The organism is Legionella lytica (genome assembly GCF_023921225.1).
GTDB lineage: Bacteria > Pseudomonadota > Gammaproteobacteria > Legionellales > Legionellaceae > Legionella > Legionella lytica.
Genome location: NZ_CP071527.1, coordinates 436,218 through 493,888 on the forward strand (window position 1 = coordinate 436,218; position 57,671 = coordinate 493,888).

A 57,671-nucleotide genomic window follows, 5' to 3' on the forward strand; every position below is an offset into this window, starting at 1 on the left:
AGTAAAGGTCAGTGGGTTTTGGGGCAGGATTATGAAAAAAAGGAGAATCGCGTCGTAATTCTTGAGCGTTTAGACGAACAATTGTTAAGTCAACTTTTGCAAAAATCAGTCTATCCGTTTATTATTCGCCTCGACAAGCAAGATACACATGGATTTGTACGAGAATGGGCAACGGTATCCATGCCTCCGCAGCGACATTTGGCTTATGCATTGCAGTGGTTTGCTATGGCTTCGGTTATCTTAATTATATTTGTAGCATTGAATCTGAAGAAAAGAAATGAAGACACAGTCCAATAAATATTATGTTGTATTACTACTAATTATTATGTTCGCAGCCCCTGGCATTGCGGCTTATGTTTTTTATCAGCATCCTAGTTGGTTAGGCTCTACCCGAGTGAATAAGGGAACTTTGCTGAATCCTCCAGTTGTTTTAAAGGCCCTAGAGGGTGAAAAAAAATGGCGTATTGTATTTTGGACGCCTGATGCGTGTGATTCTGCCTGTAAGAATCAATTAGAGACTTTAGCTAAAGTACGTTTGGCTTTGGGACGTAAGTTGTATCAGGTTGATCAAGTACTTGTACTTGGCGATAAAGCCCCCACCTTATCAGCTGAGGAACAATCTGCGTTAAAAGAAATGCAGTTTCAAGTGATACAATTGTCTGCTGCCGAGGCGAGTGAGCATGAAGATTTACTCTCTGAAACCAAGATATTTTTAGCTGATCCCAATAATTATTTAATTCTCAGTTATGCATCATTGGTTAAACCGGATGATGTGTATAAAGATTTGAAATTATTACTCAACACAACAGAAAAGAATGGTTAATTGAATGCAAAATAAATTATTACGCGTTGCAGTAACTACTGCAGTACTTTTATCGTTGCTCGTGGTGATGCTTGGTGCATATACGCGGTTAACTGATGCGGGTTTAGGCTGTCCAGATTGGCCTGGATGTTATGGACGAATGGTGCTGCCAAGTGCCCAGTCGAGTTTGCAAGAGGCGCAAACGACCTATCCACAGATTCCTATTGAATCAAGAAAAGCGTGGACGGAAATGTTTCACCGCTATGCCGCCGGGACTTTAGGTCTGTTAATTTTTTTCATTGGCTTTTCAATGCTGCGTAAGCGTTTACAAGGCTTTAATTTACCTTGGCATTTGCCCGCTGCTTTGTTGATTCTCGTTGTGTTTCAAGCTGCATTAGGGATGTGGACGGTAACCTTAAAATTATTGCCGGTTGTGGTAATGGGACACCTTTTAGGCGGGATGCTGATTGTTGCCTGCTTGAGCCGTTTGCGTTTTCAGGTGAGCTCCTTAAAAGGAGAGGATTTGCCGCAGTGGCGGCCTTGGCTGCGTTTGGCAGTTATTATTGTATTTTTCCAAATCGCACTCGGTGGTTGGGTTAGTTCAAACTATGCGGGCATTTCCTGTATTGGTTTCCCTCTATGTAATGGGGTTTGGCTACCTGAGCTGCATTTTGCCCAAGGATTTAATTTATTTTCTCCAGTTGGGGCGAATTATCAAGGTGGATTATTAGATCATGAGGTTCGCGTCACGATTCAATTTATTCACCGTATTGGTGCTGTCGTGACTGCCGTTTATGTATTAACGCTCGCGGCGTTAATTATGCTTAAAGCTCGTTTTAAGTATTTAAAAGGTGCTGCCTTAGCTATGTTTGTACTGGTTTTAGTTCAGTTTACCTTAGGAATTTTGAATGTGGTTTATTTGCTGCCAATTACTGTAGCAGTTGCCCATAATGGTGTTGCAGCGCTTTTATTGGCAACAGTATTTAGCTCACTTCATTTGACACGTAAAGGGCAGGAATAATGCAGACAGATCAAACAATACAAATACCAGTCGCTTGGCGCGATTACGTAGAACTATGTAAACCACGTGTAGTGATGTTGATGTTGCTCACTGTTCTTGTTGGTATGTATCTAGCGGCACCTGGCTGGGTTAGTTGCTCTTTATTGCTAAACGCCTTAGTGGGCATTGGCTTATGCGCAGGAAGTGCTGCTGCAATTAATCATTTGGTTGATCGACGCATTGATGCCATTATGGCACGAACTAAAAAACGTCCTGTTGCACATGGACGCGTTTCTGTTCGCCAAGCCGCTTGGTTTGCTTTAATCATGGGGGTGGGAGGTCTGACTGTTCTTGCCGTGTTTGTCAATAAATTAACCGCCTTACTAACTTTTATCACCTTGATTGGTTATGCCGGTGTTTATACTGGTTATTTAAAACGAGCTACCCCACAAAATATTGTTATTGGTGGGTTGGCTGGGGCAGCGCCTCCTTTATTAGGATGGACTGCGGTAACCAATCAGTTAGATCCTCAGGCTTTATTGTTGGTATTGATTATTTTTACCTGGACCCCACCGCATTTTTGGGCTTTGGCAATTTATCGACATGAAGAATATCAGAATGCAGAAATTCCCATGCTGCCAGTAACTCATGGGATTCAATTTACCAAGTTAAATGTTTACTTATATACCATCTTACTTTTAGTCGTAAGTATTTTACCCTTTGTAGTGGGTATGAGTGGCCTGTTTTATTTAGCAGGGGCTTTAGCGCTTGGAGCCCGGTTCTTATTTTGGGCGCATAAATTATATCGTACGGACAAGCCTGTAGTGGCGATGCAAACGTTCCGATTTTCGATTGTGTATTTAATGTTATTGTTCGTATTTTTATTAGTGGATCACTATTTGTAGGGGATGAGAATGAATTTAAAAGCTAAGGGCATTACCTTTACGGTGGTTATTTTATTGGCGTTGGCAGGATTGTTTTCCGGTATTTTTGTCGGACAGCATATGAACTTTAAGAAAAAAATCGATGTTGCCAATTTTCATGGGACTTATTTAGAAAACCCAAGAACGGTTAATCAATTTAGTTTGACTGGGACGGATCAAAAAGCCTTTGATAACGCAAGCTTGCAAGGAAAATGGACCGTGTTGTTTTTTGGTTTCACTAATTGCGGTTACATTTGCCCTACTACTTTAGCTGAGTTAGGTAAAATGTATCGTATCCTTGAAGACAAAGGAGTGAAAGATTTACCTCGCGTGGTCATGATTTCAATTGATCCAGAGCGTGATAATCAAGAAAAATTAGGTAGCTATGTTTCTTCGTTTCATCCTGATTTTTATGGAGCACGAGGAGATGAAGTATCGATTAAGGCAATGACCCGAGAAATGGGAATTGCTTATGCCAAAATTATGGAAAAAGATACTTCGGATCCTAAAAATTACGACATGCAACACAGTGGGGCTTTGATGTTATTTAACCCTCAAGGGGAATTAAACGCATTTTTTACCACACCACATCGTGCTGATTTATTAGCAAAAGATTACATGCAATTGGTTTCTTAAATAACCAATTAACTAAGCGCTTTATTATGGCAAGGAAGTAAATTCGGTTTAGAGTTTTCCCCGACGCTCGCGGCTGGGGAGGTTGCTATTCGCACGGCAAGGAGGGCAATTAAAAGCTGCTTGGATGATCTTTTCTACGCGTTTAGGCGGGAGGAGATTTTTCAAATTATAGGCTAGGCTTTAGATATACTCATAAAGCATAAAATAATAAAAATAATTGAGGAACAGCATATTCATGAAAATTGCAATTTTGGCCACGAACCCACAGTTGTATTCACATAAGCGCTTAAAAGCAGAAGGGGAAGCTGCTGGCCATGAGATTAAGATTATTAATCCTTTATATTGCTATATGAATGTGGCTGCATCTTGCCCTAAAGTCCATTATCGCGGTGGCGCTCCTTTGCCTCATTTTGATGCGGTCATTCCTAGAATTGGTGCATCGATGACTTACTATGGCACGGCTGTTCTACGCCATTTGGAAACTATGGGCATGTATACAGTTAATGAATCTATTGCCATCTCGCGTTCACGGGATAAATTTCGTTCATTACAGTTATTGGCGCGAAAAGGCATTCCTATGCCGCTAACCAGTTTTGCGCAATCTCCTGATGATACTGAAGATTTAATTCGCATGGTTGGCGGAGCTCCTTTGGTCATTAAGTTATTGGAGGGAACTCAGGGGAAAGGCGTGATTTTAGCCGATAGCCATCAATCGGCCGTGAGCATTATTAACGCATTTAAGGAAATGCATGCCAATATTTTAGTACAAGAGTTTATTGAGGAATCTCGAGGTACGGATATTCGCTGTTTTGTGGTTGGTGAAAAGGTAGTCGGTTCGATTAAACGCCAAGCCAAAGAGGGTGAGTTTCGTGCCAATGTACATCAAGGTGGAAGTGCGGTTAAGGTAAAACTTACCCCTCAAGAACGTGCTATTGCGGTAAGTGCGGCGAAAACAATGGGCTTGAAGGTTGCTGGTGTGGATTTAATTCGCTCTAATCATGGCCCATTAGTTTTAGAAATCAACTCGTCACCAGGCTTGGAGGGAGTTGAGAAGGCTACAGGAGTCAATATTGCCGGAAAAGTTATCGAGTATATTGAAAAACATGCCAAACCAATGAATTTGAGCCATCGTTTTCATGGTTAATTTGTTTTAACTTAAGGCATACAGCGTAAACGGGATTGGTTTGTGAATCAGGCTGAGTTCCCGTATTATGCTGTGCTAATACGGGCTATCTTTCCTCTCTAAGACTTGATTAGGTTATTTTGTCGCGATGATACGCGCACGATCCTCTTCTATATCACCGTGTTCATTGCCATCTAGCTCAGCCTTTATGCTTTGCAATCGACATCGTAGTGAACGACTATTATGGCAATTGGCTTGTTCTGTTTCTGTGGCAGGATTATGTGTTTGTAACTCTTGCCCAACTTTCTCAAGACTAGTTAACACCTTATCAAATGCTTTAATTGACCAACTGACTGATAGACGTGATGAGGATTTTGCGACTTTTAAATCATCCATTGCTTCTTGGGTTTTGTGCTTTAAGTGCGCGATTGCCTCATGGTTATCTAAGTTCCTGGGGTTGAAATTCGCTACTTCTGTCAAAAGTGCTTGACGGTTGATGAGCTGGGCAACTCGGTCTGGGTTTGGATTTTCTTTGTTCATTTCCTTTTCTAGTTTGGCCTCGGTTACTGCCAGGCGCTTAACAATTTGTTTTTGTGCAATGGCAAAATCGACTTGAGCTGAGGTAATGATAAGAGCTTTCACATGGGTCTTATAATAGTCCAGCATTGCGGGTTTCTTCGGGCCCTCGGGGATATCGAGCCATTTATCATACACTGACTTAGATATAAGCTGTGTTCCTTCATCGTTTTTGGCTGCAGGAAGCCAGGGACCTTTCTGATTGTTGGGATCTGGCTTTAACAGAATCAAATCATTGGTTATCACCATGCTTAACTTATCTTTACTATACTTATTAAACCAATTTTCGGCACTTTTTGAGCCGGATTTTCCTGCGGCAAATCCGTTCGCACCATATGCTTTCGATTCGCAGATATCGTCTTTTGATATATTTAGATCTATCGCTACTTGTTCATCAAAATTTTTAGTTTTCCAGGCTCTGCGAGAGCCCATAAATGCAACCGTTTCTTTAAATGTTTCCGCGTCTTCTCCTTCCACGCGAGCAAAAATTTGTTTGGTATTTACAAGCGCATCAATTCGTTTCATCAGGCTTCTTACAGGATTTAGTGGAATAAGCCATTTTGAAAATGTTTCAGGAATAACGACACCAATATCTGGAGTAGCGAAGCCTGCGGCTTGCACATAGTGTTTTGTTTTTTCTAAAGCTTTACTTTTACTATGTAAATCCTCAATACCTGTGTACCCTTGGTTAAGCGCTACTTGCACCAACAGTTTGCGCATTTGTGATACTTCGCGAACAATACCACCATCGGCGGCGATAACATTATTACCGCTCATATCCTGATCATCCGTAGGTAAAAAACGATTGGCAGTTTTTACCGCATTTTGGGCCGCATGCGATTTTCCACAACCAGAAGGCCCTGCAACAATTACAACCGGGCGTTCTTTTTTCCATTTAGGTCCGTCGTAATGTGTTGTTGACGCTTCTGCCACCGCATAGCGGAATTCTTTGCTGTTCATTTCTTCTTCTAAGGCCAATTTATACAGTTTAACCCCTTCTTCTCCCAACAATGCTGCCATTTTAATGGTGGCACTTTCCGGATCGGTTGCTCTATTATCTGGGATGCCAGGCGTGAACTTAGGAAGTGGATGTTTTTCAATGTACTCGATGAGTTGTTTTCTAAAAAAAAGTGGGTCATCTAGGCCATCCGCGCGCTCTACTATATTATGCTCTTTTTTATAAGCAGATACTTGGCTGCGATGAGCGTTTTTATACTTTTGAACCCCGTGACACAACTCTTCTTGGCCTTTTTTACTTAAGCACGACTCCGCAGGGTACGCGCTATACTTTCCTATCTGTTTGAAAAGATCGTCTTTACTCGCGCCATATATGCCCATATTGTAAGCACTCCGCAACAAATCTTACCTACAGTATAGCAAGAATTTGGGCTTTCAATGGGACGATTCATCCTTTCCAACAAGCCAATCGGCACTGACTTCGAACTCTTTGGCCAAGCTATCTAATATTGCAGCATCAGGATTTGTTGCGCCATTGAGTAGAGCCTCTGCTTTGAACTTGGGAATTTTGATTAATTTGGATAACACTTCAATTCGTTCATGAGTGGACACAGGAGCGCCAATATTATCGAGCTCTTTATTTAGTCGTTCAGAAAATCGTCTGTTAAGCATGTAGTTCTCCTGTTTTTTTTAAATTAGAGAAAAGTACACCAGTTCTATTATTTTGATATAGCATAAAACCCTAGTTTTGCAATGTAGCAATTGGAATTTGGTTGATCTGCGTTCTCTTTCAATTTAGTATTGATTTCACTTGAATTCGGCCTAATGTGGGATGACCTATGATTGAAGATGTAGTCGCGAAGTATCCTTGTGATTTAATAATATTTGGTGCCTTAGGCGATTTATCCTGTCGTAAATTATTCCCCGCATTATATCAACTGGAATGTGCACAACTGCTACATCCTGATACTCGGATTATTGGGTGCGCGCGTGAGGATTTTGCTTTAGCAGATTTCATTCAACTTATGCAGGGAAAGATTGAACTTTTCACTCATGAGCATTTGGATGATGAGGCCTGGACTCGCCTTACACGAAGACTAATTTATTGCCATCTAGATATGGCAAAACCAGAGGATTATTTCAAATTAACGGACTATGTCCGGCCTGCAGAACGAGTTGCCATCTCTTATTTTGCAATCCCTCCTTCATTATATGCACAAACGTGCCAGGGATTGTCTACCATTGGCTTGACGAATCAACCCTCACGAGTGGTTTTAGAAAAACCAATTGGCCATGATTTGCCTTCTTCAATTGTTATCAATGATCAGGTCGCTCATTTCTTTGCTGAAGATCAAATCTATCGTATTGATCATTACCTAGGCAAGGAAACAGTTTTAAATCTTTTAGTACTTCGCTTTGCTAACGTCATTTTTTCATCAAACTGGGATCAAAGCATGATTGAAAAAGTTGAAATATCTGTTGCTGAAGAAGTTGGCGTGGAAGGGCGTTGGTCTTATTATGACAAGTCGGGGCAAATGCGTGATATGCTCCAGAATCACTTATTGCAAATAGTGGCGTTGGTGGCGATGGAGCCACCAATGAGCCTGTCTGCGGACTGCATCCGCAGTGAAAAATTAAAGGTACTAAAAAGTTTGCGTTTTATTAATGAAGCGCACGTCCATGATCAAACAATACGTGCTCAATACATTAGCAATACCATTAAGGGGCAAAAGGTACCTGGCTATTTGGATGAGGACGGAGCCTATAAAAACTCCAAAACAGAAACTTTTGTTGCTATTAAGGCGTTTATTGATAACTGGCGTTGGTCTGGGGTTCCATTTTATTTACTTACTGGAAAACGATTGCCTAAAAAACAAAGTGAAGTCGTAATCTATTTTAAGCAGCAACCGTACAATATTTTTAAACAATTAAAACAAGAATTATCGCCAAACCGATTGATTATCCGTTTACAGCCTGATGAAGGGGTTGAAGTGCGGATGATGAACAAAGTTCCTGGGCTTAGTGACAGCATGCAACTACGTGACAGTAAGTTAGATTTAAATTTTAACACCCAACGTATTGCTGATGCCTATGAACGTTTGTTATTGGAGGTGATGTTAGGGAATCAATACCTATTTGTCAGCCGAGAAGAGGTGGAGCAAGCTTGGAAATGGATCGATAACATTAAACAGGCATGGGAAAGACAGTCTATTCCATTGTATACTTACCCCTCCGGAACTTGGGGACCTTTAGAGGTGATTCGCTTATACAATGGCAGAGCACATGTATGGGGGGAACAAAATGCAGTTACATAGTTTCGGCGATGCAGATTTATTAGTTAGCGATTTAGTGTTTCAATTAAAGCGCCTCTTGCTTGATGCAATCACACAAAGAGGGCATGCTTATTTAGTCGTTTCTGGCGGAAAGACCCCAGCTGATTTGTTTCAGGCATTAGCAAAAGTTGAATTACCTTGGGATAAAGTGACTATTACTTTGGCGGATGAGCGGTGTGTGCCACTTAATGATGATAATAGTAATGAGCGCATGCTTAGACAATTGCTGTTGCAGCATGAGGCAAAGGCTGCTCGCTTTGTAAGTTTATATTCTGAAACCGATCCTGATTTACACCATGTGGAGCAAGAGATTTCTGCTTTACCCTCTTTTGATGTAGTCATTTTGGGGATGGGGGATGATGGGCATACTGCATCCTTATTTCCAAGTGCTGACGAATTAAACTTAGGTCTTGATGAGAATGCTCCTGCGGTACTTTTTGTAAATCCAAAAACCACAGCTCACCAACGTGTTAGCCTATCAAAAAGAAGATTATTGGACAGTCGAGTTATATTTTTACATTTAAAAGGGCAAAATAAATTAGCCGTATTGCATCAAGCAATGGCCCAATCTGATCCCATGATCATGCCAATTAGCGCCTTTTTAAATAGCCCCCAAGCTGATGTACAGGTGATGTATGCACCATAAGGAATTAAAATGCACCCAGTAGTTGACCAAGTTACAGCCCGCATTCGTGAACGCAGTACACGTAGTCGTGCGTTCTACTTAGAGCAGATGGAAAAGGCTCGCATTCGTGGTCCACAACGAACAATGTTGCATTGTGGCAATTTAGCACATGGTTTTGCTGCCTGTGCGCTGAAAGACAAAGCCAATTTGACGGGAGTGAACAAAGCAAATATCGCCATTGTTTCTGCCTATAATGAGATGCTCTCCGCACATCAACCCTATGTGAGTTATCCTGATTTGATTAAAGAAGCAATTGCAGCTGCTGGCGGTGTTGTTCAATTTGCTGGTGGTGTTCCGGCAATGTGTGATGGGATTACCCAAGGTCAGCCAGGAATGGAGTTGAGTTTGTTAAGTCGAGATGTGATTGCCATGTCTACGGCAATAGCCTTATCGCATAATATGTTTGATGGCGGCCTAATGTTGGGAATTTGCGATAAAATTGTCCCAGGATTATTAATGGCTGCTTTAAGTTTCGGCCATTTACCGTTTATTTTTGTTCCTGCCGGACCAATGCCATCAGGCATTTCGAATCAAGAAAAAGCGCGAGTTCGTCAATTATATGCCGAAGGGAAAGTAGACAAAGCGGCTTTGTTGGAAGCTGAATCTGCTTCCTATCATTCTCCGGGAACCTGTACTTTTTATGGAACAGCGAACTCAAATCAATTAGTGATTGAGGTGATGGGAATACAACTTCCTGGCTCATCTTTCATTAATCCAGGAACCCCATTACGTGACGCCTTAACGCAAGCAGCAGCACAGCAAGTGTTGGCGTTTACTGATTTAGGGGAGCAGTATTTGCCAATTGGCCAGCTAATGGATGTCAAAAATATCGTGAATGGGATTGTTGCGCTATTAGCATCCGGGGGCTCGACGAATCATACCATGCATTTAATTGCTATTGCTGCGATGGCCGGTTATACCGTTAATTGGGATGATTTTGCCCAACTATCGGCAGTAACGCCATTAATTGCGAAAATTTATCCTAATGGTTCTGCAGATGTGAACCAGTTTCAACGCGCCGGTGGTTTGGCTTATTTTATTCGCACCTTATTGGATGCTCAATTGTTGCATGCAGATGTGCATACGGTAATGGGGCATGGATTAGAGCGCTATACTCGCCAACCCATTTTAGACAATGGGCAATTGCATTGGATTGATGGGCCCAATGTTTCAAAAGATGAAGCGGTGTTAACGGCAAGTACAACACCATTTAAAGCGCATGGCGGTTTACAAGTATTGGGTGGAAATCTTGGCCGCGCTGTGATTAAAACCTCTGGTCTTGCTCAGGGGAAAGATAAAATTAAAGCGCCGGCGGTGGTTTGTTCCAGCCAAGAGGAATTTGAATTACTGTTCAAACAGGGTGCTTTGAATAAAGACTGTGTTGTTGTCTTACGCTTTCAAGGGCCTAAAGCCTGTGGCATGCCCGAACTGCATCAGTTAACACCGAAATTGGGTGTATTGATGGATAAAGGATATCAAGTCGCTTTAGTTACTGATGGACGTATGTCGGGGGCTTCGGGTAAGGTTCCCGCCGCAATTCATGTGACCCCTGAGGCTTTAGATAATGGCGTGTTGGCCCGAGTTGAAACGGGGGATATGATTATTATTGATGGAGAACAAGGCCAGTTAGAATTGCTTGTTAGCGAGGATGAATTAAGTTTACGCCGGGCTGCTGTAATGAGTTCTGATGGTCTTTATTATGGCACAGGGCGAGAATTATTTGGCAGCTTACGTACCCAGTTTACTGGCGCAGAGCAGGGGGCTTGTAGTCTATTTCAGGGAAGAGAGTCAGCTTATGAGGCTTGATGAGTTTAGCTTATATGCGATCGTAGCGGATATTGGTGGAACCTTTGCCCGTTTTAGTCGTGTACGTTTAGATACCCTGGTTATCGATACAATTGAAATTTATTCCTGTGTTGAATACCGCAGTTTTGAATCTGTATTATTGGCGTATCAACGCAAACATGGATTAGAACATATTACCCAAGTAGCTATTGCAATTGCCTGTCCTGTATTAGGTGATGAGGTTTGTATGACGAATGCTCATTGGCAATTTTCAATTAAAGAGTTGCAACAAAAGTTGGGTTTATCTGAGCTTACAGTATTAAATGATTTTAATGCCATCGCCATGAGTCTTCCCGCATTGTCTGAATCCGAGTTAGTGCAATTTGGCAAGGGCGTTGCGGATAAAAATAAAACGCGTGTAGTTCTTGGGGCCGGAACTGGATTGGGCGTTGCTTATTTAACTCCCCAAAAATCGGGTTATATTGCTTATGGAGGTGAGGGTGGCCATGTCAGTTGGGGAGCAAAAACAGAGCAAGAATGGTTTATTGCCTGCTACCTCAATAAAATATATGGCCATGTTTCTTATGAGCGCTTATTATCAGGGCAAGGATTAGAGAATTTATATCGTGCACTGGCAGCGTTTCATCAACAGGATGAAACGCCCTTGTCGGCTGCACAAGTAGTTGCTTTAGCCTTAGCAGGGGAGTCGGTAGTTGCTGAGGCTACGGTGGCGCAATTTTTAGCCATTTTAGGTGCTTATGCTGGCGATTTGGCATTAATCTTCGCAGCTTTTGGTGGTGTTTATATCGCTGGCGGTATTGTTCCTCGTTTACTTCCATTATTGAATCATAGTGATTTTAGGATTCGGTTTGAAGAAAAAGGACGATTCAGTAGTTTTAATGCGCAAATTCCTACTTATGTAATTACTGCAAAACAGCCTGGGATATTAGGAGCTGCAGTACATTTGAAGCAGCGTTTGCTAGATCAGATTGAACGGGTACGAAAAGGAGACCTAGATGTCATTTTCTAATTGGCTTGTGCCAGCAGATACAGTGTTTTGTTCTTCACCGGTAATTCCGGTGATTCAAATTAAAGAGATCGAGCAGGCTATCCCTTTAGCCACTGCATTATTTGCTGGGGGAGTGAATGCCCTGGAAATCACCTTAAGAACACCAATAGCTCTTGAGGCTGTGCGTTTATTAGTGCAGACCTTTCCAGAGGCGCTAATTGGTGTAGGCACTATAGTTACACCGGAACACCTAGAACAGGCTGTGGAAATGGGGGCGAAATTTGCCTTTAGTCCTGGTTCTACTCAAGATTTATTAAGAGCAGGGCTTAACAGCAATATTCCGTTTATTCCCGGAGTGACAAGTGTTTCCGAACTTATGGAAGGACTGGCTTTAGGCTATACCCACTTTAAGTTTTTTCCTGCGGTTGCTGCTGGTGGGATCCCTATGTTGCGCTCATTTTATGGACCTTTTCCACAAGCACGGTTTTGTGCAACCGGTGGGATTAATGAGTCAAATTTTGCCGATTTCTTGGCATTACCTAATGTGACCTGTGTTGGTGGCTCGTGGATCGTCCCGGATGAGGCGATTAAGAAAAATGATTGGTCATTAATAACTGAATTATGTTTTTCTACACGACAAGGAATACGTGGTTGGGGCTAGACCTGGTCTATTACATTAAGAGTTAAGATTCAAGGAGGAATAATGACTTGGATGGTGGCAGTTATTGGTTCAGTCGCAGGTTTCTTATTTGGTTATGATGAGGGAATTATTGCGGGTTCTTTAGAACTAGTCAAAAATCATTTTGCATTAGCGGCAACTGATATTGGCGTGATGGCAGCTGCTTTGCCTTTTGGAGCATTGGTGGGTTCCATCCTGATTGGGATAGTTCTGGCTTCAAGGGGGGTTAAGCGTTTCGGACGGCGTACTTTATTGTCTTTTTCGGGCGGCTTATTTTTTTGTGGGGCACTTGGTGCCGGCTTTGCCGATTCAATTATGATGTTGGAGGTGTCGCGATTAATTCTGGGCTTGGCAATTGGGGTTGCCTCCGTAATGGCGCCTCTATACTTAGCAGAAACCGCACCTTTAAACAAACGAGGTGCTGTAGTTGCTATTTATCAATTGGCAATGACTGTAGGGATTGTTTGTTCCTATTCAGTGAATTACTTATTGATGGAAAATCAAGCCTGGCGGATTATGTTTGCTTCAAGCGCACTTCCGGCTTTAGTTTTGGGCATGGGTATTTTATTTATGCCTGAATCCCCTCGGTGGTTATGTAGTGTGGGGCGACGCGACGCGGCAAACCAAGCCTTAAAAAAATTGCGTAAAGATCAGTTTATTGAACAGGAACTACGTGATATTGAGACGACCTTGATGCATGAGCCTACACAAGGAAGTTGGCGCTTGTTGTTTAAGAAACCTCTTTTGCCGGTGCTCCTGTTAGGTACTTTATTATTTTGTTTGCAACAGTTAAGCGGGATCAATGTAGTTATTTATTTTGCACCAGAAATTTTTAAGAATCTGGGATTAAGTAGTACTTTAGGGCAAATATTGGCGACTATTGGCATCGGTCTGGTTAATTTATTGGTTACTCTATTAGCAATTATCTGGGTTGATAAAATTGGGCGTCGTAAGCTCTTACTTTTAGGTTTTCTCGGAACAGGAGCAAGTTTACTCGCGTTAAGTCTGTTTTCATTGAACCAAGTGGCATGGCTTCCTTATTTATCGATGATTTGCCTTACCGTATATATTTTCTCATTTGCAATCAGCGTCGGCCCTATCCCACATATTGCGATGGCAGAAATTTTCCCGTTACATGTTCGCGGAGCCGGGATGGGATTATCGGCAATGAGTAACTGGACGTTTAATACGGTGGTTATTTTTAGTTTCCCACTATTGCATAGCGCATTAGGCATTGAGTTCACTTTCGCTCTATATGGCGCTGTTTGCTTTTTAGGGTTTGTTTATAGTTATTTTTATATGCCTGAAACCAAAAATATTAGTTTGGAACAAATAGAAAACTATGTGATGGCGGGGAAGCCCTTGCGTTTGTTGGGGGCAGATGAAACCGATAGAGAGGCAAAAGCTGTTTCAGCGTTAGCCCCTGGCTGAGCTTTGTTTTAGCCCAGCCGGCGTATACCTCTACCCTAGAGGTCATTAACAGCCTATTTACTCATCATATTTCTAATTAAACCCACTATAGCTGTTACAATACCTCCACTAACCAGGCCGGTACCTGCGTCACCTAAAATAGTACCAAGAGTTGTATCCGCGATGCCTAGATTATTTAGGAGTTGCACTCCCTGTAATATATAACCACCTAATGCTCCACCGACTAGCCCGGCAATTGTATTACCAATTGTACCGAGGCTTAAATTTTTTAATCCTGCACCAGTTGCATTACCACCAATAGCGCCACCAATTAAACTACTTATTAGTCCTATAATGTCCATTACCAATACTCCTGTTCGCCTGCTTCCATATAGATAATTATTGTCTCGTAAAGCGTGGTCGTCAAATAAACACATTGGGCTTATTTTTTCTCCTGATTTAGTGGGGCCACTCAGGGCATGATAATTAGTGCAGCTGCGAATTAAAGAAAAATAAATTCAAGCAATTAGTGTCATGAAATTGGACTATTTTGGGCTAGCCCTAATAAGTTGGGGTTATTTTTAACCATATGGTTTATTAAATACACATGTCAAAAGCGAGGTTTCCAAATATCATTTATATTTGGACAAAAGAACAGCAGAAAAATGCACTTCCTGAACTGAAAACTAAAAAACAACTCCTTATTGATGAATATTGCGCTAATGCTGGGTTGTGTTACTGATTGCTGTTTAAGGAAAACCTGGTTGCGAGCAACCAGGTTATATTGACGAGATATATCTGTACTTCGATGATTTTATTGTAATTTAGCGGTTACCTTATTTCTTAACTCAAGAGCATGTAGAACGGATACATAGCTCCACGTTAGTGATTTGGCTCCTTGTTGAACGCCAGTATTTAAATTAACTTGCTCAGCTAAATCCATATCAGGCGCATATTTTTTGACAAGTTCTAAATAGGCATCACCTGTGTCAATGTATTTTTTCATCAACCCATTTTGGTTTGGTTTCGCGGGCAACATATCCGCTAAAGTGTAATAATACTCAGCCATGGTTGCGGTTAAAATAAACCAGGGATTTCCTTGGCTGTTGGTTTGATAGCCATCATAAGTATCCCCAGGATAACGACCGAACAAAATAGCTCCTGAATTATTCTCGTTGATAGGGAACATTTGGTTAAATTGTGTATGTAAGGCATTAATGGTTTTTTCCACATAAATGCTATTAGGGGCTAAAAGCCCTCGTTGAGGGTTAAATAATATGCCCAAGATTACTGCTGAATCTAACTCCATAGTTTTTTGTGGGCCTAAATGAGGCGGAAGGGTGGCTTGGATCAGCTGATTTTTTTGATCCAAATGCTGGTACAAACGATAATCCATCAGTCGCGCTTGTTGTTCATAATAAATAGCGGCACGTTCATCATCCATACGGCGAGCCAGTGTGGCGCCATCAAGCAAAGCTTTTTGCTGTACCATAGTGGTGAAAAAATGATTGCCATAAACCTCCTCCCAGAGGTCAAAGTTTTCATCCGTCCAGTGATGAGCTATGTATTCCAAATCTAACTTAATGACGCTCATATCATGTGGATTCATGCTTTTGTTATACAAATATGTTTGTACGTACTCTACTTCATTTTGATTTAATAATTGCTGGGCAAAACGAATTAATGCAGTTGCTCTTATTGCAGGTCCATCATTTTGTGGTCTGCCCCAAGCACCATCAAAGGGATAACCGTTAATATAGAATTTGGGTTCCCCGAGAATATCTCGTCCGGGAAGGGGGGAGTTTTGATGCTGGATCATCCGTGTCCATGCAACATAATGAAATAGGCGCTCCTTATTTGCTGAGGAGTGATTTTCTTCATACCAGGTTTCAATTAGGTTCATAGCAATGGCTGAATCACGGACCCAGTCATAATAATAGTTGGGATTTTGTTGTGAGGGGGAGGCGACAATTGCACCATTAGGATGAATGTTTGCTAAAAAATTTGTTTTTAATTTGCTTATTTCTTCTGGACTAAACACGGCACCAATTGCTTGTGTGACTATAAAAAACCATAAAATAAATATCCGTTTCACTCTAATCCTCCTGATAAAAATAAATTTAAAAGTGCAATTTTCGCCATAGTACATGAAAATTTAGATGTAGAGTAGTGGGTAATGTATCTGTTCAAGAGGTAGCTGATTTCAGACCGGAGGATTAACTAAGCATCGTGATTTTTAAAGAAAAATGGGTTTTAAGCAACCGTTTGCTGAGTTCGCATCTGCCGACACCCCGCAGTTTGTCTGGCATTGTTGCATAATCAGTGAGCGTAAGTCGGGCCTCTGGCCCGACATTTCCTCAAATGATATCTACAATGGCTTTTACCCATAGGGAGTGAGCATTTAAACAGGGCACTACAATTAATTGAGTACCACCTAAAGCAAGCCATTGTTGTTTCGCCTGAATACTGATCTCTTCTAATGTTTCAAGACAGTCAGCGACAAAAGAGGGGCATGCTATTACTAATTTTTTAATTCCTTGAGCCGCAAGTTGGTTGAGCATTTCATCAGTATAGGGTTTTATCCAGGGGGTTCTACCTAATCGAGATTGGAATGCTGTACTGTATTGCTGCTCTGATAATTGCAGTTCTTTGGCTAATAAGCGACTGCTTTGGTGACATTGGGCTTTATAACAGCCTTGGTTCATTTCTGAAATCACTGGGCAGGTATCAATACAGATTGATTTGCAGTTATTTTTAGTAATTTGGCGTTCAGGAAGGCCATGATAGCTAAAAAGAATATGTTCATATTCGTTAACTTGTTCTTTAATCAACTCAGTTTGTGCCTTGATATAAGCTGGGTGTTGAAAAAAATCACGGATCACCTTTATCGACGGAATTAAGTCCCAAGAACTAATAATCTTCAGTGCCTCTTCAATAGATGAGCCGCTAGCAGCTGAAGAGTATTGCGGATATAAAGGTAAAATAGTAATGGATTCACAATGCTTGAGCTGATTCAACTGCTCCGCAATTGAAGGGGTACCGTAACGCATCCCCAAGACAACCTCATACTTAGAACCTAATTCTTGTTGAACTCGAGTTAGTAAGTTTTGGCTATGCCACAGCAGAGGAGAACCCTGTTCGCTCCAAATTGCTTGATAGGCATGAGCGGATCGTTTTGCTCTAAAGGGTAAAATAAAAAGATACACCAGGATATAACGAAGCAGCGCAGGCAAATCAATAACACGTTTGTCTGTTAAAAATACACGTAAATAACTACGAACAGCAGGGACAGATGGGGTTTTAGGAGTCCCTAGATTAATAAGTAATAAACCACGTCTCATTCGGCAATATTGACCTTGATAAAATTAGGGTCATCATACCTGAAGTTGGCTTTGAATTCAGTAACTGGGGAAAATTTAGTCGGAGCGGCATTATTAATTAACATAAGTTTGGCATAAAAGACAGGTAAATGACTTTTATGGCGCGAACCGAAGTTAGGCAATTACAATGCCGCTTAACTGATTAGGCCATTTCCAGTTCGGCAGCTTCTGTGACTACAAACACATTTGCCGCATGAAGACCTTTATCGCCTTGTCCCACTTCATAGGTTACTACCTGTCCAGGGACTAATGTCTTATAGCCAGTGCCATGAATTGATGAAAAGTGAACAAAAATATCATCGCCACCTTGTTCTGGAATAATAAATCCCCATCCTTTGGCATTATTAAACCATTTAACTTCGCCCCTAGCCATATCAAATTCTCCTTTTGCTCTAGTTCTCAATTGCTGCAATGTTCTGAGCAATTGTATTCCTTTATCCTTAAATGAAGCCTAATTGTGTAATTAGGTAGTTTTAACATAACGTAAAATGCACCTACTACTCAATAGAATTTTCGGTGAACAGAAGAAATTTTTTAAAATGCATGCTGAACTAAGTTATTTGAAGACAATTTGTATATTTTAGTAATAATCAATCGATGCTTACGCGTAAAAAAAAATCGTTTAAAGATCTCTTGACAGAATTATGCTCTTGCTCTGAATATAGAATCAGAGCAAGAGCATAATCCTATGGGGGGCTTGCTGCTGTAACGAGCTTTGAGAAAATTGGTTCCTTAATAGTTTCTTAAGCTATTTGTGTTATCTTTAGAAGTTATATGTGTCGCAAGAGGAGTTTTAGATGAGCAGCCATGCTAGAATATTAGGAAGATTAGGCCTATCTACTGCTGTTGAGCCACGGCATGCCGGACCAGCAGACGTTGAATCTGCACCGCAAAGCGATGACATGCCCCAATTAACTCTTGCAGCCAGACCAGAGCCTGATATGAAAAATGTATTAATGAATGCTCTAGGTGGACCATCTAAAAAATTAACGCCAATGGATAAATGATAGGAAAAACAAATGACGGTTTGTTTTTATCGCATCGCATCCATAGAAAACAAGTCGCACAAAAACTAGCATTTTGAAGTATCTTAGGTATATACTTTTTCCATAGATAATTATTTTTTTGAGGCATAAGTATATGGCAGCTGGGGGCTTTGCTGAAACAGCGCACTGGAGAGATTCTGCGCGCAGTGCTCGTTTCTTTCTGGTGGATGCACGTGCCGCGTTTCCTTTATTTATATTTCTAATGCATATTCGAATTTGGACTGGGGTTGTTGTACTTATTTCCGCAATTTTTTTTGGTATCATTGAACATTATGGCTTTACTGTGCCGGTATTTTTACGTTGGATAAGAGGTTTCCTTGCCGGAAATATTAAGTCTGCACAACCATGGTGGCGGTGATAAATGGAACGAACTATTAGTCAATGTATGGGCATCATCTCTGCAAGTATGAATGCCAAGTTTTATTTGAATGACCGATTTGTAAGTTATGACGAAGTGTTTGCAGAGACTGGTTTATTACCTGCAATTGCCAAGCGAGCGGATCAGTTATGTTCTTTATGCTTAGGTTATGGCTTGGGTGCAACATTTGATGAGTCAGAAGGGGCTTTATTAGGGTTGCGTGTAGTTTTTGATGAAGTGACACCTAATGTTTTGCGTTTGTTGTGCATGACTGATGTAGTAAATGAATTAATTCAAGGCGGTCCAAGTAAAGATTATACCCCCTTGGATGAATTAATGTATGACTAAGCGCGTCATTTTTAAGTGAATTGTAAAGAATTCGAAAGTAAATTGAAATTTGAGTTCACTTTATAATTTGTTTTGTTAGACTCAGGTTATAGGTACAAGTTTTTTGAGGAGCAGTAATATGGCAGCTTTAGATAAATATAGAATCACTCTTTTCCAAACTAGCGGTGTGACGTCTGCTAATAATGGACTGGCTTCTGTTAGTGCGATGGTTCCCATGACACCTGAAGATGCTCATCGGATAGTAGTGAATCCACTTAATATTGCAAAAACACAGACAGAAAAGGCTGCGCATGTGCGAGCTGATTTTGAGCCTACTAAAAGGGCTGCTGAAGTCATAACTAACTGTTATAACAAAATAAATGCTGTTGTGAATAATAAAATTGAAGAGCAAATCACAGTGGAACAGGAATTCACCACTGAGGCAGATGAAGCAGTAGTGTCAACTCCTTCTTATAGAAGATAATGAAGTATTGTTCGTGGCTTAATTCGAGAGGTTATACCTCTCATTAGATATGAGTGTTGGTGTTATGAAAGAGGTGCTCTCAGATCAACAAAATGAAGCGATTCTCCAAGCCTTGGACGAAGCCATTAACAATGGCCCCTGGGAGGAGTCTAATTTCTTACGTGCCATTGGTAAAAATTTAAATCACATTCGTGAAAATTTTGTGAATCAGCTAGGTACGCGTACTAAAGCACAAATACAAGCTGAAACTCAATTAGCAAATCGTATGGCATTAAGAAGTGGACAGCAAGAAGTGTTTGTTTCGCTTTATTCGGCGGATGGTTCAAACATCCAGTCTTGGGAGCGTATTGTTGCTAATTTACCACGACAAATGATTTCGCGCCCTATCTATGCCTCTGAAGAGCATGTCAAAGCAATCATAAAAACTAAAGAAAACAAGATCAATGAAGCTTATTTAGGTATTTTTATTAATCAAAGTGGTGTCATTGCTCTTCCTCCTGATAAAGCCTTATCCGATAAGCTAGGTAATCTTTTATTGACTTTGAAGGATAGGACTCTAGATCTAGATAATATTAGTCGTTTTGTACACGTGTCTGGCGTATATCACTATGATCGTGGCCGTTTACTTAAGGAAGCATCGGCTTAAGTAATGAAACATACCCTGTCTCCTGACCCAACACTGGCTTTTGGTGTGGCTTGATACTTGTTGGGCTATGGGCCTTACCTGCAATAAATTCTTAACTTTATGGCTGTGAGAGCGGGGGACAAGGGAACTAAATCATTTTCCCTTTGATTTTCTCGCAAAAATGCCTCAGAGCAGTATATACTTGAATTAATGAAACTAAGATAAGTACGTATTAATGGCTCAACAATCGCAACAACAAAACACCGATAGCGGCATGGCTCCCGTATGGATTACGGTGCTGCTGTTTATTACGGTATTCCTGGTTTGGAAAACAGGGCATCAATATATCGTGATGTTTGTTTTTCAAATAAATATCTTACAAGCGAAATTAGTTAACCTGTTCATTCATAGTGAGCAATTAACCAGTTTAATCTATCTGATGCAAACAATAGATCCCAATGCCGTAGACTGGGATCAGCTTGTGGATACCACGCGTGCTGTTGGAGATTTTATGCGTTATCCCGTCGTTCTGGGCTTAGGGGTGATGGCTATCGTTCTTTATCAATCTAATCTTAAATTGAAATACCGCAAAGCCCATGATATGAAGTCCTTACGCGCCCAGGAACAATTTAATTGGCCAGCAATTATGCCAGTAGTTAAAGAAGATTTAGTGAGCCAGGATGTTAATGTGGGCCCTTGGGCAATGGCGTTAACCCCTATGGAGTTCGCTCGTAAATACCATTTATTAAAAAAAGATGATGCTCTGTTGGATAATCCTGTGCCCGGCATGGAAATGACTGCAGGGGTCCGACGAGGTGATGCAAAGCGTGTCTTTACCTTACAGTTAGGTCCTTATTGGGATGGATTTGAGCATTGTTCGCCACAGGCTTATGCTTTGGCTGGTGTATTTATGGCGCGTTTAAATCGTGACCGTGATGCAGCAAATAACATCTTATCTGTATTAGACCGTACTTTTGTTGAAGGAAAGCCTGATTTCTCGGTGGCTAGACCTGTAGTAGAAAAGTACAAAAATACGGAAGAGATCCAAGAATTAATTGGAAAACATGCCTATACTTTAACTGTACTGGCTTCATTGCTGGAGAAGGCTCGGCAAGACGGGGTTGTTCCCAGTTCCGAATTTTTATGGTTAAAACCCGTTGACAGACGATTGTGGTATATGTTGAATTGTGTAGGCAGACAAACACCCTATGCGGAAGTTGCAGGTGCTTTTGCTCATTGGCGTGCAGAGAAAGAAATGGGGCGACGTTCTTTAGTGCCAATGATTGATGAAGCAATTAGAGCTTTAGAGGTAGCAGTGAAAGAAGTTAAATTATCACCTCGTCAAATGCAGGAGTTAGAACCATGATGCGTGGTATTGAGTCTCGTCATGAAGTAGATCCTACCCTCCTCCTTAGGGACACGCGAACCCTAACGCAGAGGATGGCGGATTTTTTTGCTGATCCGACAAACGTTTCGATTATTCTCTTTTCCCTGGCTGCCGCATCATTCTATATTTCAGAAGTGGCAACTTTATTAATGATCATTGGAGGAGGAGCCTTTGCTTACAGTTATACACGCAAGCAAAAACTTCCTTTTAGACTGCCACTCATTTCTAGAGTAAAAGATTACAATGACATGAAGCCTGGCGTAAATAAGCCCAATACTGCGCGAGGCATCGCTTTTTTTGGTAATGACCGTAAAAGTGGAGAAGAGTTGTGGTTTGCCAACGATGATATGCGTACTCACGCGTTGATTTTCGGTTCAACCGGTAGTGGTAAAACAGAATGTTTAGTTTCTCTTGCTTATAATGCCTTGGTTCAAGGTAGTGGTTTTATTTATGTGGATGGAAAAGGGGATAACTCGCTTTATGCGAAGGTCTTTTCCATGGTTCGTAGTATGGGGCGCGAAGATGATTTATTGCTGATTAACTTCATGACTGGTGCGCGAGATATTGTTGGTCCTCAGGAAAAAAGATTATCGAATACACTTAATCCATTTTGTCAGGGCTCTTCCAGTATGTTAACGCAGCTGGTGGTGAGCTTGATGGGTTCTTCCCAACAAGGCGGCGATGGCGATATGTGGAAAGGCCGTGCGATCGCATTCGTTGAAGCCTTAATGCGTTTATTAGTTTACATGCGCGATGAAGGTGCAATTCTTCTTGATGCGAACAGTATTCGTAACTATTTTGACTTAACCCGATTGGAATCAATTGTGGTTGACAAAGTCTTTCCACGTGATGATATGGAAAGTGTCAACATTGAACAGGTTCCAAAATTGGTTACTGACCCATTACGTAACTACTTGAATACCTTGCCTGGTTACAATAAAGAGAAAAAAGGGAAACAAGTATCGCAAGTATTAGAGCAACATGGTTTCATCACCATGCAGCTCGTACGAAGCTTCTCTTCTTTGGCTGATACTTATGGACACATCATTCGTACTAACTTGGCAGAGGTAGATTTTAAAGATGTGATCTTGAATCGCAGAATTTTGGTTGTGTTATTACCTGCACTAGAAAAATCTCCTGATGAGTTGGCAAACCTCGGTAAGATTATTGTGTCTTCCTTAAAAGCTATGATGGCAGCAGGTTTGGGGGAAGATGTTGAAGGGGATTACCGCGATGTTATCTTAAGAAAGCCTACTAATGCACCTACACCTTATATGTGTATTCTTGATGAGTACGGATATTATGCAGTGCAAGGTTTTGCGGTGGTGCCTGCTCAGGCGCGTTCTCTTGGATTCTCTGCGATTTTTGCAGGGCAAGATTTGCCTGCATTCCAAAAAGCTTCTAAAGAAGAGGCAGCATCCATCGGTGCAAATACCAACATTAAAATTTGTATGAAACTGGAAGACCCTACCGAAACGTGGGACTTCTTTACCAAAACTGCGGGTGAGGCTTATGTGACTAAGGTGGACTCATTCCAGGCTAAAGAAAATACGATGTCCAACAGTTATGCGGATAGCAAGAGCTCTTCATTTGAAAAAAGAGCCCGGGTAGACCTTTTGGACCTTAAAGAGCAAACCGAGGGTGAGGCGCATATATTCTTCAAATCAAAAATTGTACGTGCTCGCATGTTTTATGCGAACCCCAAACCAGTTAAGCAATTAAAAATTAACCAGTTCTTAAAAGTTGAGCCGCCAGCAGGTGAATATTTAGTGAAGTTGCAAAAGCAATTAGCTTCATTCCAATCTATTATTGAAAGTGGTGATTTGACGATTAATAAGACGGCTGATAGCGAAGAAATTACCCTCATAAGTAAGCTATTACGTGAATCTACCGTAATAGAGCCTATTGAGCGCGGTGTAACAGCTTTAATTGCATTCCACAATTTTAATGAGCCAGAGCCGGTTGAGGAATTAATCGAGGAAGAGGTCGAAGGCGCCTTAACCATATTTAGCCCATTACGTGTCAACGTTGGAGATCCTCCGTTATTAGTCCGCGATAAAGAAAGTTTCTCTGAATCATTATTACCGATTAATGAAACCCGCAATCAAATGATGACGATTGAGCGATTATCGGGGGCTAAAGATAAATATGCTGGTACCGTTGCTAATGAGTTAATTAAAGACTTCCAGTTGGCAACTAGTTATCCGCCTGAAGAACGTGACTTTATCGATCCGCAAACATTAACAGATATTGTAAAAGATCTCGCTGTTAAATTTGCAAGTGAACGTGATAAAGTGAATAAAAAGAATGAGGAAGGATTAGAATAAACTTCGAGTCAATAGTCTAACCTGGTTGCTAGCAACCAGGTTAGACTTTAATGGTAACCCAATATGATTGGAGTTGGCGTGAACCTTTATGTTAGGCCTCAACAACCGCCTGATTAATAAATGTTTTAATTTTTCGAGAAATCAAAAATAAAAATACCGCCCCAGCTAAAGCCCATATCCCCAATTGCTCAAAAATAGGCAAGTAGCTCTCATTGGCAAGGTTTGGTGTATGAGCTTGATTCTTTACCATTTCATTCGCGAAATAATGCGACAAAGAGGCTGCTGCACCTGCAACCAGCATCCATGAACCCATCATTAGACCTTGTAAATGTAAGGGCGCAATACGGCCAATCATTGCATAGCCTACAGGTGCAATAAGCAATTCTGAAATTCCTTGAAAAATAAAATAAAAGATAACCCACGATAGACTTATCAACCCATCAGGCCTTGAGAAATAGATTCCGCAGGCAAGAGCAAAAAAGGATAGGCCCAATAGAATAAAACCACAGGCGAATTGCACGGAAACGGAAAAATTAAATCTAGTTTGCAGAGAGCTGATGGTGAGGGATAGTATCGGGGCACAGATAATAATGACCAATGGGTTAATATTTAAGAGCCATTGAGTGGCAACTTCATAGCCGAGAAGATGGCGATCCGTATTATTTTTAATAAAGAGAATCACACCCATTGGGCCTGTAAAATAAATCATCCAGAAGAGTACGGAAACGAGCGCTAGGAGTAAATAAGCCATAATACGCTCTTTATCTTTTGGATATTTTTGGCGAACTCCGAGATAGAGAATAGCTAAAAACATCAGCGAGCTGATGGTGATAACTAAGTTATTGCTTAACTCTGTTGCTTTAAAAAAAAGCATGAGGAGTGGGATGCAACACAGCGTAAGCACAGCTCCTATTAAATTGTTTCTTAATCGCCGCGATGCATTTACTTGTGCTAAGGGGGTGGTTATATCCGCTAAAACTGACCAATAACGTAAGATAAAGAATATCGTTAGTGCGTCCATTAGAATCGCAATATAAAAGAGGCCTTGATATTGATTGGTATAATCGAAGAATCCGCTTAATGTATATCCTGCACAAAAACCGATGCTCATCATCGCATAACTAAGAATAAAAGCCGTTTCTCTACGCTCATCCTCTGAGCTAAAACGCTGGGTAAGCATGTTGTTATAGCAGGTAAAACTAATACCACAACCTACTAAAAACATACTCAGACTGAGAAATAGCAGGGATGTAGAGCAAGTTGCTAAAGCAAATAAGCCAAGAATTTCAATCAGGGATGCAAGTAGAAATAAGGCTCGATTACTTAATAGACGTCCTCCCAATAGCCCACCAATCAATTGCAATACATAATTAAGTGCGAGAAAGAGGCCCACAATACTATTTGATAGTCGATGCTCTAGCTGTAATTGTTTGGTAAGAAACAAGGCAAGAGATGAATAAAGAGTAGCATAAGAAAATGTTGTAAACGCCTGCACAAAATAAAGCGCTATTATTCCCTGGGGCATATTGGTTACTATTTTTTTCATCATTGATTCATTAACTAGAGGAAGCAAAACTCTAACATTAAAAAGAGGTTTTGATAAATATTTTTACACATGTGATGCATAAATGGACTGAAATTAATAAAAAAAATGTTAAGACATAAATAAATATTTAAAAAAATAGCAATTTATTTGAATTCATTGTAACGTAATGATTTGTAAATTTATCTTAACCTTGGGTTAATAGACTTTTTGTCAATTACAGCCATCCGAAGTGGTTTTTATTTTGTAACATGAGGGATCAAAAGTGAGATCAATACTTACTAGGTATATAGTCTGGCTAATTAGGGCTGTAGGAGCGATTGCCTTATGTATTATGATAGCTTCGTGTGGTCGAGACTATTGGGCTTTGCCCCCGGATTTACCCAGAGGTCCATGTAAAGATACTGGTGCTTGTGATACCACAATTATCAAGTACATGAAAAAATTTAATAAACATGGGGTGAAAGTAGTGAGTATTGGCCAAGACTATATGGTTAGTATTCCTGCAACCTTTTTATTTCATCCGCAAACCCCCAACATTAAATGGCGTTCTTATAGGTTGCTTAATGATGTTGCAATATTTTTAAAACAATTTCGCAAAATTTCAGTGTTTATAACCGGATACAGTAGTAAATATGGATCTCCAGCAAGGGAACGTGCGCTTACTTTGGCGCGCACTCGTGTGGTTAGTGAATATTTATGGTCTCAAGGTATTGATAGCCGTTTTATCTTTACCCAAGGTTTAGGAAGTGATAAACCAATTATTGCATACCCGCTTGGTGGTGATTATTCTGCCAATGCGCGAATAGAAATTACCTTTAGGCGAGCAGCGGGTTAGGAGCAAAGATGAATCGTGAAGGTTGGGCCTTAATTAAAGGAAACAAAAGTTTTAATGTTAATGTTTTCCGACGGGGTTTAATTTCCGTAATTGTTTCTTTAGTATTGAGTTGTATTTTGGGTTTGTTAATGTTTTATGTCTATCTAACTGAACCCGAACGAGATTTTTACGCTACCAGTGGGGTGACTCCTCCAATAAAACTTGCCCCTATGTTAGCTGCGAATATGTCATCACAGGCGTTGTTACCTCCGGATCCGCCAACTGATGAGGAAGAAAAACTGATACCGCAATAAGCACAATAACAGTAGAGGATATTATGGCTGAAGATGCCTTAACAGTCGTTACATTAAGAAATAAATTTTATAAGGATAGCCAGAGAAAGGTAATGCTTGCTTTGCTCGTTGCATTATTGGTTAACCTGGTGTTGGCTTCCATGTTGGTTTACATGTTGACACATCCTCCTGCGCCTAGATATTTTGCTACCAGTATTAATGGTCGGATTACGCCTTTGTTCCCATTAAATGAGCCAAACCAATCTGACTCAGCAGTATTGCAATGGGCGAACCAGGCTGCTATTGCTGCATTTACATACAATTTTGTGAATTACCGAGATGAGTTGCAAGCGTCATCAGGGTTTTTCACCGCAGAAGGCTGGGATCAATTCCTTAATGCCTTACAACAATCGAATAACCTCGATGCGGTTAAGGCAAAAAAATTGATTGTCTCTGCGGTAGCAACTAGAGCACCGATTATTCTGCAGAAAGGGGTTTTAAATGGTAGTTACTCATGGCGCGTGCAAATGCCAATCCTAGTAACTTATCAGAGTGCCAGCGAATTTACGCAACAAAATAATGTGGTGACTATGTTAATCACCCGAGTCTCGACTTTGAATTCTCCTAGAGGAATTGGTATATCACAGTTTGTTGTTGGACCTGCCAGTGGTGGAGTTTCTCAATGAAAAAGGTAAATCAGTTCTTTAAGTATTGTGTTTTATGTAGTATTGCTCATTGGGGGGCTAGCGCCTCCTTTGCCGCTCCTCCTCAACAACAGGATAGTGCGCAACAAGCATTGCAGCAGTTGCGTATGTTACAACAGCGTTTGGGACAGGGTGGGAATCAAGGCCAACCTGCTCAGGCTCAGGGACAGAATCAAGGTGGCGGTAATAATATACCTATTCCCTTATCTGATTCTTTATATCAGGCTCCTCCGCAAAAGCCCGAACCAGCTCAGCCACAAACTCAAAATCCTAATGAGCAAGTAGTTAGCCAATCGGATGAAGAAGTAATCGATAATAAAGCCTTTAAAGATATGAGCCGTGGTTTGTATCCATTAACTCCGGAACAAATTGTCCATTTAAGACAAATGCAACAAACAGTAGAATATGCGAAAGCGTCTACTCCAGGAACACCGCCAAAGCCCACTGCGACATCGCAATTTGTCAACTTGTCACCAGGGTCTACTCCTCCGGTTATTCGTTTGGCCCAGGGATTTGTTTCTTCTCTCGTATTTTTGGACTCTACAGGTTCTCCGTGGCCAATTTCTGCTTATGATTTGGGTGATCCTTCTGCGTTTAATATTCAATGGGATAAAACAAGTAACACCCTAATGATTCAGGCATTGAAATTATACAATTACGGTAACTTAGCAGTTCGTTTGCAGGGATTAAATACTCCGGTAATGTTAACACTTATCCCTGGTCAGAAAGCAGTTGATTATCGGGTTGATTTGCGGGTTCAAGGCTATGGCCCAAATGCTAAAAACAGACCTATGGAAGCGGGACTACCTCCTTCAGCTAGTGAGCTGCTTTTACATGTTCTCGATGGGGTTCCCCCTCCCGGAAGTAAACGATTGGGAATTATCGGCGGTGATGCGCGAGCTTGGTTATCCAACGATAGAATGTTTATTCGTACAAATCTTACTATATTGTCACCGGGTTGGCTTGCAAGTATGACCAGCGCAGATGGTACGCATGCATATGAAATGCAAAAGTCTCCGGTATTATTAGTGTCCTGGCATGGAAAAGTCATGCAGCTCAAGGTAGAAGGGTTATAAATGGCTGGCAGAAAAGAAAATCTTAAATCGCTTTTTTCTAATACTCGTTCACGGGTCATTATTGTTTTTACTGCAGTGCTGTTAGTACTTGCTGTGGTAATTGGCTATGTCAAATTGAGAGCCATTAATACTGGGCCAGGTGCTGAGGCGGTTCTAAGCCAGGCTCCTGGGAGTATTCAATCGATACCTGGTGTTCTTGATCCCACAGCTCAATATGCACGCTTGCAAGAAGAACAAAACATGACTCAAGCACAACAAGCACAGCAGACTGGAGGCAGCGCCATTCCTACGATTATTCGTACACAAGCCTTGGGGCAGGGTGTTGGCGTTATTGGTTCTAAGAATGGTCAAAGCGGTGTTGGCTTTGCTACTTTGGCTCGTGAAAATGAAGAAGGGGCGCAACGTTCTTTATGGATTCAAAACTTACAAAATAGTGGCTGTTCAAAGTCCGTACTCGCGCAAGTATTAGGTCAGGGTGCACAATTATCCGATATTAAATCAGCATGTAGTTGTGCTCAATTAAAAGATAATGGCTTTAAGTTACAAGATCTCAATCAGGTTTGCGCCTGTAAAGATTTGAGAGCAGCAGGATTTAATGCAAGACAATTAAGAGATGTTGGATACACTGCGAGTCGTTTAAGAGATTGCGGTTTTAGTGCCTGCGAATTACGCAGCGCTGGTTTTACTGCTCAAGAAATGAAAGATGCAGGTTTTTCTGATGGTGAATTAAAAGGTGCTGGTTTTACCGATGATGAAATTAATCGGGCTAGTGGTTTGCCACAGGGTATTTCTGCTGCTGATGTGCTTAAGGCAGGATGTAATGTTGATAATTTAATAAAACTACGCAAACAAGGGGTAAGTGCCTCTGCAATACGACGTATCAGTGGCTGTAGTGCAGAAGCTTTAAAAGCGGCAGGATATACTGCTAAAGAATTAAGAGAAGCAGGCTTTAGTGCAGCTGATCTGCGAAAAGCTGGATTTACGCCGGAGCAATTAAGGGCTGCAGGTTATAGTGCCAGAGACTTATTAAATGCTGGCTTTTCTCCTGAAGATTTAGCTAAGGCTGGATATACTGCTGCGCAGATTAAAGAGGCTGAAGCAGAATTACCGCCAGGAATTAGTGCTGATGATGTCAGAAAAGCGGGCTGTGATCCGGATGCATTAAAAAAAGAGCGGGCGGCAGGTGTTAGCGCCACTCTCATAAAACAATATGCGGGCTGTAGCGCCGACGCTTTAAAAGCAGCGGGTTTTACGGATGCAGAATTAGCTAATGCCGGGTTTACGCCCCAAGAAATTAGTGCCGCAACGCCACTAACCGATGCGCAAATCAAAGCTGCGGGCTGTGATCCAACTGCATTGAAGAAATTATTCACTGCGGGTGTGAGCGCGAAGCGTATTAAAGATTTAAATGGTTGTAGTGCTGATGCGTTAAAAAATGCAGGTTATGATGCGAAGTCATTGCTTGATGCAGGTTACACTCCTGCTCAGCTTCAGGCGGCAGGCTATACAACCAGCGATTTAGAAAATGCGGGTTTATCTCCAGCGGAAATTTTAGCTGCTGGGCGCGTATCTGATTGCAGTGTTGATTCATTAAAGAGAGCTCGAGCTGCTGGTATTAGTGCGGCGACAATTAAGAAAACCTTAGGCTGCTCTGCGAAAGCATTGAAGGATGCGGGGTATACCGCGAAAGAGTTAAAAGATGCGGGCTTTACCGCAGCAGAATTAAAAAATGCAGGTTTTACTGCAGCCCAGCTTAAAGCCGCAGGATTTAGTGCTAAGGAGCTTAAAGATGCCGGCTTTAGTGCTAAGGAGTTGAAAGATGCGGGTTTTACGGCTGCACAGCTTAAGGCCGCAGGCTTTAGTGCCAAAGACCTAAAGGATGCAGGATTTAGTGCTAAAGATCTTAAAGATGCGGGTTTTAGTGCCAAAGAGCTGCGAGATGCAGGCTTTACTGCAGCACAACTGAAAGATGCCGGGTTTAGCGCGAAAGATCTTAAAGACGCAGGGTATAGTGCTGCTGAGCTTAAAGCAGCAGGCTTTACCGCAGCCCAACTTAAGGATGCAGGATTTGGGGCGTCTGACCTTAAAGCTGCCGGTTATAGTGCTAAAAATTTAAAAGATGCCGGATTTGCTGCAGCGGATTTAAATGCGGCAGGATTTACCCCAGCAGAGATGCAGTTGGTAGGCTTAGGTGCTCCCAATGTGCAACAGGGTGCATTTAGTGTTAGTGGGGTGCCCAGCATAGGACAAGGAGGCGTAGCAAACCAAGGGGCTGCTGCGTCAAACCAGCAATTGCAGGCTATTTTAAATCGCCAGACTCAGCAAATGGCAGAACAAAAGTACCAACAAAAAATCCAACAACGTAGCGCAGATATGCTTTCTGCTGCAAACCAACTACTCGTAGATTGGAAAAATGTTAGTGGACAAACTTATGTTGCTGGTAATGAAGATAAAGAGGCTATTGCTAGCGGTGCTAATACGGGAGCAGGAGGCAATGCTGGACCACAAGGCGCTATGGGTGGTTCACAAGAACAAGTAGCAATAATTAAAACTGGTGATGTCTTATTTGCAGTGATGGATACTTCCGTGAATAGCGATGAGCCAGGCCCTATTCTTGCCACGATTGTTGCTGGGAAATTAAAGGGAACCAAATTAATTGGTAGCTTCAATTTGCCTTCGAAAGCGAACAAAATGGTTATTACCTTTAACACAATGTCTGTTCCTGGTGCACCGAAAACCGTATCGATTTCCGCTTTTGCAATTGATCCTAATACTGCGAGAACGGCTCTATCAAGTAGAACAGACCATCATTACTTATTACGCTATGGTTCTCTGTTCGCTTCTTCGTTCCTTGAGGGATTTGGTAACGCGTTCCAGTCAGCTAATACCACTGTAACCATTGGTGGTACAGGAGGAGGCAACAACGTAACAGTTGCCAATGGTGTTGGGCGCTCAACGTTGCAAAATGCGGTCATTGGATTGGCAACAGTGGGTAAAACCTGGGGACAACAAGCACAGCAATTATTTAATACACCAACAACTGTTGAGGTATATGCAGGTAGTCCTTTAGGAGTGTTGTTTACACAAGACGTAAGATCACTTTAATTTGACGGTAGAAAACGATGGCAGAAAACGATCAAAATGATGAATATAAATTCGACGAGTATGAGTCTTATGACCACGAGTCACCGGGCAATGCTGAGTCGGGTTCAAGCCCTTCACCACAACCACCGGGGAAATCTCCAAAGGGCCCTAATAAAGACGTGCGACGTAATGCATTAATTGCTGTAGGCGTTATCATTGCGGCAATGGTGGGCTATAAGGTCGTTGGCGGACTTTTTTCTGGGAAAAGTACATCCGAGACTAAAGGAGGAAACCTCCCTCCTGCGCCAGTTACGGCGGTTGCTCCTCAGCAGCAAATACAGCCAATGCCACAATTGCAACCACAACCGGTTCAGCAGGCTTCTCCACAGCCTGTTCAGGCAACACTTCCGGTAACACATGTGGACAACAACGCGCTGAAACAACAAGTTGAATCGATTGCAACAAATCAACAAAATGTTCAATCACAGGTTTCTTCAATGAATGAGCAGGTTGGAAATGTAAATAATAATATTAACAACTTAAGCGCGCAAATTAACCAACTAAACCAGACAATTACTGATCTAACTAATCAGTTAAATAAGCAGTCAGAAGTTATTGCCGTATTAATGCAGCGTACCAAACCTAAGGTCGTACGCAGAATATTGCCCCCTCAGCGTTATGGACAAGCCAATATTTATTATATTAATGCAGTAATTCCTGGTCGGGCTTGGCTAATTGGTACAAATGGTTCTACACTTACAGTAAGAGAAGGAACAAAAATTGCGGGATATGGAGTCGTTAAGCTTATTGACTCTATGGAAGGTCGAGTCTTAACGAGTTCTGGACGGATAATTAGGTTTAGTCAAGACGATAGTTGAGGTAAATATATATGGCTGATTCAACATGTACAGGCGGGACGGTTGCGTGCTGGGTAGCGAGTCAGGCAAACATACTAACCAATATTGCAAATTCATTGGTGCCTGTACAACGCTTAATCACGGGCGGAGCATATTTAATAGGTTGCGCTTTTTTATTTAAAGCAATTTACAGCCTAAAAGTGTATGGTGAGGCGCGGACGATGATGTCCAGTCACACAAGTGTCAAAGAGCCTGTAGTCTATTTGATGGTAGGGGCAATATTTATTTATTTCCCGACAGCTTTTGCAACGCTAATGCAGAGTACTTTTGGTTATCAAAATGTTCTTCAATATGCCCCAATAAGCAGTAGCAATCAGACATTAGATTTCTTGTTTGGTAATGGGAGTGTGGTTGGAAGGCCACTGACGATTATCATCCAGGTTATTGGACTGGTAGCTTTTGTTCGAGGGTGGGTATTGATCGCGCGTTCAGCGTCACAAGGGCAGCCTCCAGGAGGAACAGGAAAGGGTTTAGTCCATGTTTTTGGGGGAATTTTAGCAATCAATATTGTAGGGACTATCAATATGATTAATAATACAATATACGGTACGTGATAGTATGTTGGTGTGTGTTTTTTACTTTTAAATTTAGGAGACAATAGTGAAAAGTAAAATCATTAGTAAAGCAGGCTTTAAGTCTTGGTTAAGCAGTATTGTTTGTCTAAGCTTATTAGCCTTGGTTTGTCAGGATGCAGTTGCTGGTGGGAATATGACTATCGGTGCTATGGCGTCGTCAATTACAGGGTCATTTACGAACTTGACTAAGTTAATTACAGCTGGTTCTTATTTGGCTGGTTTGGGTTTCTCTATCGGTGCGATTATGAAGTTTAAGCAGCACAAAGATAACCCAACTCAAATTCCAATTGGAACACCGATTGCGTTAGTTTTTATTGCTGCAGCGTTACTGTTCCTCCCTTCAATTTTAGGGGTAACCGGAGCTACTATGTTCGGTTCTTCAGGCGGTAAAACAGCAGGCCCTACTGGTACTGTATATACTGGTTCATAATAATTGGATTGAAACAAAACGGGTAAATTGTATTTACTCGTTTTGTTTATGTAAATTAGTTAGATGTCTAATTAGCCCTATGGCCATGATAGTAAAATATCAGTTAATAATAAGGTTGTGTTAGGCAACGTGAGCTTAAAATATGGCAGTGAATCAAGAAAAAAAACAGTTGAAGTTGTTGGCTACGCCAGGTTCATGGCGTTTATATTCAGCCAGAAAAGTCGACGAACGATTTAAGTCATATGAGCAAAAAGTTTTGCAACGGGATCGTTATACCTGTCAGTTTTGTGGTTTTCAAGCACGTCTTTTTCAGGACGTAGTTAATCTTGATAATAATTATACCAACAATAAGCTACCAAACTTGGTAACGGCTTGTTGCTTTTGTGCACAGTGCTTTTTTATTGAATCTGTTGGTGTTGGTGGCTATGGTGGAGGAACACTGATCTACCTTCCAGAACTAACTCAGGCAGAATTAAATAGTCTATGTCATGTGCTGTTTTGTGCTATAACAAATGATACTGGATATAAATCCAGTGCACAGAATATCTATCGTGGATTTAAATTTCGTTCACAGCTAGTCGAAGAAAAATTTGGTGAGGGTACCAGTGATCCTGCTATTTTTGGTCAACTAATGATTGACGCTGGGGTAAATGATGAAGAAAGAAGGTCACAACTGTTGAAAAACATACTTTTATTACCTTCTCGAGCAAAGTTTCGTAAACAGATTGAAAAATGGGCTGCGAGTGCCTTAGAAGAAATTACTGTATAAGGTTCGTTGACCTAGTGGTTGTTTCCATTTTTTCCACTAGCGTAGAAATGGAAATTGACCCTAAGCTACACTAAATGGGGATAATAAAAATGGCGCATTGGTCAGAATCTTTTTTTGAAGGGGTTGATACCTTCTTTGCCTGGCTAAGTACTTCACTTAAGCAAACAACAGAGTCATACATTGATTTAGAAACTGCGGATAGTCCAACCGTTCTCGTAAATCATGATGGTTCTTTATTATCAATCATTAAAGTCGAAGGGATTGCGGCACTTGCCGGACCAGACGAATTTGATCAGTTGGTTGCTGGTTTAACAAATGCCTTTCAGGCGGCTATGGGACGTCCTGGCCATGGCTTACAGGTTTACTTTAGCCACGATAAGCAGAATATCAGAAAGCTAATTCGTGATATTTATGATCCAGCAACAGCAACAGCAAAACGCCTTGGTTTAGACTTAGGGGACCTTTTTGAGGAACGTACTGACTACATGGCACAATATTGTGCGGAAGAGCGTTTATTTTTTGTATTAATTACCCGTCCCTTCAATTTAACCACGGAACAGTTAAAAGCGGCTAATAAAGCGAAAACGAAGATGCTAAAAGATACTAAAGCACCTCCGTTTAAAACCAGCCAAACGATTTATGCGGCAGTTCCTGAATTACGCGATACTCATGATGCCTATGTTCGCGCCATCATGAATGACTTGGATTCCTTGCATGTTGCAGGAAAATTATTAGAGGTTCATGACGCTGTGCATGCGATTCGCATGACAGCTGATCCTGATTATACGGCAGATGATTGGCGGGCTACGTTGCCTGGAGACATGATCCCCGTGCGGGAATTTAATGGTTTTGAGGGTGATGCTTCGGATCTATTATGGCCCTCATTAGCCAAACAAGTGCTTCCCCGTGATGCTTCGGTTTTAGATTTACGCACCGTCCAAGTCGGCGATAAGATTTACTCATCGACCTACATCGATTTATTTCCAAAGGATGTAAGACCCTTTGTATATTTGTTTGGCCGTATCTTACCTTCGCATATTCCTTGGAAAATTTCATTTTTAGTTGAAAGCGAAGGATTGGCTACGATCAAGTTAAAAGGTCTTTTGGCTGGGATTTTAAGTTTCAGTTCGGCACAAAACCGCTTAATCAGTGACTCGGTTAACTTGCTCAAATATTTACAACTTAATACGGATGAATCAATTGTTCGTTTGCGTGTGGTCGCCACAACTTGGGCGCCTGAAGGACGAGTGGCTTTATTACGTCAACGTAGTTCTGAATTAGTTAAAGCAATTCAGGGTTGGGGTTCTACGGATGTGTCCGAAATTTGCGGCGATCCCTTTGGTGGTTTTGTATCCAGCATGTTAGCCGGAACCCTGAATAGTACCGCAGTACCAACAGTAGCTCCTTTAAGTGCGGTAGTTTCTATGTTACCCATTACTCGCCCTGCATCCCCATGGAGCAAAGGGGCTTTGCTTTTTAGATCCCCTGATGGGAAGCCTTGGCCATTCCAACCTGGCTCTACTGAGCAAACTACATGGATTGATCTCGTTTACGCGCGTCCTGGTTCGGGTAAATCCGTTCTTTCTAACGCGATCAATTTGGCGCTATGCTTATCTGGTGGTTTATTACGTTTGCCGCGCATTGCTATTATCGATATTGGGCCGTCAAGTAGTGGTTTGATTTCGCTTTTACAAGAAGCATTACCTGCTTCAAAACGCCACTTAGTGGCTTATCACCGTTTACGAATGACACCAGATTATTCAATTAATCCTTTTGATACTCAATTAGGCTGTCGTTACCCAACAGCCTTAGAACGCGCATTTTTGGTGAACTTTATTACTTTATTGACAACACCTTTAGGTGCGGAGAAACCTTATGATGGTATGCCCGATCTTGCAGGTATGGTTGTTGATGAATTGTTTAAGAGTATGGCTGATGAATTTAACCCAACTCCCTATGCTCCAGGTGTGGAAGTATTCTTGGATAGTATTTTAGAAGAGATTGGTTTTGTTCGTGACTCAAAATCAACCTGGTGGGAAGTGACTGATTCACTATACTCTGCAGGATTTGAACATGAAGCTATGCTAGCTCAACGTTATGCTATGCCTCTCCTTGCGGATGCAGCCTCTATTTGCCGTACTCCTTCGATTGAGGATTTGTATGAAAAGATTACAGCGCCTACGGGGGAGTCGTTAATTAATGCGTTTTCGCGAATGATTTCTGCCGCGGTCCGTGAATACCCTATTTTATCACGGGTGACTAGTTTCGATATTGGGGATGCACGCGTAGTTTCTCTAGACCTTGACGAGGTCGCTAAGAGTGGGGGAGACGCTGCAGACCGGCAAACTGCGGTAATGTATATGTTGGCGCGCTATGTTTTGGCTCGACATTATTATTTGACTGAAGAAAGTTTGAATAATATTCCCGAACAATACAAGGAATACCATAAGGAACGCGTGCGCGAGATACGTGAGGATCATAAGCGTATTGTTTATGACGAATTTCACCGTACTTCTAAATCAGCTGCCGTGCGTGAGCAAGTAATTATCGACATGCGTGAAGGACGAAAATGGAAAGTACAAATTGCCTTGCTCTCTCAGTCTGTGGATGACTTTGATCCGGTGATGATCGATTTCGCGACTGCAATTTATATCATGGATGCTGGCCCCTCTCAAGCAATTGAAAAAACCACGTCCATATTCGGACTTTCTGAAACAGCAAAGGCCGCGTTACGCAACCGGGTACATGGTCCTCGACTTGGTGGAGCTACTTTCCTTGCTCAATTTGCTACTAAAAGTGGGGTAAATGTGCAATTGCTCACCCTAACTTTAGGGCCGGTTGAATTGTGGGCGTTTAGTACCACGGCGGAGGATGCTTCTGTAAGAAACCATTTATACCGACATCTTGGGCCTGCTGAGGCGCGACGTTTGCTTGCGGCTTTATTCCCTAATGGTTCTGTTGCTAAAGAGATTGAAACGCGTTTAGCGGGGATGAAGGAAAAGATTGGCTTAATCGAAGAAGATATGAAGGAAAGTATTGTAGAACAATTAATTAACGACATTCTTGATGCCTATTCAAAGAATCCTGATGTTAAGAGTTTACCTGCTAGACTAACTTAATATTATCTTAAGAATATTAAAATATAATGCGCCTCATCTATAACATTGGATGAGGTCATTATGAGAAAAATTCTCGCAGTTGTGTTGATATTGTTTAGTTCTTTTAGCGCTAATATAGCTTTTGCAGAACAAAGCGCTTCCAGTCGTATTCCAGATGAGTTTTTTGTGAGAGAGCACTGGCTTAGTATGACGACAAGCTATGACATTGAAACCAGAACTCAAAAATTAGGTACCCTATATAGAAGATTTTTTAGCTTACTGTTAACTTATGATTTTTATGATCCATTTGATAACAAAATTGCTTATGCACGTTCAAAGTTCTTTTCATTTACGGCGCATTTCGATGTTTACGATAATTTTGAAAATTATTTAGGTGCAGCAGACGAGCGTCTGTTTTCTTTCTTCCCTACTTTTGATATTTATGACCGTGATGGCTATACCAAGCTTGCTAAGGCATCAATGAATTTCTGGGGAACAACATTTACTCTTTATGATCCAGTAACCGGTAAAGAAATGGCCCATATGTCTCGACCATTCTTTAGATTAAAAAATGACTGGACTTTCCACGTAACCGACCGAGAGCTATTTGAACATAAAGCTATTGACCCACGAGTATTGATGACGGTTATTGCATTCCAAGGTGATAGAGAATATTGGGAGCAAGAACGACGACAGGATGACGATTATCTAAGAAAAGGTATCAAGAGCAGCAAAGAAACTGCGCCTGCTACGGATGTAAGCCAACAACAGCTGACTACACTTTTAGATAAAATTGCTGCTGTAAGCAAACAAGAGGGTTTGGAAAATACTCAAGAGCCTGATGAAAAAGCAGCAATGACAGTTGCAGCTGAGTTAGAAAATGGTTACAACACGCAAATGACTGATGATTCAGTACAATCAAGTCAAGAGCGATTGAATGCCTTTACTGATTACTGTTTACATTTGATTCAATCAAACTCGGTGTCTCAAGAGAAAAAGAAAACGATTCTGTTCTTACTAAAAGCACGTTTGCAAGCAAACGCATAATTTAGGACACCTATGTAGGCTGGGCTGCTGTAAGGCCCAGTCTATATCACATATCGCAAACATCCCTTTTTAATAATGAGTCCGTAACACTCCTTGATTACGTTGCATTCCATCAAGGCTACTATAAGAACAACCATAAACTTTCTTGGCATCATACATCGCCAAATCGGCTTTAACGACAAGATCCGTCGCTGTTTTCGCATCATCGGGATAGGTAGCTGAGCCTATACTAATGGAATAACAATAAGGTTCACTATTTTCAAGAATCACGATTGGTTGAAATTCTTTAATAATACGTTCTGCAATCACCTGTGGTGTTCGCTTATTCGGAGCATGAGGTACGATGGCCGTAAATTCATCCCCCCCAAGCCGTGCAATGAAGTCTTTTTCGCGAAAACAAAGCTGGAGTCGCCTTGAGGTTTCTAGAAGCAGTTGATCGCCTATACTGTGGCCATAGCGATCATTTACATGCTTAAAATTGTCCAGGTCAATAAAGAATACGGTAATGCAATGGTTGGGGTTTATCGTGTTAATTAATTCATGCAAATGTTGAATGAAATAGCGACGATTAGGCAAATTAGTCAGATGATCAAAACGAGCTAAATAGTGGTATTTATCTTTCTCTGTTTGTAATAGATAGTTCCTATCATTTAATTCCTGTTCATAACGCTCATTTTCGCGAAGCAAACTAGCAAGAGTTGTCACGATAATAAGATAGGTAAACAAATGATTAATAAGTTCAATAGCCAGGAATTGATAGGGTGGTAAACTATAATAAGGAGGAATGACAAATTGATTAAAGGTAATGAGTATCAACATCGATGCAATAGAATAAATCAATAAACCACTCATTCCGGTAAGTGATGCTGCAAGTAAGGGCATTACATAGAACCATTGGGTATGTAGTGGGCCTATACCCCAAACCAAATAGTTACCTATAACAATTGCGAAAAAAATAATGGCGGTTAAGAGTTGACTGCATAAGTAGACATTTTTAGCTTGTTTAAGCAGCCATAAATTCGCTAAAGTTAATCCGCCTGTAATACTAATGGTGGTGATTAAAACCCAAAGTTGAGACATGGAATAGAAAATTGCAACAATAGTACAGACGAAAAGAAATTCCCAACTGACATACTGAATCAGGCGATATTGGCGAGTATATTTTTCGATGCTATCCGACTGTTTTAAGTAGTTAAAAATCTTATATAGCATTTCGGTTTCAGTCCTTGGCCTTTATTGAAGAATATCCACATCTTTAGTTTAGTTGAATTTATTAATAGTAGGCAATTTTAATAAGGGACTAATTGTATTATTACAATGATTTAATTGGTAACGTTATTCGAACCTTTAAGCCTCCTTCTAATAAATTACTTAGAGAGATATCGCCTTGATGCATTTGGACAATTTCACGGGCAATAGTTAATCCTAAACCAGCTCCTCCTGTGCTACGCGAGCGAGAGCGTTCACTGCGATAGAACGGGAGGAATACTTGTTCTAGTTCCGCAGCTGGAAGTCCAGGACCTTTATCCATAATGGTGATTTCAACCTGTTGAGGCAAGTGCTGCAAATGGATTGTTGCTTGAACACCATAATGCACCGCATTATTAATTAGATTATTCAAGGCGCGTTTTAATAAATTCACTGAACCCACATAAATCAATTTAGGGCAGTCACTAGTAAAATGTACCTGATAATTTAATTCCAAGGCATCATCGCTTAATGAGGACAGCAATGCGACCAAATCAAAGCGTTGAGGTTTTTCTTCATGATTAATATCACGAAAATAATCTAGAGTTTCCTGAATCATCAGTTCCATATCATTAATATCCGCACTAATTTTGGCATAGTGGGGATTATCTGATAGATATTCAGTTCTTAGTTTCAAACGGGTCAAGGGGGTACGTAAATCATGAGAAATCGCGGTCACAACCCGAGTGCGATTGGCTAAAAGTTTATTCACTTTTTTTTGCAGGTCGTTAATTTTTTTAAAAATGGCTTTTTGATCCGAGTTGCCTGTGAGGGGAATGGGCAGCCAATTTTCCTGGTTTTCATTATAACTTAGGCTTTGGATTAATGTTTGAATAGGCTGGTTTAGTGTTCTTACGGCCCAATAATTAAGAAGTATTAATGCGCCTAATAAAATAAGTAGCAGGCTGACAATAAAACTTAGTTGATTCGACACGGGGGGAATCATGCTGACATTTAGCCATGCGTTTTCTTGGATAAATAGAGAAAATTCCAGCTTTTTATTTTGCTTCATGAGGTTGAACAAGACCGGGGCTTTTAAGGTTAACAAGGCATTTTGTTCATAGGCTGGAGTAGGCGATAAGCTAATTTCAGACCAGCGAGAATGGCGATTTTGCAGAATGGAGGGCCAGCTAGATTGGGGGCTTTTTTGCAATTGATTCACCAGACGTGTTAATGAACGTATGGTATTGGCAGAAATAAATGAATGAGTATGTGCGTAATATTGCCCTAATTGCAGCAGAGCAAAGCCTATAATGAGATTACCCAGGACTAATCCGAGCAGTGTTTTTTTCGCGGTAGTGGTTAACTGGCTCATAACATATCAACCTTCGTTTTGAATTGATAGCCGCCACCACGAATGGTTAATAGTAATTGGGGATTGCGGGGATCAAGTTCAATCTTTTTGCGCAAACGACCAATTAAGACATCAATGGTACGATCTTGCGAATCAAAGTACTTATCGTATAAGAGATCCATCAGTTGATCTCGAGTTAAGATACGTCCTGGATGTTCTAAAAAAATTAGTAATAATTCATATTCACGTTGGCTTAGGGGAATTGCAATGGCGTCTTGGTCGATCAATGCATGCGTATTGCGATCGAGAGTCCAATTCTCAAAATGGATTTGCTGTAAGGGAGCGAGTTTTTTCCGCTCTTCACTTAATTCGCCTTGAGTGCGTCTTAATTGTGCTTTGACTCGCGCTAAAAGCTCACGAGCGCTAAATGGTTTGGAGATATAATCATCAGCCCCTAGCTCCAGTCCTGCAACTTTATCGGCAATACTGTTGGCTGCGCTGAGCATAATAATAGGCATGCTGTGTGTTTGGCGAATTATTTGGCAGAGTTGGAGGCCATCCATCCCCGGTAGCATGATGTCGAGAATCACGAGATCAAAATTATGTTCTCGCAACAATTGCTTGAGCGTAAGCCCATTTAATGCACAGGTGGTACGAAAACCATTTTTAATCAGATAATCGTTGATCAAATCTATGATGTCTTGATCATCATCAATAATCAAAATATGATGTTTTTTGGTATTCATTCAGTGCCTACAGCTAAGGTAGGAAGTCTCTAATTTATTGTAACAACATTGTTACAATAAACAATCCATTTGTCATATTCCTATTACATTGTGTTATTACACTTAGCAATGAAGACCATAATAGGAGAAAAAAATGAACGTTAAACGTTTGCTACTTGTTAACAGTTGCGCTTTCGCATTAGTGGGGGCTTCTGTGGTATTTGCTCAAGCCACAATCGAGAATGTAGATAAAGGCGCACAGAAACAAGAGCAATGCGCTAAATATAAATCACTTTCTACAGAACAACGTGCTCAATTACAGGCTCTACGAAAAAGTATGCGTGCAGAAATGCAGCCTTTAATTAAAGAAAAACGCGCGCTCAGAGCACAAATTAAAGCGGCAATTACAGCGCCCAATGCACAATGGAATAACGTTGAGGCCTTAGTGGCCAAGAGTAATGAGGTGAATAATAAAATCACCATGGTTGTTGTAAAAAGCCGATTTGATGCTTTTCAAAAAGTAGGGGTGTTGATGCCTTTCAGACATCATCATAAATGTCATCACGACAATAAGGTAGTTCAATAGGAGTGTTTCGTAGCCTTAGACCCTTGAATTACCGCGGCTTGACCGCGGTAATTAGGCACTCTTAAGGCTACTTTAATTCAACCACAATGACTTTTATTGGATGTTCTCCCATATTTTCATCGGTATGCAATTCGCCAGGAACATCTTTGAGCAAATAATAAGCTTGGCCCTTTTCTAATTCGAGATAATGTACTTCGCCTTTATTGTTGGTCACTTTTAGCTTACCCGAATTCAATGCTACCAGAACCCGATTATGCTCGTGACGATGCATGGCTAAGCTTTGCTCTTTATTGGGATAAATCAACGTTTTCCACACCTGAACTTTGTTATTCGCGAGCAGGGGTATACGCTGGGTGCTATTCGCCTGGGCTAAAAATGAAATTAACATAAAAATCAAAGCAGTAAATTGACGCATCTTTTTCCACTCTTTTTGCAAAATAGAATAAAACTATAATACAAAGTCGTGTTGAAGGGTATCGGTAACGACCTGCTGAACAAGTTGTGCCAATTTATCATACATTTGTGTTTTATATGAAGTTGTCCGCCAAGCAACGCCAATTTCTCTATATGCTTGTTTATTTGTTAGCGGTAAGGCGATTAGCTCAGTTCCTTTAAGAATCCCACTGTTAATTGCTAATGTCGGTAAAAAGGTAATTCCGGGCTGATGATTGACCATTTGAATTAAGGTATGCAAGCTGGTGGCAAAGAAATGATTAATTTGTTTGCTGTTTTTTAGTTCACAGGCTTGCAGGGCATGGCCAGTCAGGCAATGTTCTTTTTCCAAAAGAAAGATACTGTTTTCAGGTAAGTTACTGATCTCGGGGTTAAGGTTTTGGTGGTGCCAGGTTTTAGGCAAAACTAATTGGAAATAATCTTTCCCCACAATGCGTGTATGCAGATCTGGGGTAGGATAAGGCAGAGCAAGAATTACCATATCGAGCTTACCCTCGCTTAAAAGTTTTAATGCATTTTCAGTTGTATCTTCCCTAACAAACAGAGTTAAGTCAGGATAGCGTTCCTGACATCGGTTTTGCAGGCCATTTAATATAAAAGGAGCAATAGTGGGAATAATCCCCAGATAAAAGTCACCTTGCATCATCTTTCCCTGAGTTAGCGCATAATCTACCAAAGCATCAGTTTGCTCAAGGAGTGCTCGACTACGTTTTACAATCTCTTCGCCAAGGGGGGTAAACAAAAAGGTTTTGTGATCGCGTTCTAAAAGCTGTACTGCAAGTGTTTCCTCAAGATTAGTAATTGCCGCACTCAATGTGGATTGACTAATAAAGCAAGCTGCTGCGGCACGACCAAAATGTTGGTGCTCATAGAGGCTTAGCAAATAATGTAACTGTTTTAGATTGGTTAATTTTCTCATCGTTTTTTCCGATTAAATAAATCTGTTTTATTCATTTTAAATAATTATACACCATCACTATACTAAAAATGTAACCAGTAATGAGGAGATGATTATGTTAACTGTTGGCCAAAAAATACCTGAATTTTCGGTGGTGGCGGTAAAACCTGGTTTCAATAACCATGAAGAAAATGGGGTTAGTGCTTTTGAAGTAATTAACGAGCAAAGCTTTGCTGGTAAATGGAAAATACTTTATTTCTATCCTAAAGATTTTACTTTTGTATGCCCAACAGAAATTGTGGAGTTTGCTCGATTAAATAGCGAGTTTAATGATCGTGATGCGGTTGTATTAGGAGGCAGTACCGATAATGAGTTTGTAAAATTGGCCTGGCGTAGAGAACACAAAGATTTACATGCTTTAGATCAGTATAGCTTTGCTGATGTGAATGGAAAATTAACAGATGGGTTGGGAATTCGAGATGCCGAAAGCGGCTGCGCTCTAAGAGCCACCTTTATTATTGACCCTAATAATATCATCCAACATGTCAGCGTTAATTCGTTAAACGTAGGTCGTAATCCACAAGAGATATTACGTATTTTGGATGCATTACAGACTGATGAGCTTTGTCCTTGTAATCGTCCTGTGGGCGGGGACACGCTGTAATCGATTTGTAGACGGGGCTGTAGCCTAGCAAAGAGAACTCGTGGCATAGCCGATGCTGGGCTTTACAGCCCAGCCTACATTTAAACGGCAGTCATTAAATTAATACCAAACGTGGAGAGGTTATTATGTCGATTGAACAATTAAAACAAAGTATTCCTGATTATGCTAAAGACATACGTCTTAACGTCAGTAATCTATTTGGGAATATAGCTCAAACTGGCTTAACAGAGAGTCAATTTTATGGGACTGTTTTGGCCATTGCATACAGCCTCAAAAATAAACAAATACTAGAGGCTATTTTAGCGGAGGGGGAAGAGTATATAACGCAAGAATTACAACAAGCAGCAAAAATAGCCGCAACGTTAATGGCCATGAATAATGTGTACTATCGTGCCATTCATTTGGCTGCGAATAAGGAGTTGTCATTATTACCTGCTAATTTACGCATGAATGCGATGGCAAATTCTGGCGTATCTAAAGTGGATTTTGAGCTGTTTGCCTTAGCGGTATCTGCTTTAAATGGTTGCGGTATGTGTATCCACTCTCATGTGGCGCAGCTTGACGAAGCGGGAATAAGTAAGGTGGCGATTCAATCAGCTTTACGCATTGCTGCAGTGCTTAATGCGGTGGCTGCAGCGCAGGCGATTGAAGAGTGAATGTAGCCGTATTACGACCTCGTCTAATACGGGCTACGTGTTGGCGTTGGAGCTCCACCAATTTTTTCCATCCACTAAGCGGGCCACCATCATGCTACCCACAGTATTGCAGGTCACATTAAGCATGGTTGCTAATGGATCAATGATGATGCTGATGGCTGCAATCGCAATTAAAACCGAAGGGGGAAAGCCATAGACACTTAATATGAGCAATTCCCCTAACATCCCACCACTAGGAATGGCTCCCATGACCGTACCTACTAATAAAGAAACTCCTATAGCCGTAAGCAATACGCTTGTACCAGAAAAATCCCAATGAAAAATTCCAAATAAGAAGGCAATTTTAAAAATACCACCAATAACGGAGCCTTCTTTATGGATAATTGTGCCTAAAGGGATCACTGTTTCATAAATCTCCGGTGAAATATGCATTTTTTTCGCAGCCATTAAGTTGGCTGGAATACTTGCTGCACTGCTGCAGGTGGCAACCGAAGTTACCGAAGGCAGGAAAATCGCACGCCAAAATAATTTAACCCCCTGCATTTTTCCTGCGATATAGGCATACACAGTAAAGCCAATGACAAAGTATAAGAATGTATAAAAATAATAAAGTTTGGCAATGCGCAGATAATTTTCCATTAACTGGGGACCTAGTTCATTAATTAGCACTGCAAAGTAGGCAAAAAACCCTATGGGGGCGTAATACATGATTAGAGTAAAAACCTTCATGAAAATTTCCTCTCCAGCATGTAAAAAGTCAATAAATACCTGTCCTTTTTCACTTTGGTGGGAGGTGGAAATGCCGACTAAAAGAGAAAATACGATTAAGGCTAAAATATGCTGATGTGACAGTAGGTGGCTAAAATCTTTTACTGTAAAGATGCCGGCAATTTGGTTACTAAAACTAGTGGTATTCGGTTGAACTTGAGTTGCCAGCGGCAATGTAATTCCTTGTGCTGGTGAGAACATTTTAACAATAAACAGTGCATAAATGGCAGCGATTAAACTGGTAAAAAGGAAGACTATCGCCATATTAAAAATGATTTTACCTAACTTGCCCATAGAGCCGAGTCGCGCAATGGCTGAGGTTACACTGAAAAAAATTAAAGGCACAATGGCGGTGAAAATCAGATTCAGAAAAATTTCACCAAAAGGTTTTAAGTAAGGGGTGATGGAACCAAAGTAATAGCCAGTTAATCCTCCCAGCAAAATAGAAGCCATTAAAATAAAAGGAAAAAAATAAGTTCCCAGAATTTTTTTTGCTGCAGCCATGTAGTTATTTCCTTCAATTTTCGGCAGAGATTTTTAAGGCTTGGTATTTTATACCCAAGGTAGTGCAAATGCTATTTATACTTTGGGTGAGGTCAAGTGTTGCTAAAGTAAATATTTTGTACAAATGTAAAGCATATTTTGTTGATTTAAATATTTACATGCTGTATAATTCGTGCTGCCTACATAATTAAACCGCGAGGGTACTTATGCCTGCTATTGACGTTGTTCGTTACACGCCATCTGAGTTACAATCCTGGGATATCGCATTAAAAAATAATCAAGCACTAATTCTTAATTATCGCAATCGTATTAACCAATATCAGCTCGTTTTAACCCCTTTACAAGAGGAATTACAACGAATAGACCAGACTATCAATGAAACTCTTGCAGCATTAAATTTGAATACTGGCGCATCTCTTGATGTATCTGCTTATCTCAATCCGAACTATCATCCCCCTCGACATGGTGACCATAATACTAATTATCGAATTACTGAGTTACAACGCCAACTAATTCGCTTGGAGCAACAAAGAAAAGATCGTGTTAATGACATGATACCTTATCAAAATAACACCAGTCGTTTAACTCAAGAACTGAATACATTAATCTCGCAGAATGAACTAATACAGAAACAGATTGAATCAGCAAATGTGTTCTTACATGTATTACGTTCTACTCCACGTATTTTAGTAATGGAGCTGCGTGCGAAATTACTTGCAGCGGTAAATGCTTATGAAGATAAGCATACGAGTAACCAATCATTGGCTGTTCGCAGCTGTTTGCATGCAATTCATAATGGTTTAGATTTGTTAATTGCGGATATATATGATGTCGCTACTCAGCAACAAAATTATTTACGCTTATGTGGCTTTTTAGCAGACCTCTATTCCCGTGTACAACAAGAAAATAGAGATGATATTTTTCTCCGCACTTTGGCGGAGGTTATTAATACCACGCATATACACCCACAAGAAGATCTTTTAGACGACCTAGGGGTTTCATTTAATGCCATCGCTTGGTTTCGGGCTGCAAAAAATGAACAACGCCGTATTTTTGCAATTACCGAGTCTGAATTAAACAGTGATGAAGTAGCACGTTGCCAGCAAATAATGGATCGTTTGTTGGATGACTCGTTATCACAAGCGACCTATTTACAACAGAGTATTAGACAAAGCGCTCAAGCGATCGACATCGAGATCTGTGAGAAACTTCGTAAAAATGAGTCTATTGACTATCATTTTTATACCTGTTTAGCCAATACCTTGATGCAATTACATCATGACAGTAATTCATATGTAACAGAGCGTTTGTTTTATATGGTAGAACAAGCACCAGGAGCCTCTTCATTAGGTAAGAAACTGTTTGGCGCTTTAATGGTTGTCTTAGGTGCGGCGATGGTCACTGCCAGCGTTTTAGCCTTTGCATCTTCTCTCGGTAGTACTTCTGCTCTTAGTGCTTGGGGAAGCGCTTTAGGACTTCATCTTATCCAAACTCAGGTTGCGGCTTTTACCTTGAGTTGTTCTATAACCACGGCAGTTGGTACTGGGCTCACTTTTTGGGGGGCTCGTACGATAAGCGCCAGTACTCGACAAGGTTTATCACAAAACTTGATGGATACTTATGATGCGGCACTGAATGACGTAGGCCCTACAGCACCTTTAGCTGATGAACAACCTACATACTACGCCCAGTCAATGTAGCAATTATTGATACATTTAAATAAGCCCTATAATCTATGGTATGGATGAGGAGATATAGGGCTTTATATCGTCACTTAAATTTTCATAGGAAATGAAAATGAAAGAGAAACAAAACTATTTTTTTAGAACTAGGACGTCAAAAAATACATCTAATCATCAGGAATATGGGATTCAAATCCCTTCTCCTGCTGATAGTCAACAAATGCATGAAATGCCTGCAGGCGCGCAAGAAGATCAATATCAGCGCTTAACGCATATGGCTGAAAAAATAGAGCAAATTCAGTCGCAGAATCCTTCGCTACCTATTATGACCACTGAGCAAGTCGTACTTCCTGAGCTGTGGAGCAAAGTATTTACCGCAATTAAAGAGGGGGATGAGGTCGCCGCCCTTGAATGGTTGGGCAAAATTCCCGTACGAGATGTGTTGTTACAAGCCATACTTACCACCCATTCTTTTGAATACTTGCAAAAGCTGGTGCATTATTGCATCCAGGCAAGGGCTAGTGATGTTCTGGATTTAGACAATGACGTCGTGATCACTCCAGGTGCGTTCGAAGTTCTGATCAAAGATCTTGCTACCACTTTATCTCATGGTGCAAAAGTACATTTCTCTTTTGGCTTACCCAGCCATCATGCATTCAAAAATGAAGGCAGTGGTTTTTGTATTTTAGATAAAACAGCAATTTTAATTAAATATGCCGCATTGGCCAATCCAGCCTTAAGATTTTTGGTGATAGGGACCGATGTTAATCGCGATAATGGTTTAGGTGATGATTTAATAACTACCGCTGCTCATTTACCGATTTGCCATGTGGATATTTTTGATTCACGGGTCTATCCACGACAAGATCATTCTTTTATCCAAAGAACACTGGGGTTAGCAGGCGAGCAAATAAAAGAAGGAATTAACAGTTGGCGGCGCGGCAGTGCGCAGTATTTGGCGGTGGATTTAAGTATAACCATCCGTCAAAATCAAGAGTTGCATCCTGCTCTTGTATTTGCCATACACCAAGTGGAAGAGCATCTTGCTAAGGCCATAAAAGACAAACAGAAAATTATGATTTTCTTACCAACGGGTTGGGACTCCCATGAGGATGAAACGGCTTATTGCGGTAAGTACATTAACAACCGCATGATGAGCAAACTCGAGGCAACAAAACAACGCTTCAGTGACGCGGATATGATTACATTTTATGAGAAAATATTTAGCTTGTATCAAGACAATAAAAAATCTATAGCTGGAATATATTGGGGCTTAGAAGGTGGATATCATCGTCCTATGTATGAAAAGCAAATAACGCTGCTTATGACTCAAGTGGTAAAATTAATAAATGAAGACACCAATAACCTTGATGCAGAGCAACATCATCAAGATTTTCCTCGCAAGTAACCACAGCATGGAGCTATTTATAGATATTTGAATGTAGGCTGGGCTGCATCAAGAGTTACATGAGTAATGTTGGCCGAGCCCTACCCCAGCCTATATATTAATGCTTACGTTTTTAACTGCTGGTAATAACTTAATGCTTGAGCCCTTGCCGCTTTATGATTAATAACAGGTTTGGGATAGTTGCTATTCGCATAAAATTGTTTAGCATGAACAGACTCCCAAGGAGCATGAATGGATTCACTGTCTAGTAGAGAAAGCTCAGGCACCCACTGACGAATATAACTGCCGTCCGGATCAAATTTTTGACTTTGTAATACCGGATTAAAGATACGAAAATAAGGTGCTGCATCAACACCACAACCAGCAACCCACTGCCAACTGGCACTATTATTTGCCAGGTCGGCATCGACCAGAGTATCTAAAAACCACTCCGCACCCAAACGCCAATCAATCATCAACCCCTTGGTCAGGAATGATGCCACAATCATACGTACGCGATTGTGCATATAGCCGGTTGCCCATAACTCTCGCATCCCCGCATCAATGATGGGATAGCCAGTCAAGCCTTTTTGCCAGCAGGTTAATAATTGTTTCTCGTTATGCCAAGGAAATGCATCAAACTCCACTTTAAAGTTCTTATTAGCCAGTTCGGGGAAATGATAGAGCAGATAAACAGAAAATTCTCGCCAGCCAAGCTCGCTGAGAAAATGTTCTGCTGAAGCGATATCACAATTGGGATCAAGTTTGGCTAGTTCAATAGCACGTACAATGATCGATGGGCTGATTTCCCCAAAATGTAAATGAGGTGATAAACGTGAAGTTGCATTTTTTATCGGATAATCGCGATTTTTTTTATAAGCATGCAAGTGATACTCTATAAACTCATGCAGCTTGTGTTGCGCACCATCTTCTCCTGGAGTCCAATAATCACTAAATCGAGAAGCCCAATTGAGCTTGGGCAATAAGCCCCATGCATTAAGTTCATCGCTTTGCAGCTCAAGACCACTAGGTTGTGACGTCAAAGGTATGGGGGGCGGAATATCAAGTATTTGCTTACAGTGCTTCCAGTAGGGGGTAAACACTTTAAAATAGTCCCCATTTTTATTTTTAATCGTCCACGGTTCGTGAAGCAAGCTCCCATTTGAACTTTGTACTTCAATACCCTGTTCCAACAATGTTGCTTTAATTTTTTTATCGCGTGCAATCGCTTTGGGCTCATAACAGCGATTCCAAAATACAGCGCTTACTGGAATCGTTTTGAGTAAATCTAAAATAATCTCCAATGGTTCGCCTTTACGAAGAAGGAGATTTAGTCCCTTCTGCTTCAAAGAACAACTTAAGGAGCTAAGACTATGATGAAGCCACCAGGATTGTGCTTCTCCTAAGAGACTGATTTTTTCATCATAAATATACAGGGGGATCACGACGCGATATTGAGAACAGGCTTCAATAAATGCGGGATTATCACTCAATCTTAAATCTTGGCGAAACCAGACTAAGGCTATAGTCATATCAATCTCACGAAAAGGGAATAAGAAATATGTCATCCGGAGCGTAGTAAATGTACTTCTCAGGATGACATAATTTTTAAAAACTAGGGTAAATAATAATAGGGATTCGGTAACTTATATCCTTTTTCGGCATAGCCACCTTTTATATCACTATACTGATCCCCAATTGTTGCAATAATGGTATAGCCTTTTTGAGTAATCAATTCACGTGTACGTGATTTAAATGGAATAATGGATCGCTGCCCATAATCGCTGGGGCGCAAATAAAGTCCCGCCCATTTATGATAACCTGCACGATGCAAATTTTTTACTGTAGCGTTTGTTTCTGGCTTGCGTCTTCCTGTTATAAAGAATACTTTTACCCCATGCTTTATGGCATCGTTATATAAGCTGAGAGTCGGTCTAATTGCGGGGGAATTTGCAGCCATGACATCTTGATGAAACTCTGCTTTTGTTCCAGTAAAATCACGTTTAATCATATATTTGTAATTAGATAAACTGGTTTCGTCGATATCTAGAACAATAGCTAGCTTTTTGGGGTTTTTTCTTTTTTCATTCATACGCGCTTGCTGATTAATATCGTGTTGCGCTTTTTCAATCACTCGCGCTAAATCTTTCTCATAAAGTCCCGAATCATGGTATTTTTTTAGTTCGTTTTTTACACAGGTTAAGTTTGGTGGCTCTGCATAAGTGGGCGGTATAACAGCAAGGGCGGAACAAAAGGCTAAGGCCGCGAGAGGCAATTTTTTGAGGAATGGCTTCATTTAAATACCTATGTTTTTTCGATGGCGGCATTATACTCAAGATACTTTATAATTTGGTAGTACAATCCCTTATAAAATGCAGCGTTTTTATATTTCCTCAGTTATAATGCGCGTTTATTTTGTTTAAATTGCCAAGGCCATGCATTTAAAGCAATTGAAATTAGCGGGTTTTAAATCCTTTGTTGATCCTACTGTAGTGTATTTTCCAAGCCAGTTGGTTGCCGTAGTTGGCCCTAATGGCTGTGGAAAATCCAACATTATTGATGCCGTACGTTGGGTGATGGGGGAGAGTTCTGCCCGTAATTTACGTGGTGAGTCCATGACGGATGTTATTTTCAATGGGTCCTCCAATCGTAAACCGGTTGGACAAGCCTCAGTGGAATTAATTTTTGATAATAGCCTTGGGCGTTTAACAGGACCATTCGCCAGCTATGGTGAAATTGCGGTAAAACGTGTAGTGACCCGGGATGGCGATTCGTCCTATTATTTAAACGGCAGTCGTTGTCGTCGTAAAGACATTACCGATATTTTTCTTGGCACGGGGGCGGGGGCGCGTGGTTACTCCATTATTGGCCAGGGCACTATTTCCCAATTGATTGAAGCAAGGCCTGAAGATTTACGGGTGTTTCTTGAAGAGGCAGCGGGCGTTTCCAAATATAAAGAACGACGAAAAGAAACCTTACAGCGTATTGCACATACCCGAGAAAACCTTACTCGTGTGGCCGATATTCGTGATGAATTAGATAAACAATTGCAGCGTCTGGAACGTCAGGCTAAAGCAGCCGAGCGCTATCTTATTCTTAAAGATGAAGAGCAATTATGTCGTGCTGAAATCTTAGCCCTAAAATGGCGCGATTTTGTAGCACAGCAGCACGTGAAGCAACGCGAATTACAAGATTTAGCGGTGAGCCATGCAGAACAGCAAAGTCTTTTAACTAAGGCTAATACCGAGCGCGTGGTTTTCAATGAGAAACTCCATGATGCAGATGAACAAACCCAACAAGTACAGGCAACTTTTTATCAGTTGGGAACGGAAATTGCGCGTTTAGAAGAAACAATTCAACAACAGGCCCGTGAAAAAAAGCGTTTGGAACAAGATCAACAGCAAATGCAAGATGATTGGCAGGTAGCTGAAGAACAATTAAAGCAAGATCAAGAAGAGTTACTCCAGTGCCAGCAAAAAGCAGAAAGCTTGGATTTGCAATTAACTAAATTACGCGCTCAGTTTAAAGAGCAAGAAGGGCAGTCTCAGGAAACCCAAACACAACAAGCGCAATGGGATCTGCGTTGGCAAGAAGTACAAGCCCAAGCGAATAATTTGAAAAGAGAATTTCAGGTAGCGCAAGTCAATGCTCAGCATTTAGAACAAAAACAACAGCAAACCTTAGTTCGTTTGGAAAAGCTTCAATTAGAACAAGAATCCATATCCATTACTGAATTACAGCAAACTCGCAATGACCTAGAAAAACAACGGGAAAATTTGGTAGAAAATCAACAGTTTGATGAGGCACAATTAAAGCAATGCCAAGAGCATTCCAGCCAAGTAAGGGCTAAGGCACAGGAAACAGAACAACAATTGCATCAATTGCAAGATGAGTTTCATCGTGCTAACAGTGAGTATGCTGCTTTGCAAGCTGCCCAACGTGCTGCCAGACAAGGAATGCAAACCAATAAAAATGGTGTTAGTGTCTGGACGGATAAACCGCGTTTGATGGATGTACTCCAGGTCGAACCCAAATGGCAAGTTGCCTGTGAGCGTGTACTGGATGAGGCCTTACATGCTTATGTTTTGGAAACCTTTGAGGAACTATGGCCGCAACGAGAAATTTGTGAGCGCCAAGGGGAAAATGTTGTTACGTTGCGCGCGGTGGTAGAGCAAACCACAACTCGTCCTCGCCTCATCGATAAGATACACGGAACCGTGCCCGCACATGTACATCCCTTAGAGCATATTTTTACTGCAGAGCATTTTGATGAGGCATTAAGTTGGTTGCCTGAATTGGTTGAATATCAATCGATTATAACGCCAGATGGTTTCTGGTTAGGTAACGGTTGGGTTAAGTTTGTTCCTGCCAAGGAGCAGGATGAATTAGGTTTACTTGCACGACAACAAAAGATTGCCGATTTAACCCAGGTTGTTAGCTCACTTGAGCAAAAAATTGCAGTGCTAAGAGAACAACGTGATCAATATCATCAAGAGGTGCAAAAGAGCATTCAAGATATTGAATTGCAGCAGTTGAATGTGAACTCTTCTAATGAGGCATTAAGAACAAACTGTGCGGCCTTAAGCACTAATGAGCAAGCGCTACTTCATGCCGAGAGGCTCGCCGCCACTTTGGCAGATGAATGTGAAGAATTACAGATGGTGTTAGAAGAGACTGTTGCTGAGCATATGACAATTAAGGAGCGCTTGCAGGAGTTAGAGGTACAATGTCAGGAATCCGAATTGCAGCAAGAACAATGCCTGCAGGAAAAGCAAGAATGGCTAAATGTGTTAGCTTCGCAAAATAAACAGGTGGAAGATGCGCGCATAGCCTTACACCATGCGGAAATAGAATACGATCGAGAAAAAAACAAAATACAGCAATTGGGGGAGCGCATTGCTCGTGAGCAAGAACGCTTGGATATTCTACAAGAGCGTTTGGAAAGTTTGGCATTACTCTGTTTACAATCGGAGAACCCTGGTACTGAACTCAAAGAACAATTAGACCATCTCCTACTTCAACAAGCTGAAGTGGAAATGCAATTAACCATGAGCCGTGAGCAGCAAGCTCAATTGCGTATGGATCTTGAAGAGCTTGAGAAAAATATTTTAAACTGTGATCTTGAGGTCAAGCGTGTGCAAGAGTTAATTGGACAAGCGCGAATGGAAGAACAAGCCTTAGCGGTTCGAGCTAGTTCCGTACAGGAATCTTTAGACGAGTCTGGTTTACAGGCACAGGCGGTATTAGAACACATTCCTCAAGGTATCAACCAGGGAATGCGGGAAGATGAACTGCTTGCCTTGACTGATAAAATGAAACGTTTGGGGGCGATTAACTTAGCCGCAATCGAAGAGTTCGCGAGCGAACAACAACGTAAAGTTTATTTAGATGAGCAGCATAATGATTTATGCGAAGCCTTAGCAACACTTGAAACTGCCATTGAAAAGATGGATAAGGAAACTCGGGTTCGCCTTGAAAATACCTTTGATGAAGTAAATACTTCATTTAAGGCGCTTTTCCCACGACTTTTTGGCGGTGGTCGTGCACAACTCGAATTAACTTGTGATAATTTGCTAGAAGCTGGTATTGTAGTAATGGCACAGCCACCCGGGAAACGAAATAGCACGATTCATTTGTTATCCGGTGGGGAAAAAGCGATGACTGCGGTGGCTTTAGTATTTGCTATTTTCCAGTTGAATCCTTCACCATTTTGTATGTTGGATGAGGTGGATGCGCCTTTAGACGACGTTAACGTAGGGCGTTTTTGCGCGATGGTAAAAGAGATGTCACAATACGTACAGTTCCTTTTTATTACACATAATAAAGTAACTATGGAGTTGGCAGATCATTTGATGGGGGTAACTATGCGTGAACCTGGTGTTTCTCGCTTGGTTGCTGTTGATGTAACACAAGCTTTGGCTATGGAGTAAAGAATGCAGGCAAATTGGAGTTTAATTCTTAATGTCCTGTTGTTGATTGGGGTAATAGTTGCCATTGGGCGCTTAATGAAGGCTCGTAGACAGGGCTTAAACACAGTACGACAACCGAGTAGGGGACGAGCAGAGCCAAACCCTGCTTATGATGGCCCAAGTTATAATGATGACATCATTGCTGTACGGAAGCTAAATGCTGAATCTGCGGTTGCAGAGGAAGTAAAAAAAAACAGCGCTAACCCACCACAGCCACGATTAATGCCTGAAGACGAAGAGCCGGTTTTAAATACGGATACGCAGGCAACACCTAGAGTTGATTTAGGGCGTGTTGAGGAATGGGAGCAAGAGGCTCCAGAGGACGCGACAGGGCCGACGCTCATGATGTTTTTACTTGCAAAGGAAAGCAGACAGTTTGCTGGTTATGAATTATTGCAAACTGTTTTGGCTGCTGGATTACGTTTCGGTGATAATGGCTTATTTCATCGCCACCAATTTACTAACGGTGATGGCCCTATTATATGCAGCTTAGCCGCAGCAACCGCTACTGGTATTTTTGATTTACAGAACATCGGTGCTTTTACGGTCCGCGGTTTATGTCTTTACATGCAGGCAACGAATAATCCTAAAGTTGATGCGCAGCGCTTTGCTACCATGTTGGATACAGCAAGACAGTTAAGTGATGGTTTGGACGCCCATTTATTAGACGAACAGCGTCGTCCCTTAACTGAAGAACGTATAGCACGTTATCATCAAACACTGAACTTGAACCATGCTCATCTTGACGCAGCTTTAGCTTAGCTCTGCCGTAGGTCGGGTCCATGGCCCGACCTACACTAGATTATAACCAGATTATATAGCTAAGAACTGTTGCCCCGCATACAAAAACTGCGGCTTCATACATTATCCCCTTGAACTCTAAGCTAAAGTGTTAGTACACTAGACTTTTGGTCTTTCCTTAATACATATGAATCTAAATACAGTTGCTGCATTACTTACTCAATCATGTCAGATTAATGCTGAAGTTACCGGTATTTGCACTGATAGTCGCGAAATAAAACAGGGAAATGTGTTTGTTGCGATTCAGGGGGAGAATTTTGACGGACATGAGTTTATTCATGAGGTTGAAGCAAAAGGTGCTTTGGCCGCGATTGTTAAGCATGCTGTAGCAGGAGTGAGTATTCCTCAGTTTGTAGTGCAAGATCCACTACAGGCTTTAGCTAAAATTGCTGCCACTCATCGCCAAGATATCCATTGTCCAGTTATTGCGTTAACGGGCTCGAATGGCAAAACCACGACCAAAGAAATGATCGCTGCTATTTTGCCTGCGCCCTCACACGCAACCAAAGGCAATTTAAATAATCATATCGGTGCTCCCTTAAGCGTATTACAGCTTACTAGCCAGCATCGTTATGCTGTTTTTGAGTTGGGGGCGAACCATCCTGGTGAAATTGCACATACCGTGGCAATTGTTCATCCTGATGTAACTCTAATTAATAACATTGCACCCGCTCATGTAGAGGGTTTTGGCTCGATTGATGGAGTTGCTCGTGCGAAAGGTGAGATCCATCAAGGTCTTGCAATAGCGGGTACTGCTGTAATTAATGATGATGATAGCTATGCTCATTTTTGGGATGATCTGTTAACGGATAAAAAAGTATTACGTTTTTCAATTGAACATCCTGCAGATATTTACGCGCAGGATATTCGTCTAGATGCTCGAGGATGTGGGCAATTTTCTTTAATTCTACCTAATGGGCGCGTGGATATTCAATTGAATGTTCCTGGGATGCACAATATACGTAATGCCTTAGCTGCTGCTGCATGTTGCTATGCGATTGGTATTACGATTAAAGATATTCAACAGGGATTAACTAATTTTGGCGGTGTGAAAGGACGCTTGACCGTACTGTCTGGTAAAAATCAATCTACCATAATTGATGATACCTATAATGCTAATTTACGTTCTGTGCTGGCTGCTTTAGAGGTTTTAGCTGAGCGTCCAGGTAAAAAGGTGTTCGTTTTTGGCGATATGGGTGAATTAGGCACTTGGGCTACCCAACATCACCAAGAGGTAGGCCTTGCTGCTCGCCATTTGGGTATCGATTTACTATTGAGTTGCGGCGCATTTAGCAAATTGGCTGCCGAGTCGTTTGGCTCTGGTGGTAAGCACTTTGAGAATCAGGAGCTGTTGGTTGAAAGTTTAGTCAACGAGTTGTCTTCTGATACAGTTGTTTTGGTGAAAGGATCTCGATCCAGTGCTATGGAAAAAATTGTGAATAAACTGCTTAATTGATTGGGCCTGAGTATGATATGCTTGGCCACTTTTTTTTCCATGCTTTGAATGTCGTTGATTGTCGTGAGTGTTCACCTTAGGTGGTAATTGAAGGAAAACTGTAGTCTGGATCGAGCGCAATCTGGGATCGCGCTTTGAAACAGGCTACGTTTCTTTGGGGCGGTGCCATTAGGTGAATGCTTACGTTTTTTGCGTATGATGCAATACGATAGATCTAAAGTGCTATTTTAACAAGAGGAACAACACTATGCTCTACTGGCTAACGCAGTTATTTCAAGGACAATATCATGCGTTACGGGTGTTTCAATATTTGACGTTTAGATCCATTTTGGCTGCATTAACCGCATTGATCGTAGGTTTGGTTTGCGGGCCTTA

The 57,671-nt window shown here is 41.2% G+C and carries 54 protein-coding genes (2 of these 54 cut by a window edge); 39 read left to right on the top strand and 15 right to left on the bottom strand.

The genetic code is table 11. The features are described 5' to 3' along the window. From J2N86_RS01900 to rimK, 6 genes are all read left to right on the top strand, one after another. Positions 1-297, top strand: the final stretch of a protein-coding gene (locus J2N86_RS01900; protein WP_252580538.1) for an SURF1 family protein. 438 nt of this gene lie to the left of the window's left edge; only the last 297 of its 735 coding nucleotides appear in the window; its start codon lies beyond the left edge, outside the window; the stop codon is at positions 295-297. Continuing rightward, the gene (locus J2N86_RS01905) at positions 278-823 is read left to right on the top strand and encodes a hypothetical protein (protein ID WP_252580540.1); all 546 of its coding nucleotides are present in this window, start codon (positions 278-280) and stop codon (positions 821-823) included. The genes J2N86_RS01900 and J2N86_RS01905 overlap by 20 nt, the downstream gene beginning before the upstream one ends. 4 nt (positions 824-827) lie before the next feature. Continuing rightward, the gene (locus tag J2N86_RS01910) at positions 828-1,823 is read left to right on the top strand and encodes a COX15/CtaA family protein (protein ID WP_252580542.1); all 996 of its coding nucleotides are present in this window, start codon (positions 828-830) and stop codon (positions 1,821-1,823) included. Next, positions 1,823-2,707 (top strand): heme o synthase, encoded by an 885-nt coding sequence (gene cyoE / locus J2N86_RS01915; RefSeq protein WP_252580544.1) that lies wholly within the window; start codon positions 1,823-1,825, stop codon positions 2,705-2,707. The genes J2N86_RS01910 and cyoE overlap by 1 nt, the downstream gene beginning before the upstream one ends. 9 nt (positions 2,708-2,716) lie before the next feature. After that, positions 2,717-3,361, top strand: a complete 645-nt coding sequence (locus J2N86_RS01920) for an SCO family protein (RefSeq protein ID WP_252580545.1) — start codon at positions 2,717-2,719, stop codon at positions 3,359-3,361. A gap of 235 nt (positions 3,362-3,596) precedes the next feature. Next, complete coding sequence (gene rimK / locus J2N86_RS01925; RefSeq protein WP_252580547.1) at positions 3,597-4,505, top strand: 30S ribosomal protein S6--L-glutamate ligase; 909 nt, start codon at positions 3,597-3,599, stop codon at positions 4,503-4,505. 114 nt (positions 4,506-4,619) lie between these two features. On the opposite strand, the gene J2N86_RS01930 is transcribed toward rimK, so the two are convergent. Together J2N86_RS01930 and J2N86_RS01935 are read right to left on the bottom strand one after the other, a co-directional pair. After that, positions 4,620-6,398, bottom strand: a complete 1,779-nt coding sequence (locus J2N86_RS01930; RefSeq protein ID WP_252580549.1) for a hypothetical protein — start codon at positions 6,396-6,398, stop codon at positions 4,620-4,622. Between the two features lie 54 nt (positions 6,399-6,452). Further along, positions 6,453-6,689 (bottom strand): helix-turn-helix domain-containing protein, encoded by a 237-nt coding sequence (locus tag J2N86_RS01935; RefSeq protein ID WP_252580551.1) that lies wholly within the window; start codon positions 6,687-6,689, stop codon positions 6,453-6,455. Between the two features lie 167 nt (positions 6,690-6,856). On the opposite strand from J2N86_RS01935, the gene zwf reads away from it, so the two are divergent. From zwf to J2N86_RS01965, 6 genes are read left to right on the top strand one after another with little or no spacing between them, the layout of a single operon-like run. After that, on the top strand, positions 6,857-8,332 hold the full coding sequence (gene zwf, locus J2N86_RS01940; protein ID WP_252580553.1) for a glucose-6-phosphate dehydrogenase: 1,476 nt from the start codon (positions 6,857-6,859) through the stop codon (positions 8,330-8,332). Beyond that, entirely contained in the window at positions 8,319-8,996 is a 678-nt protein-coding gene (gene pgl / locus J2N86_RS01945) for a 6-phosphogluconolactonase (protein ID WP_252580555.1), read from the top strand. Before zwf ends, pgl begins: the two co-directional genes overlap by 14 nt. Positions 8,997-9,005: 9 nt before the next feature. Continuing rightward, positions 9,006-10,841, top strand: coding sequence for a phosphogluconate dehydratase (edd, locus tag J2N86_RS01950; RefSeq protein WP_252580557.1), 1,836 nt, complete (start codon positions 9,006-9,008; stop codon positions 10,839-10,841). Next, entirely contained in the window at positions 10,831-11,850 is a 1,020-nt protein-coding gene (gene glk, locus J2N86_RS01955) for a glucokinase (protein ID WP_252580559.1), read from the top strand. The genes edd and glk overlap by 11 nt, the downstream gene beginning before the upstream one ends. Next, entirely contained in the window at positions 11,837-12,490 is a 654-nt protein-coding gene (locus J2N86_RS01960) for a bifunctional 4-hydroxy-2-oxoglutarate aldolase/2-dehydro-3-deoxy-phosphogluconate aldolase (RefSeq protein ID WP_252580561.1), read from the top strand. Before glk ends, J2N86_RS01960 begins: the two co-directional genes overlap by 14 nt. A gap of 42 nt (positions 12,491-12,532) precedes the next feature. After that, positions 12,533-13,939, top strand: a complete 1,407-nt coding sequence (locus J2N86_RS01965; RefSeq protein WP_252580563.1) for a sugar porter family MFS transporter — start codon at positions 12,533-12,535, stop codon at positions 13,937-13,939. Positions 13,940-13,992: 53 nt separating this feature from the next. Here J2N86_RS01965 and J2N86_RS01970 read toward each other — a convergent pair whose 3' ends face one another. The 4 genes from J2N86_RS01970 to J2N86_RS01985 all read right to left on the bottom strand — a co-directional run bounded on the left by J2N86_RS01970 (position 13,993) and on the right by J2N86_RS01985 (position 17,671). Beyond that, positions 13,993-14,280 (bottom strand): hypothetical protein, encoded by a 288-nt coding sequence (locus J2N86_RS01970; RefSeq protein WP_252580564.1) that lies wholly within the window; start codon positions 14,278-14,280, stop codon positions 13,993-13,995. A gap of 452 nt (positions 14,281-14,732) precedes the next feature. Then, positions 14,733-16,067 (bottom strand): glycoside hydrolase family 15 protein, encoded by a 1,335-nt coding sequence (locus J2N86_RS01975; protein WP_252580566.1) that lies wholly within the window; start codon positions 16,065-16,067, stop codon positions 14,733-14,735. 208 nt (positions 16,068-16,275) lie between these two features. Next, positions 16,276-17,259: a ferrochelatase gene (gene hemH, locus J2N86_RS01980; protein WP_252580568.1), complete on the bottom strand. Its 984-nt coding sequence runs from the start codon at positions 17,257-17,259 to the stop codon at positions 16,276-16,278. Positions 17,260-17,440: 181 nt separating this feature from the next. Continuing rightward, positions 17,441-17,671 (bottom strand): cold-shock protein, encoded by a 231-nt coding sequence (locus tag J2N86_RS01985; RefSeq protein ID WP_252580570.1) that lies wholly within the window; start codon positions 17,669-17,671, stop codon positions 17,441-17,443. A gap of 424 nt (positions 17,672-18,095) precedes the next feature. Between J2N86_RS01985 and J2N86_RS01990 the strand changes: the two genes are divergently transcribed. The 7 genes from J2N86_RS01990 (at position 18,096) to J2N86_RS02020 (ending at position 23,852) form a co-directional block, all read left to right on the top strand. Continuing rightward, positions 18,096-18,305, top strand: coding sequence for a hypothetical protein (locus J2N86_RS01990; RefSeq protein WP_252580572.1), 210 nt, complete (start codon positions 18,096-18,098; stop codon positions 18,303-18,305). A gap of 133 nt (positions 18,306-18,438) precedes the next feature. Continuing rightward, positions 18,439-18,702: an IcmT/TraK family protein gene (icmT, locus tag J2N86_RS01995; RefSeq protein ID WP_252580573.1), complete on the top strand. Its 264-nt coding sequence runs from the start codon at positions 18,439-18,441 to the stop codon at positions 18,700-18,702. Positions 18,703-18,705: 3 nt separating this feature from the next. Further along, positions 18,706-19,050 (top strand): type IV secretion IcmS family protein, encoded by a 345-nt coding sequence (locus J2N86_RS02000; RefSeq protein WP_252580575.1) that lies wholly within the window; start codon positions 18,706-18,708, stop codon positions 19,048-19,050. Between the two features lie 118 nt (positions 19,051-19,168). Continuing rightward, positions 19,169-19,513 (top strand): hypothetical protein, encoded by a 345-nt coding sequence (locus tag J2N86_RS02005; protein ID WP_252580577.1) that lies wholly within the window; start codon positions 19,169-19,171, stop codon positions 19,511-19,513. A 64-nt stretch (positions 19,514-19,577) separates the two neighbouring features. After that, on the top strand, positions 19,578-20,159 hold the full coding sequence (gene icmQ / locus J2N86_RS02010; protein WP_252580579.1) for a Dot/Icm secretion system protein IcmQ: 582 nt from the start codon (positions 19,578-19,580) through the stop codon (positions 20,157-20,159). A gap of 214 nt (positions 20,160-20,373) precedes the next feature. Then, positions 20,374-21,504, top strand: a complete 1,131-nt coding sequence (gene icmP, locus J2N86_RS02015) for a type IVB secretion system coupling complex protein DotM/IcmP (RefSeq protein ID WP_252580581.1) — start codon at positions 20,374-20,376, stop codon at positions 21,502-21,504. After that, positions 21,501-23,852 (top strand): TraM recognition domain-containing protein, encoded by a 2,352-nt coding sequence (locus J2N86_RS02020; RefSeq protein ID WP_252580583.1) that lies wholly within the window; start codon positions 21,501-21,503, stop codon positions 23,850-23,852. Before icmP ends, J2N86_RS02020 begins: the two co-directional genes overlap by 4 nt. 91 nt (positions 23,853-23,943) lie before the next feature. On the opposite strand, the gene J2N86_RS02025 is transcribed toward J2N86_RS02020, so the two are convergent. Beyond that, a complete protein-coding gene (locus tag J2N86_RS02025) occupies positions 23,944-25,401 on the bottom strand; it encodes a peptide MFS transporter (RefSeq protein ID WP_252580585.1) in 1,458 nt (485 codons plus the stop codon). Between the two features lie 259 nt (positions 25,402-25,660). Here J2N86_RS02025 and icmN point away from each other — a divergent pair, with 259 nt between their 5' ends. The 11 genes from icmN to J2N86_RS02080 all read left to right on the top strand — a co-directional run bounded on the left by icmN (position 25,661) and on the right by J2N86_RS02080 (position 38,205). Beyond that, a complete protein-coding gene (gene icmN, locus J2N86_RS02030; protein ID WP_252580586.1) occupies positions 25,661-26,233 on the top strand; it encodes a type IVB secretion system protein IcmN/DotK in 573 nt (190 codons plus the stop codon). 8 nt (positions 26,234-26,241) lie between these two features. Continuing rightward, positions 26,242-26,526 carry a type IVB secretion system protein IcmM/DotJ gene (icmM, locus tag J2N86_RS02035; protein ID WP_252580588.1) on the top strand — a complete coding sequence of 95 codons (285 nt, stop codon included), beginning with the start codon at positions 26,242-26,244 and terminating at the stop codon, positions 26,524-26,526. A gap of 23 nt (positions 26,527-26,549) precedes the next feature. After that, positions 26,550-27,191 carry a type IVB secretion system apparatus protein IcmL/DotI gene (locus J2N86_RS02040; RefSeq protein WP_133136894.1) on the top strand — a complete coding sequence of 214 codons (642 nt, stop codon included), beginning with the start codon at positions 26,550-26,552 and terminating at the stop codon, positions 27,189-27,191. Further along, a complete protein-coding gene (locus J2N86_RS02045; protein ID WP_252580590.1) occupies positions 27,188-28,285 on the top strand; it encodes a DotH/IcmK family type IV secretion protein in 1,098 nt (365 codons plus the stop codon). The genes J2N86_RS02040 and J2N86_RS02045 overlap by 4 nt, the downstream gene beginning before the upstream one ends. Next, a complete protein-coding gene (gene dotG / locus J2N86_RS02050; RefSeq protein WP_252580592.1) occupies positions 28,286-31,390 on the top strand; it encodes a type IVB secretion system protein DotG/IcmE in 3,105 nt (1,034 codons plus the stop codon). It begins immediately after the preceding gene. Positions 31,391-31,407: 17 nt separating this feature from the next. Continuing rightward, on the top strand, positions 31,408-32,247 hold the full coding sequence (gene icmG / locus J2N86_RS02055) for a type IVB secretion system protein IcmG/DotF (protein WP_252580593.1): 840 nt from the start codon (positions 31,408-31,410) through the stop codon (positions 32,245-32,247). A gap of 11 nt (positions 32,248-32,258) precedes the next feature. Then, positions 32,259-32,840, top strand: coding sequence for a type IV secretion protein IcmC (locus J2N86_RS02060; protein WP_252580595.1), 582 nt, complete (start codon positions 32,259-32,261; stop codon positions 32,838-32,840). 46 nt (positions 32,841-32,886) lie between these two features. Beyond that, complete coding sequence (locus J2N86_RS02065) at positions 32,887-33,291, top strand: type IV secretion protein IcmD (protein WP_252580597.1); 405 nt, start codon at positions 32,887-32,889, stop codon at positions 33,289-33,291. 142 nt (positions 33,292-33,433) lie between these two features. Next, on the top strand, positions 33,434-34,060 hold the full coding sequence (icmJ, locus tag J2N86_RS02070; RefSeq protein ID WP_252580599.1) for a type IVB secretion system protein IcmJDotN: 627 nt from the start codon (positions 33,434-33,436) through the stop codon (positions 34,058-34,060). A gap of 89 nt (positions 34,061-34,149) precedes the next feature. Then, on the top strand, positions 34,150-37,179 hold the full coding sequence (locus tag J2N86_RS02075) for a type IV secretion protein IcmB (protein ID WP_252580601.1): 3,030 nt from the start codon (positions 34,150-34,152) through the stop codon (positions 37,177-37,179). A gap of 60 nt (positions 37,180-37,239) precedes the next feature. Beyond that, positions 37,240-38,205: an LURP-one-related/scramblase family protein gene (locus tag J2N86_RS02080; protein WP_252580603.1), complete on the top strand. Its 966-nt coding sequence runs from the start codon at positions 37,240-37,242 to the stop codon at positions 38,203-38,205. 69 nt (positions 38,206-38,274) lie between these two features. Here the strand turns inward: J2N86_RS02080 and J2N86_RS02085 are convergent, their stop codons facing one another. The 3 genes from J2N86_RS02085 to J2N86_RS02095 form a co-directional block, all read right to left on the bottom strand. Next, complete coding sequence (locus J2N86_RS02085) at positions 38,275-39,417, bottom strand: diguanylate cyclase domain-containing protein (protein ID WP_252580604.1); 1,143 nt, start codon at positions 39,415-39,417, stop codon at positions 38,275-38,277. 100 nt (positions 39,418-39,517) lie between these two features. Then, positions 39,518-40,768 (bottom strand): sensor histidine kinase, encoded by a 1,251-nt coding sequence (locus J2N86_RS02090; protein ID WP_252580606.1) that lies wholly within the window; start codon positions 40,766-40,768, stop codon positions 39,518-39,520. Further along, positions 40,765-41,493, bottom strand: a complete 729-nt coding sequence (locus J2N86_RS02095) for a response regulator transcription factor (protein WP_252580608.1) — start codon at positions 41,491-41,493, stop codon at positions 40,765-40,767. Before J2N86_RS02095 ends, J2N86_RS02090 begins: the two co-directional genes overlap by 4 nt. Before the next feature lie 133 nt (positions 41,494-41,626). On the opposite strand from J2N86_RS02095, the gene J2N86_RS02100 reads away from it, so the two are divergent. Then, positions 41,627-42,058, top strand: a complete 432-nt coding sequence (locus J2N86_RS02100; RefSeq protein WP_252580609.1) for a Spy/CpxP family protein refolding chaperone — start codon at positions 41,627-41,629, stop codon at positions 42,056-42,058. A gap of 67 nt (positions 42,059-42,125) precedes the next feature. Here the strand turns inward: J2N86_RS02100 and J2N86_RS02105 are convergent, their stop codons facing one another. After that, complete coding sequence (locus J2N86_RS02105; protein WP_252580611.1) at positions 42,126-42,473, bottom strand: cupin domain-containing protein; 348 nt, start codon at positions 42,471-42,473, stop codon at positions 42,126-42,128. Positions 42,474-42,506: 33 nt separating this feature from the next. Further along, positions 42,507-43,430, bottom strand: a complete 924-nt coding sequence (locus tag J2N86_RS02110) for a hydrogen peroxide-inducible genes activator (RefSeq protein WP_252580613.1) — start codon at positions 43,428-43,430, stop codon at positions 42,507-42,509. 94 nt (positions 43,431-43,524) lie between these two features. Here J2N86_RS02110 and J2N86_RS02115 point away from each other — a divergent pair, with 94 nt between their 5' ends. Together J2N86_RS02115 and J2N86_RS02120 are read left to right on the top strand one after the other, a co-directional pair. Continuing rightward, positions 43,525-44,073: a peroxiredoxin gene (locus tag J2N86_RS02115; RefSeq protein ID WP_252580615.1), complete on the top strand. Its 549-nt coding sequence runs from the start codon at positions 43,525-43,527 to the stop codon at positions 44,071-44,073. Between the two features lie 125 nt (positions 44,074-44,198). Beyond that, positions 44,199-44,729, top strand: coding sequence for a carboxymuconolactone decarboxylase family protein (locus J2N86_RS02120; RefSeq protein WP_252580616.1), 531 nt, complete (start codon positions 44,199-44,201; stop codon positions 44,727-44,729). Between the two features lie 33 nt (positions 44,730-44,762). Here the strand turns inward: J2N86_RS02120 and J2N86_RS02125 are convergent, their stop codons facing one another. Further along, positions 44,763-46,001 carry a dicarboxylate/amino acid:cation symporter gene (locus J2N86_RS02125; protein WP_252580618.1) on the bottom strand — a complete coding sequence of 413 codons (1,239 nt, stop codon included), beginning with the start codon at positions 45,999-46,001 and terminating at the stop codon, positions 44,763-44,765. A 206-nt stretch (positions 46,002-46,207) separates the two neighbouring features. Between J2N86_RS02125 and J2N86_RS02130 the strand changes: the two genes are divergently transcribed. Continuing rightward, on the top strand, positions 46,208-47,701 hold the full coding sequence (locus tag J2N86_RS02130) for a coiled-coil domain-containing protein (RefSeq protein WP_252580619.1): 1,494 nt from the start codon (positions 46,208-46,210) through the stop codon (positions 47,699-47,701). Positions 47,702-47,798: 97 nt separating this feature from the next. Continuing rightward, positions 47,799-49,091, top strand: a complete 1,293-nt coding sequence (locus J2N86_RS02135) for an arginase family protein (protein ID WP_252580621.1) — start codon at positions 47,799-47,801, stop codon at positions 49,089-49,091. A gap of 104 nt (positions 49,092-49,195) precedes the next feature. Here J2N86_RS02135 and J2N86_RS02140 read toward each other — a convergent pair whose 3' ends face one another. Next, on the bottom strand, positions 49,196-50,602 hold the full coding sequence (locus tag J2N86_RS02140) for a cryptochrome/photolyase family protein (protein ID WP_252580622.1): 1,407 nt from the start codon (positions 50,600-50,602) through the stop codon (positions 49,196-49,198). Between the two features lie 83 nt (positions 50,603-50,685). Next, a complete protein-coding gene (locus tag J2N86_RS02145; protein WP_252580624.1) occupies positions 50,686-51,366 on the bottom strand; it encodes an HAD family acid phosphatase in 681 nt (226 codons plus the stop codon). A 139-nt stretch (positions 51,367-51,505) separates the two neighbouring features. Here J2N86_RS02145 and smc point away from each other — a divergent pair, with 139 nt between their 5' ends. From smc to mraY, 4 genes are all read left to right on the top strand, one after another. Then, positions 51,506-55,000 (top strand): chromosome segregation protein SMC, encoded by a 3,495-nt coding sequence (gene smc / locus J2N86_RS02150; RefSeq protein WP_252580625.1) that lies wholly within the window; start codon positions 51,506-51,508, stop codon positions 54,998-55,000. Positions 55,001-55,003: 3 nt separating this feature from the next. Continuing rightward, positions 55,004-55,801, top strand: a complete 798-nt coding sequence (locus tag J2N86_RS02155) for a cell division protein ZipA C-terminal FtsZ-binding domain-containing protein (protein ID WP_252580627.1) — start codon at positions 55,004-55,006, stop codon at positions 55,799-55,801. Between the two features lie 166 nt (positions 55,802-55,967). Beyond that, positions 55,968-57,296, top strand: coding sequence for a UDP-N-acetylmuramoyl-tripeptide--D-alanyl-D-alanine ligase (locus J2N86_RS02160; protein WP_252580628.1), 1,329 nt, complete (start codon positions 55,968-55,970; stop codon positions 57,294-57,296). 247 nt (positions 57,297-57,543) lie between these two features. After that, positions 57,544-57,671 carry the start of a phospho-N-acetylmuramoyl-pentapeptide-transferase gene (gene mraY, locus J2N86_RS02165; protein WP_252580630.1) on the top strand. Its footprint extends 958 nt past the window's final position, so only the first 128 of its 1,086 coding nucleotides appear in the window; its start codon is at positions 57,544-57,546; its stop codon lies beyond the right edge, outside the window.

Coding starts and splice junctions, on each gene's coding strand:
- J2N86_RS02125 (WP_252580618.1), bottom strand. CDS start 46,001: ATGGCTGCAGCAAAAAAAATTCTGGGAACTTATTTTTTTCCTTTTATT.
- icmP (WP_252580581.1), top strand. CDS start 20,374: ATGGCTCAACAATCGCAACAACAAAACACCGATAGCGGCATGGCTCCC.
- J2N86_RS01975 (WP_252580566.1), bottom strand. CDS start 16,067: ATGTACTATGGCGAAAATTGCACTTTTAAATTTATTTTTATCAGGAGG.
- J2N86_RS01985 (WP_252580570.1), bottom strand. CDS start 17,671: ATGGCTAGGGGCGAAGTTAAATGGTTTAATAATGCCAAAGGATGGGGA.
- J2N86_RS02140 (WP_252580622.1), bottom strand. CDS start 50,602: ATGACTATAGCCTTAGTCTGGTTTCGCCAAGATTTAAGATTGAGTGAT.
- glk (WP_252580559.1), top strand. CDS start 10,831: ATGAGGCTTGATGAGTTTAGCTTATATGCGATCGTAGCGGATATTGGT.
- J2N86_RS02115 (WP_252580615.1), top strand. CDS start 43,525: ATGTTAACTGTTGGCCAAAAAATACCTGAATTTTCGGTGGTGGCGGTA.
- edd (WP_252580557.1), top strand. CDS start 9,006: ATGCACCCAGTAGTTGACCAAGTTACAGCCCGCATTCGTGAACGCAGT.
- J2N86_RS02120 (WP_252580616.1), top strand. CDS start 44,199: ATGTCGATTGAACAATTAAAACAAAGTATTCCTGATTATGCTAAAGAC.
- J2N86_RS01935 (WP_252580551.1), bottom strand. CDS start 6,689: ATGCTTAACAGACGATTTTCTGAACGACTAAATAAAGAGCTCGATAAT.
- icmQ (WP_252580579.1), top strand. CDS start 19,578: ATGAAAGAGGTGCTCTCAGATCAACAAAATGAAGCGATTCTCCAAGCC.
- zwf (WP_252580553.1), top strand. CDS start 6,857: ATGATTGAAGATGTAGTCGCGAAGTATCCTTGTGATTTAATAATATTT.
- J2N86_RS02060 (WP_252580595.1), top strand. CDS start 32,259: ATGGCTGATTCAACATGTACAGGCGGGACGGTTGCGTGCTGGGTAGCG.
- pgl (WP_252580555.1), top strand. CDS start 8,319: ATGCAGTTACATAGTTTCGGCGATGCAGATTTATTAGTTAGCGATTTA.
- J2N86_RS02000 (WP_252580575.1), top strand. CDS start 18,706: ATGGAACGAACTATTAGTCAATGTATGGGCATCATCTCTGCAAGTATG.
- icmT (WP_252580573.1), top strand. CDS start 18,439: ATGGCAGCTGGGGGCTTTGCTGAAACAGCGCACTGGAGAGATTCTGCG.
- J2N86_RS02040 (WP_133136894.1), top strand. CDS start 26,550: ATGGCTGAAGATGCCTTAACAGTCGTTACATTAAGAAATAAATTTTAT.
- J2N86_RS02095 (WP_252580608.1), bottom strand. CDS start 41,493: ATGAATACCAAAAAACATCATATTTTGATTATTGATGATGATCAAGAC.
- J2N86_RS02105 (WP_252580611.1), bottom strand. CDS start 42,473: ATGCGTCAATTTACTGCTTTGATTTTTATGTTAATTTCATTTTTAGCC.
- hemH (WP_252580568.1), bottom strand. CDS start 17,259: ATGAGACGTGGTTTATTACTTATTAATCTAGGGACTCCTAAAACCCCA.
- J2N86_RS01920 (WP_252580545.1), top strand. CDS start 2,717: ATGAATTTAAAAGCTAAGGGCATTACCTTTACGGTGGTTATTTTATTG.
- J2N86_RS01965 (WP_252580563.1), top strand. CDS start 12,533: ATGACTTGGATGGTGGCAGTTATTGGTTCAGTCGCAGGTTTCTTATTT.
- J2N86_RS02110 (WP_252580613.1), bottom strand. CDS start 43,430: ATGAGAAAATTAACCAATCTAAAACAGTTACATTATTTGCTAAGCCTC.
- J2N86_RS02155 (WP_252580627.1), top strand. CDS start 55,004: ATGCAGGCAAATTGGAGTTTAATTCTTAATGTCCTGTTGTTGATTGGG.
- J2N86_RS02090 (WP_252580606.1), bottom strand. CDS start 40,768: ATGAGCCAGTTAACCACTACCGCGAAAAAAACACTGCTCGGATTAGTC.
- J2N86_RS02100 (WP_252580609.1), top strand. CDS start 41,627: ATGAACGTTAAACGTTTGCTACTTGTTAACAGTTGCGCTTTCGCATTA.
- cyoE (WP_252580544.1), top strand. CDS start 1,823: ATGCAGACAGATCAAACAATACAAATACCAGTCGCTTGGCGCGATTAC.
- J2N86_RS02020 (WP_252580583.1), top strand. CDS start 21,501: ATGATGCGTGGTATTGAGTCTCGTCATGAAGTAGATCCTACCCTCCTC.
- icmM (WP_252580588.1), top strand. CDS start 26,242: ATGAATCGTGAAGGTTGGGCCTTAATTAAAGGAAACAAAAGTTTTAAT.
- J2N86_RS02145 (WP_252580624.1), bottom strand. CDS start 51,366: ATGAAGCCATTCCTCAAAAAATTGCCTCTCGCGGCCTTAGCCTTTTGT.
- J2N86_RS02025 (WP_252580585.1), bottom strand. CDS start 25,401: ATGATGAAAAAAATAGTAACCAATATGCCCCAGGGAATAATAGCGCTT.
- J2N86_RS02085 (WP_252580604.1), bottom strand. CDS start 39,417: ATGCTATATAAGATTTTTAACTACTTAAAACAGTCGGATAGCATCGAA.
- J2N86_RS01910 (WP_252580542.1), top strand. CDS start 828: ATGCAAAATAAATTATTACGCGTTGCAGTAACTACTGCAGTACTTTTA.
- J2N86_RS02130 (WP_252580619.1), top strand. CDS start 46,208: ATGCCTGCTATTGACGTTGTTCGTTACACGCCATCTGAGTTACAATCC.
- J2N86_RS02135 (WP_252580621.1), top strand. CDS start 47,799: ATGAAAGAGAAACAAAACTATTTTTTTAGAACTAGGACGTCAAAAAAT.
- J2N86_RS02160 (WP_252580628.1), top strand. CDS start 55,968: ATGAATCTAAATACAGTTGCTGCATTACTTACTCAATCATGTCAGATT.
- J2N86_RS02075 (WP_252580601.1), top strand. CDS start 34,150: ATGGCGCATTGGTCAGAATCTTTTTTTGAAGGGGTTGATACCTTCTTT.
- J2N86_RS02080 (WP_252580603.1), top strand. CDS start 37,240: ATGAGAAAAATTCTCGCAGTTGTGTTGATATTGTTTAGTTCTTTTAGC.
- J2N86_RS01905 (WP_252580540.1), top strand. CDS start 278: ATGAAGACACAGTCCAATAAATATTATGTTGTATTACTACTAATTATT.
- J2N86_RS02005 (WP_252580577.1), top strand. CDS start 19,169: ATGGCAGCTTTAGATAAATATAGAATCACTCTTTTCCAAACTAGCGGT.
- J2N86_RS01970 (WP_252580564.1), bottom strand. CDS start 14,280: ATGGACATTATAGGACTAATAAGTAGTTTAATTGGTGGCGCTATTGGT.
- icmJ (WP_252580599.1), top strand. CDS start 33,434: ATGGCAGTGAATCAAGAAAAAAAACAGTTGAAGTTGTTGGCTACGCCA.
- J2N86_RS02045 (WP_252580590.1), top strand. CDS start 27,188: ATGAAAAAGGTAAATCAGTTCTTTAAGTATTGTGTTTTATGTAGTATT.
- dotG (WP_252580592.1), top strand. CDS start 28,286: ATGGCTGGCAGAAAAGAAAATCTTAAATCGCTTTTTTCTAATACTCGT.
- rimK (WP_252580547.1), top strand. CDS start 3,597: ATGAAAATTGCAATTTTGGCCACGAACCCACAGTTGTATTCACATAAG.
- J2N86_RS01930 (WP_252580549.1), bottom strand. CDS start 6,398: ATGGGCATATATGGCGCGAGTAAAGACGATCTTTTCAAACAGATAGGA.
- smc (WP_252580625.1), top strand. CDS start 51,506: ATGCATTTAAAGCAATTGAAATTAGCGGGTTTTAAATCCTTTGTTGAT.
- J2N86_RS01960 (WP_252580561.1), top strand. CDS start 11,837: ATGTCATTTTCTAATTGGCTTGTGCCAGCAGATACAGTGTTTTGTTCT.
- J2N86_RS01990 (WP_252580572.1), top strand. CDS start 18,096: ATGAGCAGCCATGCTAGAATATTAGGAAGATTAGGCCTATCTACTGCT.
- icmG (WP_252580593.1), top strand. CDS start 31,408: ATGGCAGAAAACGATCAAAATGATGAATATAAATTCGACGAGTATGAG.